Genomic DNA, 55,579 nt, shown 5'->3' on the forward strand with positions numbered 1-55,579 from the left:
TCGCCGATGGTAGTGTGGGGTTTCCCCATGTGAGAGTAGGTCATCGTCAAGATTAAATTCCAAAACCCCTATCTGCGTATGCAGGTAGGGGTTTTGTTTTTGTCCGCTGGAAAAATCTGTCTGTTCGGGTTTCTATGCAACGGCTCGGGGCGTGGCTATCATGCGGGCCTCATTGTGAGGCGAGACTTGCATGCTGACGTTGTTAAAGCTTCTTAAGGATGGCCGATTCCATTCGGGTCAGGCATTGGGCGCTGCCTTGGGCATCAGTCGCAGTGCTGTGTGGAAGCAGCTTCAGCATCTTGAGGCTGAGCTGGGGTTGTCCATTCACAAGGTTCGGGGGCGCGGCTATCAATTGGCTGCACCGTTGACGTTGCTTGATCCTGCGGAGATAGGGCGACTGTCGCCCACGTCTAATTGGCCGGTCCTGGTCTTCGACTCTATTGACTCCACCAATGCCGAAGCCCTGCGCGCCATCGAGCGGCACCAGGCTGCGCCTTTTCTGGTGCTTGCCGAGCGGCAAACTGCCGGGCGCGGGCGGCGAGGGCGCAAGTGGGTCAGTCCATTCGCTGAGAATGTCTATTACAGCCTGGTGTTGCGGGTTGAGGGCGGTATGCGCCAGCTGGAGGGCTTGAGCCTTGTAGTGGGGCTCGCCGTCATGCAGGCCTTGCGTGAGCTTGGGGTTCCCGGGGTTGGGTTGAAATGGCCCAATGATGTCCTGGTAGGGCAGAAGAAAATTGCCGGAATACTGCTTGAGCTGGTCGGGGATCCTGCCGACGTCTGTCACGTGGTGCTGGGTGTCGGAATTAATGTAAACATGCAAATGACCGATGAAGTCGATCAACAATGGACGTCCATGCGCCTGGAGTCGGGCAAGGCGTTTGATCGCAATCGCCTGGTCGCGGCGCTGGGTGAAATGCTCCACAGATACCTGGCTCGCCACCAGGCCGATGGATTTTCGGCGATCCAGGCTGAGTGGGAGCAGCATCACCTATGGCAGGGGCGTGCGGTGTCGTTGATCGCGGGTGCAAACCAAATAGATGGCGAAGTGCTGGGTATCGATAGTCAGGGTGCGCTGCGCTTGAAGGTGGGTGGTGTGGAGAAAGTCTTCAGTGGCGGTGAGCTGAGCCTGAGGTTGCGTCATGATTCTTGAGCTCGACTGCGGAAATAGTTTCATCAAGTGGCGTGTGCTCAAGGCGGACGCCCGTCAGGTGGTAGGGGAGGGAGTAGTCGATTCCGACCTGGCATTGCTCGAGGGCGTGAAGGGGATTGAAGGCCTTGCGTTGAGGTTCTGTCGGCTGGTGAGTGTCAGGACTGCCGAAGAAACCGGCGAATTGATCGCCCGGCTGAAGGCTGCCTTCGAAATTTCGGTGGTCTGTGCCGCTCCAGCCGAGGAAATGGCCGGTGTTCGTAATGGCTATGAAGAATTTGAGCGGCTCGGTCTTGATCGTTGGTTGGCGCTGCTCGGAGGGTTTCATCTGGCTTCTGGCGCGTGCCTGGTGCTTGATTTCGGTACTGCGGTGACCGCGGACTTCGTTGCCGGGGATGGTGATCATCTCGGTGGGTTTATATGCCCTGGGATGCCGTTGATGCGAAACCAGCTGCGCACCCATACCCGCAAGATTCGTTACGGAGATCTTGCGGCTGAGCGCGCTTTGGAGCGTCTTGTTCCGGGACGCACGACGGTCGAAGCGGTTGAGCGCGGGTGCCTGTTGATGCTTCGCGGATTTGTGCTGACGCAACTGGAGATGGCGCGGGGTTATTGGGGGGAGAACTTTACGGTGTTCCTCACCGGTGGTGATGCGTCGTTGGTGTCCGAGATAGTGCCTGAGGCCCGGGTGGTTCCCGATCTGGTGTTCGTCGGCTTGGCGATGGCATGCCCTTTGTCTTGAGGTCTTTATGCGTTGGTTGTTTCTGCTGCTGCTCGTTCTCAATGTGTTTTATTACATCTGGCATCAACAGGAGGCGCCTCTGCGTGCCAAGGACGTAACGCCTTTGAGTCTGTATCGCGGTTCCCAGCAGGACATTCGTCTCTTGAGCGAGGCGACGGATACGGCCAGGGATAAAGGGAAGGTGGCACAGGCAGAGGCTGAATGCCTTTATCTGGGTGGATTTGTAAGTCAGGACGTCGAGAAGGCGCTTGAGCGCAGGTTGACGGGCATGGGCGTGAAATATCAATCGCTACCTGCGAGTCCGACTGAACCCCCTGTGTACTGGGTTCGAGTGGCCCCTGAAAGCAAGCGTTGGCTGGATGACTTGCAGCTGATAAACCTTTCTAGAGAATTCAATGAGTTAAAACATAAAATAATGCCTTGTGGGGGGGTTGCACCCACCGAATAGTTTGCATAGAATGGCGCCCGCTCCACAGCGAAGACCTAAAGCGGTTAACGAAGTGAAGCGAGGTCAACGCAGATAAGCTCAGGATTTTAATGAGAAAAATGCTTGACAGAAGGCTGGCATGATGTAGAATGCCGGCTCGCTTAGGAGGGGTTCCCGAGCGGCCAAAGGGATCAGACTGTAAATCTGACGTCTACGACTTCGAAGGTTCGAATCCTTCCCCCTCCACCATTTTTAGCGAGAGCTGCAAGCCTCGCGGGTATAGTTTAGTGGTAGAACCTCAGCCTTCCAAGCTGATGATGCGGGTTCGATTCCCGCTACCCGCTCCAAGTTTGCAGGTTTTGCACGGTGTTACGCTCTTGTAGCTCAGTTGGTAGAGCACACCCTTGGTAAGGGTGAGGTCAGCGGTTCAAATCCGCTCAAGAGCTCCATACAAAAGGCAGATATGCAAATATCTGCCTTTGTTTTAGGCGGCTAAGGCTGCGCCCCGTTGTGGCTCTGAGAGTTCTTGCTCTTGTGGGTGAGGGTGTTTCGGTCGGGTCGCCTAGCAAGTGGTTGTAAAGTCTTTTTCAGGTCTGCATAATGGTCGGCCTGATTTTGTTTTAGGTCAGTAGCTCAATTGGCAGAGCGACGGTCTCCAAAACCGTAGGTTGGGGGTTCGATTCCCTCCTGACCTGCCAGATTCACTCGGTGTGTCTGGCTTTCTTTTCACAGGATCTTCATAGATGACTCCTAAAGCTGAAGCTCAAGGCTCTCGTTTCGACCTCCTCAAGTGGCTTGTAGTAGTCGCTTTGGTGGTTGTTGGCGTTGTTGGCAATCAGTATTACTCTGCTTCGCCGATCCTGTACCGCGTACTCGCTTTGCTTGTCATTGCTGCCGTAGCTGCCTTTGTAGGCCTGCAGACAGTCAAGGGCAAGTCTTTCTTTGTACTGGTTAAGGAAGCGCGCACCGAAATTCGTAAAGTCGTATGGCCGACTCGCCAAGAAACCACGCAGACCACGTTGATCGTTGTGGCTGTTGTCCTGGTTATGGCGTTGCTGTTGTGGGGGCTCGATTCCCTGCTCGGCTGGCTTGTTTCCTTGATTGTCGGCTAAGGGTGTCCCGTGGCTAAGCGTTGGTACGTTGTGCATGCTTACTCCGGTTACGAGAAGCATGTAATGCGCTCGCTGATCGAGCGCGTAAAGCTGGCTGGCATGGAAGATGGCTTCGGCGAAATTCTGGTTCCCACTGAAGAAGTGGTTGAAATGCGTAATGGCCAGAAGCGCAAGAGCGAGCGTAAGTTCTTCCCTGGTTATGTGCTGGTCCAGATGGATATGAACGAGGGTACTTGGCACTTGGTCAAGGACACTCCTCGTGTAATGGGCTTTATCGGCGGTACCGCTGATAAGCCGGCACCGATTACTGATAAAGAGGCAGAAGCGATTCTGCGTCGTGTTGCTGATGGTAGCGATAAGCCGAAGCCGAAGACGTTGTTCGAGCCAGGTGAGTCGGTGCGCGTCAACGACGGTCCGTTTGCCGATTTCACCGGCACGGTCGAAGAGGTCAACTACGAAAAGAGCCGGATCCAGGTCGCGGTGCTCATTTTCGGACGCTCTACTCCGGTAGAGTTGGAGTTCAGTCAGGTCGAAAAGGTCTAACTGAACAAGCATCCCAACCCCGCAGCCTTAGGCTGTGGGGTTTTGTCGTCACTGGGATAAATGCGCAAGTAACCGGGGAGCCTTTCGAGGCGTTTGAACCCGTAATTGGAGTGCCTCATGGCCAAGAAGATTACCGCTTACATCAAGCTGCAAGTGAAGGCCGCTCAGGCTAACCCAAGCCCACCTGTTGGTCCTGCTCTGGGTCAGCACGGCGTGAACATCATGGAATTCTGCAAGGCTTTCAACGCCCGTACTCAGGGTCTTGAGCCAGGTCTGCCGACTCCAGTGATCATCACTGTCTACAGCGACCGTAGCTTCACGTTCGAAACCAAATCCACCCCTGCTTCGGTTCTGCTGAAGAAGGCGGCAGGTCTGACCAGCGGTTCCGCTCGTCCGAACACCGTTAAGGTTGGCACTGTAACCCGTGCTCAGCTGGAAGAAATCGCGAAAACCAAAAACGCGGATCTGACTGCAGCTGATATGGAAGCAGCCGTGCGTACTATCGCCGGTTCTGCTCGTAGCATGGGCCTTAACGTGGAGGGTGTGTAATGGCTAAGCTGACCAAGCGTCAAAAGGCTATCGCCGGCAAAATCGAAGCAGGCAAGGCCTACAACTTTGTAGACGCCGCTGCTCTGCTGGCTGAGCTGTCGACTGTCAAGTTCAGCGAGTCGTTCGACGTAGCTGTAAACCTGGGTGTTGACCCGCGTAAATCCGACCAGGTCGTTCGTAGCGCTACTGTGCTGCCACACGGCACTGGCAAGACCGTTCGCGTTGCTGTGTTCACCCAGGGTCCAGCTGCTGAAGCCGCTCTGGCTGCCGGCGCTGACCGTGTAGGCATGGACGACCTGGCTGCCGAAATGAAAGGCGGCGACCTGAACTATGACGTAGTGATCGCATCCCCGGATGCCATGCGCGTTGTAGGTCAACTGGGTCAGATCCTCGGTCCACGTGGCCTGATGCCTAACCCTAAAGTCGGCACCGTAACGCCAGACGTAGCTACCGCGGTTAAAAACGCCAAGGCTGGTCAGGTTCGTTATCGCACCGACAAAAACGGCATCATCCACACTTCCGTTGGCAAGATCGGCTTCGACGCCGTCAAGCTGAAGGAAAACGTTGAAGCCCTGATCGCTGACCTGAAGCGTATCAAGCCAGCTTCCTCGAAAGGTATCTACGTCAAGCGCGTTACCCTGAGCACCACTATGGGCCCAGGTCTGGTCATCGACCAAAGCTCGCTCGACGCGTAAGACAAAAATTGGCGCAAGCGATTGCGCCAATTGAAAAATTGGGGTCCCTGCCTGGCGGGGGCTATCCAAGACCGTAGGCGACGCAAGTCTTAAACCACAAGCCTACGCAGATGGTGCTCCCGGTTCCTTACCGAATCAGACACCAAAACGACATTCGGTTTCGATCGAATGAAACGGTAACAAGCAGGAGTTAAACCCGTGGCAATTAAACTCGAAGACAAGAAGGCCATCGTCGCTGAAGTCAACGAGGCTGCCAAAGTCGCTCTGTCCGCTGTCGTGGCTGATGCCCGTGGCGTAACAGTAGGCGCAATGACCGGACTCCGTAAAGAGGCTCGCGAAGCTGGCGTTTACGTACGTGTTGTACGTAACACCCTGCTCAAGCGCGCCGTTGCTGACACTGAATTCAGTGTTCTCAACGACGTGTTCAGCGGCCCTACCCTTATCGCGTTCTCCAAGGAACATCCAGGCGCTGCTGCCCGGATTTTCAAAGAGTTCGCCAAGGGTCAGAACAAGTTCGAGATCAAGGCAGCTGCGTTCGAGGGCAAGTTCCTCGCAGCTAACCAAATCGACGTACTGGCAACTCTGCCGACCCGTGACGAAGCAATTTCTCAGCTGATGAGCGTGATTCAAGGCGCTACCAGCAAATTGGCTCGTACCCTGGCGGCAATTCGCGACCAGAAAGAAGCTGCTGCAGCCTAAGGCTCGTCAACTTCTCGCGTTTTTTGTTTTTTTCGATGGTCGCGTAGGCCGTCCCCAATATCAGGAATTAGATTCATGTCTATCTCTCAGAACGATATCCTTGAAGCAGTTGGCAACATGTCCGTAATGGAAGTTGTTGAGCTGATCAAAGCTTTCGAAGAAAAATTCGGCGTTACTGCTGCTGCTGCATCGGCTGGCCCAGCTGTTGCTGCTGCCGTTGCTGAAGAGCAAACCGAATTCAACGTCATGCTGACCGAAGCTGGCGAGAAGAAAGTTAACGTGATCAAGGCAGTACGTGAACTGACCGGTCTGGGCTTGAAAGAAGCCAAGGCTGTAGTTGACGGCGCTCCTGCCATGGTTCTGGAAGCTGTTGCCAAAGACGCAGCTGACAAAGCCAAAGCAACTCTGGAAGAAGCAGGCGCTAAAGTCGAGCTGAAGTAAGCTCCGACCTTGCGTCTCCAGCCCGAGCGTTAAGCGACAGGCTGATGGCTGGTGGCTCTTGCCACCGGCCTTTTTCCGTTATTGGCAGCCGACTGGGTCGGTGCCGATAACGAGCTGTAACCACCCGATGCGGTGGCGCAAACCATGGGGTTTGCACGATTTTCTGGTCGCTCCCGTCGGGAGGGGCCAAACAAGCAGGTGACCAAGCTGGGGAACGCTGATGGCTTACTCATATACTGAGAAAAAACGTATCCGCAAGGACTTTAGCAAGTTGCCGGACGTCATGGATGTGCCTTACCTCCTGGCCATCCAGCTGGATTCGTATCGTGAATTCTTGCAAGCGGGAGCGACTAAAGATCAGTTCCGCGACGTGGGCCTGCATGCGGCCTTCAAATCCGTTTTCCCGATCATCAGCTACTCCGGCAATGCTGCGCTGGAGTACGTCGGTTATCGCTTGGGCGAACCGGCATTTGATGTCAAAGAATGCGTATTGCGCGGTGTAACTTACGCCGTACCTTTGCGGGTAAAAGTGCGCCTGATCATTTTCGACAAAGAATCGTCGAACAAAGCGATCAAGGACATCAAAGAGCAAGAAGTCTACATGGGTGAAATCCCCCTGATGACTGAGAACGGTACCTTCGTAATCAACGGTACCGAGCGTGTAATCGTTTCCCAGCTGCACCGTTCCCCTGGCGTGTTCTTCGACCACGACCGTGGCAAGACGCACAGCTCCGGTAAACTGCTGTACTCCGCGCGCATCATTCCTTACCGCGGTTCGTGGCTGGACTTCGAGTTCGACCCGAAAGACTGCGTATTCGTGCGTATCGACCGTCGTCGCAAGCTGCCTGCATCGGTACTGCTGCGCGCGCTCGGCTATACCACTGAAGAAGTGCTGGACGCGTTCTACACCACCAACGTATTCCACGTTAAGGGCGAGACCCTGAGCCTGGAGCTGGTGCCTCAGCGCCTGCGCGGTGAAATCGCTGTCCTCGATATCCAGGACGACAAAGGCAAGGTTATTGTCGAGCAGGGTCGTCGTATCACCGCTCGCCACATCAACCAGCTGGAAAAAGCCGGGATCAAAGAGCTGGATGTGCCGCTGGACTACGTCCTGGGTCGCACAACCGCCAAGGTCATCGTGCACCCGGCAACCGGCGAAATCCTGGCAGAGTGCAACACCGAGCTGAACACCGAGATCCTGGCGAAAATCGCCAAGGCCGGCGTTGTTCGCATCGAAACTCTGTACACCAACGATATCGACTGCGGTCCGTTCGTCTCCGACACACTGAAGATCGACTCCACCAGCAACCAACTGGAAGCGCTGGTCGAGATCTATCGCATGATGCGTCCTGGCGAGCCGCCAACCAAAGACGCTGCCGAGACCCTGTTCAACAACCTGTTCTTCAGCCCTGAGCGCTACGACCTGTCTGCGGTCGGCCGGATGAAGTTCAACCGTCGTATCGGTCGTACCGAGATCGAAGGTTCGGGCGTGCTGTGCAAGGAAGACATCGTCGCGGTACTGAAGACCCTGGTCGACATCCGTAACGGTAAAGGCATCGTCGATGACATCGACCACCTGGGTAACCGTCGTGTTCGCTGCGTTGGCGAAATGGCCGAGAACCAGTTCCGCGTTGGCCTGGTACGTGTTGAGCGTGCGGTCAAAGAGCGTCTGTCGATGGCTGAAAGCGAAGGCCTGATGCCGCAAGACCTGATCAACGCCAAGCCAGTGGCTGCGGCGGTGAAAGAGTTCTTCGGTTCCAGCCAGTTGTCCCAGTTCATGGACCAGAACAACCCGCTGTCCGAGATCACCCACAAGCGTCGTGTCTCTGCACTCGGCCCTGGTGGTCTGACTCGTGAGCGTGCCGGCTTTGAAGTTCGTGACGTACACCCGACGCACTACGGTCGTGTTTGCCCGATCGAAACGCCGGAAGGTCCGAACATCGGTCTGATCAACTCCCTGGCTGCCTATGCGCGCACCAACCAGTACGGCTTCCTCGAGAGCCCGTACCGCGTGGTGAAAGACGCCCTGGTCACCGACGAGATCGTGTTCCTGTCCGCCATCGAAGAAGCTGATCACGTGATCGCCCAGGCTTCGGCCACGATGAACGACAAGAAAGTCCTGATCGACGAGCTGGTAGCTGTTCGTCACTTGAACGAATTCACCGTCAAGGCGCCGGAAGACGTCACCTTGATGGACGTATCGCCGAAGCAGGTAGTTTCGGTTGCAGCGTCGCTGATTCCGTTCCTCGAGCACGACGACGCCAACCGTGCGTTGATGGGTTCGAACATGCAGCGTCAAGCTGTACCAACCCTGCGTGCTGACAAGCCGCTGGTAGGTACCGGCATGGAGCGTAACGTAGCCCGTGACTCCGGCGTTTGCGTCGTGGCTCGTCGTGGCGGCGTGATCGACTCCGTCGACGCCAGCCGTATCGTGGTTCGCGTTGCCGATGACGAAGTAGAAACCGGTGAAGCCGGTGTCGACATCTACAACCTGACCAAGTACACCCGCTCCAACCAGAACACCTGCATCAACCAGCGTCCGCTGGTGCGTAAAGGTGATCGGGTTCAGCGTAGCGACATCATGGCCGACGGTCCGTCCACCGACATGGGTGAACTGGCACTGGGTCAGAACATGCGCATCGCCTTCATGGCATGGAACGGCTTCAACTTCGAAGACTCCATCTGCCTGTCGGAACGCGTTGTTCAAGAAGACCGTTTCACCACGATCCACATCCAGGAACTGACCTGTGTGGCCCGTGACACCAAGCTTGGCCCAGAGGAAATCACTGCGGACATCCCGAACGTGGGTGAAGCTGCACTGAGCAAGCTGGACGAAGCCGGTATCGTTTACGTAGGTGCTGAAGTTGGCGCAGGCGACATCCTGGTGGGTAAGGTCACTCCGAAAGGCGAGACCCAACTGACTCCGGAAGAAAAACTGCTGCGTGCGATCTTCGGTGAAAAAGCCAGCGACGTTAAAGACACCTCCCTGCGCGTACCTACCGGTACCAAAGGTACTGTCATTGACGTACAAGTCTTCACCCGCGACGGCGTTGAGCGTGATGCGCGTGCCCTGTCGATCGAGAAGTCCCAGCTGGACGAGATCCGCAAGGACCTCAACGAAGAGTTCCGTATCGTCGAAGGTGCTACTTTCGAACGTCTGCGCTCCGCTCTGGTCGGCCACAAAGCCGAAGGCGGCGCCGGTCTGAAGAAGGGCCAGGACATCACCGACGAAGTGCTCGACGGTCTTGAGCACGGCCAGTGGTTCAAACTGCGCATGGCTGAAGATGCCCTGAACGAGCAGCTCGAGAAGGCCCAGGCCTACATCGTTGATCGTCGCCGTCTGCTGGACGACAAGTTCGAAGACAAGAAGCGCAAACTGCAGCAGGGCGATGACCTGGCTCCAGGCGTGCTGAAAATCGTCAAGGTTTACCTGGCAATCCGTCGTCGCATCCAGCCGGGCGACAAGATGGCCGGTCGTCACGGTAACAAGGGTGTGGTCTCCGTGATCATGCCGGTTGAAGACATGCCGCACGATGCCAATGGCACCCCGGTCGACGTCGTCCTCAACCCGTTGGGCGTACCTTCGCGTATGAACGTTGGTCAGATCCTTGAAACCCACCTGGGCCTCGCGGCCAAAGGTCTGGGCGAGAAGATCAACCGCATGGTTGAAGAGCAGCGCAAAGTTGCCGAGCTGCGTAAGTTCCTGCACGAGATCTACAACGAGATCGGCGGTCGTCAGGAAAGCCTCGATGACTTCTCGGACCAGGAAATCCTGGACCTGGCTCAAAACCTGCGTGGCGGCGTTCCAATGGCCACTCCAGTGTTCGACGGCGCCAAGGAAAGCGAAATCAAGGCCATGCTGAAACTGGCAGACCTGCCGGAAAGCGGCCAGATGCAGCTGACCGACGGCCGTACCGGCAACAAGTTCGAGCGCCCGGTTACCGTTGGCTACATGTACATGCTGAAGCTGAACCACTTGGTAGACGACAAGATGCACGCGCGTTCTACCGGTTCGTACAGCCTGGTTACCCAGCAGCCGCTGGGTGGTAAGGCGCAGTTCGGTGGTCAGCGTTTCGGGGAGATGGAGGTCTGGGCACTGGAAGCATACGGTGCCGCTTACACTCTGCAAGAAATGCTCACAGTGAAGTCGGACGATGTGAACGGCCGTACCAAGATGTACAAGAACATCGTGGATGGCGATCACCGTATGGAGCCGGGCATGCCCGAGTCCTTCAACGTGTTGATCAAGGAAATTCGTTCCCTCGGCATCGATATCGATCTGGAAACCGAATAACACGTGACGCGAATCGAGAGCGGGGCAACACTGCCCGCTCTCTGCTCCGCCAGGAGGAAAGGCCTTGAAAGACCTACTGAATTTGCTGAAAAACCAGGGTCAAGTCGAAGAGTTCGACGCCATCCGTATCGGATTGGCGTCGCCTGAGATGATCCGTTCGTGGTCGTTCGGCGAAGTTAAAAAGCCGGAAACCATTAACTACCGTACGTTCAAACCTGAGCGTGACGGCCTGTTCTGCGCCAAGATATTTGGCCCGGTAAAGGATTACGAGTGCCTGTGCGGTAAGTACAAGCGCTTGAAGCACCGCGGTGTGATCTGCGAGAAGTGCGGCGTTGAAGTCGCGCTGGCTAAAGTTCGTCGTGAGCGCATGGCGCACATCGAACTGGCCTCGCCAGTTGCCCACATCTGGTTCCTGAAATCGCTGCCGTCGCGTATCGGCTTGCTGATGGACATGACCCTGCGTGATATCGAACGCGTTCTCTACTTCGAGAGCTATGTCGTTATCGATCCAGGCATGACCACCCTTGAAAAAGGCCAGCTGCTGAACGACGAGCAGTACTTCGAAGCGCTGGAAGAGTTCGGTGACGATTTCGATGCCCGCATGGGTGCCGAAGCTGTCCGTGAGCTGCTGCACGCTATCGACCTGGAGCACGAGATTGGCCGTCTGCGTGAAGAAATTCCGCAAACCAACTCCGAAACCAAGATCAAGAAGCTGTCCAAGCGTCTGAAGTTGATGGAAGCCTTCCAGGGCTCCGGCAACCTTCCAGAATGGATGGTGCTGACCGTTCTGCCGGTTCTGCCGCCAGATCTGCGTCCACTGGTCCCGCTGGATGGCGGTCGCTTCGCGACTTCCGACCTCAACGATCTGTATCGTCGAGTGATCAACCGTAACAACCGCTTGAAGCGCCTGCTGGATCTGTCCGCTCCGGACATCATCGTGCGCAACGAAAAGCGTATGTTGCAGGAAGCCGTCGACGCACTGCTCGACAACGGTCGTCGTGGCCGCGCTATCACCGGTTCCAACAAGCGTCCTCTGAAATCCCTGGCTGACATGATCAAGGGTAAGCAAGGTCGTTTCCGTCAGAACTTGCTCGGTAAGCGTGTTGACTACTCCGGCCGTTCGGTAATTACCGTAGGTCCGACCCTGCGTCTGCACCAGTGCGGTCTGCCGAAGAAGATGGCTCTCGAGCTGTTCAAGCCGTTCATTTTCGGCAAGCTGGAAATGCGTGGTCTCGCTACCACCATCAAAGCAGCCAAGAAGATGGTCGAGCGCGAATTGCCAGAGGTTTGGGACGTTCTCGCTGAAGTGATTCGCGAACACCCGGTTCTTCTCAACCGTGCACCGACCCTTCACCGTCTGGGTATCCAGGCGTTTGAACCGGTACTGATCGAAGGTAAGGCTATCCAGCTGCACCCTCTGGTCTGCGCCGCGTACAACGCCGACTTCGACGGCGACCAAATGGCTGTGCACGTACCGCTGACACTGGAAGCCCAGTTGGAAGCGCGTGCGTTGATGATGTCGACCAACAACATTCTGTCGCCAGCCAACGGTGAGCCAATCATCGTTCCGTCGCAGGACGTTGTATTGGGCCTGTACTACATGACCCGTGAAGCGATCAACGCCAAAGGCGAAGGTCGTGTGTTCGCGGATCTGCAGGAAGTTGACCGTGTGTTCCGTGCCGGCGAAGCCGCACTGCACGCCAAGGTCAAAGTGCGGATCAACGAAACCGTCAACGACCGTGATGGCGGCAGCGTGACCAACACCCGTATCGTCGACACCACTGTCGGCCGTGCGCTGTTGTTCCAGGTTGTGCCAAAAGGTCTGTCGTACGACGTCGTCAACCTGCCGATGAAGAAAAAGGCGATCTCCAAGCTGATCAACCAGTGCTACCGCGTGGTTGGTCTGAAAGAGACCGTGATCTTCGCTGACCAGTTGATGTACACCGGTTTTGCCTATTCGACCATTTCCGGCGTTTCCATCGGTGTTAACGACTTCGTTATCCCGGATGAAAAAGCCCGCATCATCGGTGCAGCCACCGACGAAGTGAAAGAGATCGAAAGTCAGTACGCCTCCGGCCTGGTAACCCAGGGCGAGAAGTACAACAAAGTGATCGACCTTTGGTCCAAGGCGAACGACGAAGTTTCCAAGGCGATGATGGCCAACCTCTCGAAAGAGAAAGTCATCGACCGTCATGGCGTCGAAGTCGACCAAGAGTCTTTCAACTCGATGTACATGATGGCCGACTCGGGTGCGCGGGGTTCCGCAGCACAGATTCGTCAGCTGGCCGGTATGCGTGGCCTGATGGCCAAGCCGGACGGTTCCATCATTGAAACGCCGATTACCGCGAACTTCCGTGAAGGTTTGAGCGTACTCCAGTACTTCATCTCCACTCACGGTGCTCGTAAAGGTCTGGCGGATACCGCGTTGAAAACAGCGAACTCGGGTTACCTGACCCGTCGTCTGGTAGACGTGGCGCAAGACTTGGTTGTAACCGAGATCGATTGCGGCACCGAACACGGCCTGCTGATGACTCCGCACATTGAAGGCGGTGACGTTGTAGAGCCGCTGGGTGAGCGCGTATTGGGTCGTGTTATCGCCCGTGACGTATTCAAGCCAGGTACCGAGGACGTCATCGTTCCTGCCGGCACCCTGGTTGACGAGAAGTGGGTCGAGTTCATCGAGCTCAACAGCATCGACGAAGTGATCGTTCGTTCGCCGATCAGCTGCGAAACCCGTTTCGGTATCTGCGCCAAGTGCTACGGTCGCGACCTGGCTCGTGGTCACCAGGTGAACATCGGTGAAGCGGTCGGCGTTATCGCTGCCCAGTCCATCGGTGAGCCGGGTACCCAGCTGACGATGCGTACGTTCCACATCGGTGGTGCGGCAAGTCGGACCTCCGCAGCTGACAGCGTTCAGGTTAAGAACGGCGGTACCGTCCGTCTGCACAACCTGAAACACGTTGAGCGAGTGGACGGTCACCTGGTTGCCGTGTCCCGTTCCGGTGAGCTGGCTATCGCTGATGACTTCGGTCGTGAGCGCGAGCGTTACAAGCTGCCGTACGGTGCGGTAATTTCGGTTAAGGAAGGTGACAAGGTCGACGCTGGTGCCATCGTGGCCAAGTGGGATCCGCACACTCACCCGATCGTTACCGAAATGAAAGGTACCGTGACCTACGTGGGCATGGAAGAAGGCATCACGATCAAGCGTCAGACTGACGAATTGACCGGTATGACCAACATTGAAGTCCTCGACGCCAAAGACCGTCCAGCTGCCGGTAAAGATATCCGTCCTGCTGTGAAGATGGTTGATGACAACGGCAAGGATCTGTTGCTGCCAGGCACTGACGTTATCGCTCAGTACTTCCTGCCAGCCAACGCCCTGGTCGGTGTGGCGGACGGCGCGAAGATCGCGATCGGTGATGTTATCGCTCGTATCCCGCAAGAAACTTCGAAGACCCGTGACATCACCGGTGGTCTGCCGCGTGTTGCCGACTTGTTCGAAGCTCGTCGTCCGAAAGAGGCCTCGATTCTGGCTGAAGTCAGCGGCACCATCGCGTTCGGTAAAGAAACCAAGGGCAAGCGCCGTCTGGTTATTACCCCGAACGACGGTAGCGATCCGTACGAAGAGCTGATTCCGAAGTGGCGTCACCTGAACGTGTTCGAAGGCGAACAGGTAAACCGCGGCGAAGTTATCTCCGACGGCCCAAGCGATCCGCACGACATCCTGCGTCTGCTGGGTGTGAGTGCGCTGGCCAAGTACATCGTCAACGAGATCCAGGACGTTTACCGTCTGCAAGGCGTGAAGATCAACGACAAGCACATCGAGACCATCCTGCGTCAGATGCTGCGTAAAGTTGAGATCGCTGAATCCGGCGATTCCAGTTTCATCAAGGGCGACCAGATGGAATTGACTCATGTTCTGGTAGAGAACGAACGTTTGAGCGGCGAAGACAAATTTGTCTCCAAGTTCACTCGCGTTCTGCTGGGTATCACCAAGGCGTCGTTGTCCACCGAATCGTTCATCTCGGCGGCTTCCTTCCAGGAAACCACCCGTGTACTGACCGAGGCGGCGGTTACCGGCAAGCGCGACTACCTGCGCGGCCTGAAAGAAAACGTGGTCGTGGGTCGTCTGATCCCGGCGGGTACCGGCCTGGCCTACCACAGCGAGCGTAAGCGCCGCCGTGATGCAGACAAGCCGTTGCGCGTAAGCGCCAGTGAAGTGGAAGCTGCACTGACCGAAGCGCTGAACTCGAGCGGTAACTGAGTTCTGCGGTAAATGAGCTGAGGCCCTGGTCACTCCGTTCATCGAATCGAGACAATTTGTCGAGGTTTGATGGGCGGGGAGGTCGGGGCCTTGCCTTGACTGGGGACAAGATCCTCTTTAGACTCTTGTACCCCTAAATTTGGCGGGAATTCGTTCCTGCCATTTTGCTTTTCTTGCAAGACAATAGCGTCGCAAGACAACAGTGGAGCTAGTAGATGGCAACTATCAACCAGCTGGTACGTCAGCCGCGTAAGCGTATCGTCGAGAAATCCGACGTGCCTGCGCTGCAGAACTGCCCGCAACGCCGTGGCGTGTGCACCCGTGTGTACACCACCACGCCGAAAAAACCTAACTCGGCACTGCGTAAAGTATGCCGTGTGCGCCTGACCAACGGTTTCGAGGTTTCCTCGTACATCGGCGGTGAAGGCCACAACCTGCAAGAGCACAGCGTGGTACTGATCCGCGGCGGTCGTGTAAAAGACTTGCCAGGTGTTCGTTACCACACCGTTCGCGGTTCGTTGGATACTTCCGGCGTTAAAGGTCGTAACCAGGGTCGTTCGAAGTACGGTACCAAGCGTCCGAAGTAATGGTCGCTTGCTGCAAAAAACTGATTTCTATTTTTCTGAGTCGATAAGAGTAAGGTCGGAGGCGTCCCGTAGTAATGGGCACCGATTCCGAGCGAACCTGAAGACCGTTTGAGGGCTTATCCATGCCAAGAAGACGCGTAGCAGCCAAGCGCGAAGTGCTTGACGATCCAAAATACGGAAGCCAAATCCTGGCCAAGTTCATGAACCACGTGATGGAAAGCGGCAAGAAAGCCGTTGCCGAGCGTATCGTTTATGGCGCGCTGGAAAAGGTTAAAGAACGCAAGAACAGCGACCCCCTGGAAATCTTCGAGAAAGCTCTCGACGCCATCGCTCCGCTGGTCGAAGTAAAGTCGCGCCGTGTAGGCGGTGCTACTTACCAGGTTCCGGTTGAAGTTCGTCCGTCCCGTCGTAACGCTCTGGCAATGCGCTGGTTGGTAGACTTCGCCCGTAAGCGCGGCGAGAAGTCTATGGCTCTGCGTTTGGCTGGCGAACTGTTGGACGCTGCCGAAGGTAAAGGTGCTGCAGTTAAGAAGCGTGAAGACGTGCACCGTATGGCTGAAGCTAACAAAGCTTTCTCGCACTACCGCTTCTAATTTTAGCGTCACTCAATTTGCGAGGGCTTTATGGCTCGTACTACACCGATTAATCGCTACCGTAACATTGGTATCGTTGCTCACGTGGATGCTGGTAAAACCACCACCACCGAGCGCGTCCTTTTTTACACTGGCAAAAGCCACAAGATGGGCGAGGTGCATGACGGCGCCGCGACCACCGACTGGATGGTTCAGGAGCAGGAGCGTGGTATTACCATTACTTCTGCTGCTATTACCGCCTTCTGGCAGGGTTCTGCTAAGCAGCACAAAGACCAATATCGCTTCAACGTCATTGACACCCCGGGTCACGTAGACTTCACCATTGAAGTTGAGCGTTCCCTGCGTGTACTCGACGGCGCGGTCGTTGTGTTCTGCGGCACTTCCGGCGTTGAGCCTCAGTCCGAAACCGTATGGCGTCAAGCCAACAAGTACGGTGTTCCACGTATCGTCTACGTGAACAAGATGGACCGTGCCGGCGCTAACTTCCTGCGCGTGATCGCTCAGATCAAGCAGCGTCTGGGTCACACCCCGGTGCCAATCCAGTTGGCTATCGGTTCCGAAGACAACTTCCAGGGTCAGATCGACCTGATGACCATGGAAGCGGTTTACTGGAACGATGCTGACAAGGGCATGACTCCACGTCGCGAAGCCATCCCTGCTGAACTGCAGGAGCTGGCTGAAGAGTGGCGCAGCAACATGGTTGAGGCTGCGGCCGAAGCCAGCGAAGAGCTGATGAACAAGTACCTCGAAGGCGAAGAGCTCACCATCGAGGAAATCAAGGCCGCTCTGCGTCAGCGTACTATCGCTGGCGAAATCGTCCTGGCTGTTTGCGGTTCTTCCTTCAAGAACAAGGGCGTTCCCCTGGTTCTCGACGCCGTTATCGACTACCTGCCGGCTCCAACCGACATTCCTGCCATCAAGGGTACTGACCCGGATGACGAGGAAAAGCAGATGGAGCGTCACGCAGACGACAACGAGCCGTTCTCGGCTCTGGCGTTCAAGATCGCTACCGACCCATTCGTGGGTACCTTGACCTTCGTCCGCGTTTACTCGGGCGTGTTGGCCTCCGGCGACGGCGTGATCAACTCGGTTAAAGGCAAGAAAGAGCGTGTGGGTCGTATGGTGCAAATGCACGCAAACGCCCGCGAAGAGATCAAGGAAGTGCGCGCTGGTGACATCGCGGCCTTGATCGGCATGAAGGACGTCACCACTGGTGAAACCTTGTGCAACGCTGACAAGCCAATCATCCTGGTTCGCATGGACTTCCCGGAGCCGGTTATTTCGGTTGCCGTAGAGCCTAAGACCAAGGATGACCAGGAAAAAATGGGTATTGCTCTGGGCAAACTTGCTCAGGAAGACCCGTCTTTCCGCGTTAAAACTGATGAAGAGACTGGTCAGACGATCATCTCTGGCATGGGCGAGTTGCACCTGGACATCCTGGTTGACCGGATGCGCCGTGAGTTCAACGTCGAAGCCAACATCGGTAAGCCTCAAGTTTCGTACCGTGAGCGCATCACGAAGAGCTGCGAAATTGAAGGCAAGTTCGTTCGTCAGTCCGGCGGTCGTGGCCAGTTCGGTCATTGCTGGATTCGTTTTGCTCCTGCTGACGAAGGTCAGGAAGGTCTGCAATTCCTGAACGAAGTAGTGGGTGGTGTGGTTCCTAAGGAATACATCCCGGCTATCCAGAAGGGTATCGAAGAGCAGATGAAGAACGGTGTTGTTGCCGGCTATCCGCTGATCGGCCTGAAGGCTACCGTGTTTGATGGTTCTTACCACGACGTCGACTCGAACGAGATGGCGTTTAAGGTGGCTGCTTCCATGGCGACCAAGCAACTGGCCCAGAAGGGTGGTGGTGAGTTGCTCGAGCCGATCATGGCGGTAGAGGTTGTTACGCCTGAAGACTATATGGGTGACGTGATGGGCGACCTGAACCGTCGTCGCGGCATGATTCTGGGTATGGAAGATACGGTTTCCGGTAAGGTTATCCGTGCTGAAGTTCCGTTGGGCGAGATGTTCGGTTATGCGACCGACGTTCGTTCGATGTCCCAGGGTCGCGCAAGCTACTCTATGGAATTCAAAAAATACAATACGGCTCCGTCGCACATCGTCGAAACCGTTACCAAAAAACAAGGCTGATTCAGTCCTTTAGGCAAGGAGTTAATTGTCGTGGCTAAAGAAAAATTTGATCGTTCCCTACCGCACGTAAACGTTGGCACCATCGGCCACGTTGACCACGGTAAAACCACTCTGACCGCTGCTCTGACTCGCGTCTGCTCCGAAGTTTTCGGTTCGGCCGTAGTTGAATTCGACAAGATCGACAGCGCACCAGAAGAAAAAGCTCGCGGTATCACCATCAACACCGCGCACGTCGAGTACAACTCGAACATTCGTCACTACGCTCACGTTGACTGCCCAGGTCACGCTGACTACGTGAAGAACATGATCACCGGTGCTGCCCAGATGGACGGCGCGATCCTGGTTTGCTCGGCCGCTGATGGTCCGATGCCACAAACCCGTGAGCACATCCTGCTGTCCCGTCAGGTAGGCGTTCCGTACATCGTGGTCTTCCTGAACAAGGCTGACCTGGTAGACGACGCTGAGCTGCTGGAACTGGTTGAGATGGAAGTTCGCGACCTGCTGTCCACCTATGACTTCCCAGGCGACGACACTCCGATCATCATCGGTTCTGCTCGTATGGCGCTGGAAGGCAAAGACGACAACGAAATGGGCACCACTGCCGTTCGTAAGCTGGTCGAAACTCTGGATACCTACATCCCAGAGCCAGAGCGTGCTATCGACAAGCCATTCCTGATGCCAATCGAAGACGTATTCTCGATCTCGGGTCGTGGTACTGTTGTGACTGGTCGTATCGAGCGCGGTATCGTTCGCGTTCAAGATGCACTGGAAATCGTTGGTCTGCGTGACACCACCACCACCACCTGCACCGGTGTTGAGATGTTCCGCAAGCTGCTCGACGAAGGTCGTGCTGGCGAGAACTGCGGCGTTCTGCTGCGTGGCACCAAGCGTGACGACGTTGAGCGTGGCCAGGTTCTGGTTAAGCCAGGTTCGGTTAAGCCGCACACCAAGTTCACCGCAGAAGTTTACGTTCTGAGCAAGGAAGAAGGCGGTCGTCACACTCCGTTCTTCAAAGGCTACCGTCCACAGTTCTACTTCCGTACTACTGACGTGACCGGTAACTGCGAGCTGCCAGAAGGCGTTGAAATGGTAATGCCAGGTGACAACATTCAGATGACTGTTACCCTGATCAAAACCATCGCAATGGAAGACGGTCTGCGCTTCGCTATCCGTGAAGGCGGCCGTACCGTTGGTGCTGGCGTTGTAGCTAAAATCATCGAGTAAGCATCTCTTTTGAGATAGCTTCGATGCTTTGAAAGGCCCCCGCTCAGCGGGGGCTTTTTTATTGGGTTGACACCTATATGGGGCGTCTATAGAATTGCGCCTCCTTTTAACGGGCGTATTGCGCTCGGTGGGAATAGCAGCCGGAGTCTGAAATCCAATGCAAAATCAGCAAATCCGTATCAGGTTGAAGGCTTTTGACCATCGCCTGATCGACCAATCCACCCAGGAAATCGTGGAAACCGCGAAACGTACTGGTGCTCAAGTGCGTGGTCCAATTCCACTGCCTACCCGTAAAGAGCGGTTCACCGTTCTGGTCTCCCCGCACGTCAACAAAGACGCGCGTGACCAGTACGAGATCCGTACTCATAAGCGCGTTCTGGACATCGTCCAGCCAACGGATAAAACCGTTGATGCACTTATGAAGCTTGATCTTGCGGCCGGTGTGGAAGTGCAGATCAGCCTCGGCTAAGACTCGGTCTTAGTCGTGTAACGCTCTGAAATGGGCGGCCATAGCGGGTGAAAGCCCCGTACACTCATGAGGTTTACAACATGACTATTGGTGTAGTCGGTCGTAAATGCGGTATGACCCGTATTTTCACCGAAGAAGGTGTCTCCATTCCGGTCACGGTCATTGAGATCGAGCCGAATCGCGTCACCCAGTTCAAAACTGAAGAGACCGATGGCTATCGTGCAGTGCAAGTCACTGTCGGCGAGCGTCGTGCTTCGCGTGTAACAGCAGCTCAGGCTGGCCACTTCGCTAAAGCGAACGTTGCCGCTGGTCGTACCGTAATGGAATTCCGCCTTGAAGAAGGCGAGTACCAGGCCGGCGATCTGATCAACGCTGAAATCTTCGCCGCTGGTCAACTGGTTGATGTAACCGGTCAGTCCAAGGGTAAAGGCTTCCAGGGTACGATCAAGCGTTGGAATTTCCGCGGGCAAGATAACACCCACGGTAACTCCGTATCCCACCGCGTTCCAGGCTCTATCGGCCAGTGCCAGACTCCTGGTCGTGTATTCAAGGGCAAAAAAATGTCCGGTCATATGGGCGCTGAGCGCGTGACCGTGCAGTCCCTCGAAGTAGTGCGCGTGGACGCTGAACGCAATCTGTTGTTGGTCAAGGGCGCTGTTCCTGGCGCTACTGGCGGCAACTTGGTTGTACGTCCAGCAGCCAAGGCTCGCGGTTAAGGGGAAGCTGACATGCAATTAAATGTAAATGACGCTCAAGCGATCGAAGTTTCCGAACTGACATTTGGCGGCGAATTCAACGAGACGCTGGTTCACCAAGCAGTCGTGGCCTACATGGCTGGCGGCCGTCAGGGTAGCAAGCAGCAGAAGACCCGTTCCGACGTTCGTGGTGGCGGTAAGCGCCCATGGCGTCAGAAAGGTACTGGCCGTGCTCGTGCCGGTACTATCCGTAGCCCAATCTGGCGTGGCGGCGGTACCACTTTCGCAGCTCGTCCTCAGGATCACTCGCAGAAGCTGAACAAGAAGATGTATCGCGCAGCAATGCGTTCCATCCTTGCTGAGCTGGTGCGTACTGATCGTCTGGTCGTGGTTCAGGATTTCGCCGTTGAAACGCCGAAAACCAAAGACCTGCTGGGCAAGCTGAACAACATGAGCCTGACCGACGTTCTGATCGTGTCGGACGCTGTTGATCAGAACCTGTACCTGGCTGCTCGTAACCTGCCACACGTAGATGTACGTGACGTGCAAGGTTCCGATCCAGTTAGTCTGATCGCATACGACAAGGTGTTGATCACCGTGTCGGCCGTGAAGAAATTCGAGGAGCTGCTGGGATGAACCAGGAACGCGTATTTAAAGTTCTGCTTGGCCCGCACGTTTCCGAGAAGGCTACGGTTCTGGCAGACAAGAAAGGCCAGTTCGTTTTCAAGGTTGCTACTGATGCAACCAAGCTGGAAATCAAGAAGGCCGTCGAAAGCCTGTTCAGCGTGAAAGTAGAGCGTGTTACTACCCTGAATGTTCTGGGTAAGAGCAAGCGCACTGCTCGCGGTCTGGGCAAGCGTAATGACTGGAAGAAGGCAGTTATCTCCCTTCAGCCAGGCCAAGATCTCGATTTCAGCAGCAGTGCTGAGTAAGGAAGGGGTGCATCATGGCAATCGTTAAATGCAAACCGACTTCCCCTGGCCGCCGTTTTGTGGTCAAGGTGGTCAACCAGGAGCTGCATAAAGGCGCTCCTCACGCACCGCTGCTCGAGAAGAAGTCGAAGTCTGGTGGTCGTAACAACAATGGCCGTATTACCACTCGTCACATCGGTGGTGGTCATAAGCAGCATTATCGTCTGGTCGATTTCCGTCGCAACGACAAAGATGGCATCGCTGCCACTGTCGAGCGTATCGAATACGATCCAAACCGTACTGCTCACATCGCTCTGCTGCTGTACGCAGATGGCGAGCGTCGCTACATCATCGCCCCTAAAGGCGTGAGCGCTGGCGACCAGCTGATCGCAGGTGCCCTGGCACCGATCAAGCCGGGCAACGCTCTGCAACTGCGTAACATTCCAGTTGGTAGCACCGTACACGGCATCGAATTGAAGCCAGGTAAAGGCGCTCAGATCGCTCGTTCCGCTGGTGCTTCGGCTCAGCTGATCGCTCGTGAAGGCGTGTACGTTACCCTGCGTCTGCGTTCCGGTGAAATGCGTAAAGTCCTGGCTGAATGCCGTGCGACCCTGGGCGAAGTCTCGAACTCCGAGCACAGCCTGCGTTCGCTGGGTAAAGCTGGTGCCAAACGCTGGCGTGGCGTTCGCCCAACCGTTCGTGGTGTTGCCATGAACCCGGTTGACCACCCACATGGTGGTGGTGAAGGTCGTACCTCTGGTGGTCGTCATCCGGTATCGCCATGGGGCTTCCCGACTAAGGGCGCGAAGACTCGTGGTAATAAGCGTACCGACAAAATGATCGTCCGTCGTCGCAAGTAAATAGAGGGATACGACAGTGCCACGTTCTCTGAAAAAAGGTCCTTTTATCGATCTTCACCTACTGAAGAAGATCGAAGTGGCGGCGGAAAAGAACGATCGCAAACCGGTGAAAACCTGGTCGCGTCGTTCGATGATCCTGCCACAAATGGTCGGTCTGACCATCGCAGTACACAACGGTCGTCAGCACGTCCCAGTTCTCGTGAACGAAGACATGGTCGGCCACAAACTGGGCGAGTTCGCCGGTACCCGCACTTATCGCGGGCACGTGGCAGACAAGAAAGCCAAGCGTTAAGGGGTTAGGAAATGGAAGTAGCCGCTAAGTTGTCGGGCGCTCGAATCTCCGCCCAGAAAGCCCGCTTGGTCGCCGACCAGATCCGCGGGAAGAAGGTGGGCGAAGCGCTCAACCTGTTGGCTTTCAGCAGTAAGAAAGCCGCCGAGATCATGAAGAAAGTGCTGGAGTCGGCCGTAGCCAACGCCGAGCATAACGAAGGCGCAGACGTTGATGACCTGAAGGTCAGCACCGTTTTCGTCAACGAAGGGCGTTCGCTGAAGCGCATCATGCCACGTGCCAAAGGCCGTGCTGATCGCATCGTCAAGCGGTCTTGCCATATCACTGTCAAGGTTGCTGACAAGTAACGGAGTCGAAGAGATGGGTCAGAAAGTACATCCCATTGGCATTCGCCTGGGAATCGTCAAGGAGCACACCTCCGTCTGGTACGCAGACGGTCGGACTTATGCGGACTATTTGCTCGCAGATCTGAAGGTGCGTGAGTATCTCCAAGACAAACTAAAAAGCGCGTCCGTAAGCCGTATCGATATCCATCGTCCGGCTCAAACTGCACGCATCACCATCCACACCGCTCGTCCAGGTATCGTTATCGGGAAGAAAGGTGAAGATGTTGAGAAACTGCGTCAGGACCTGACCAAGCAAATGGGTGTGCCTGTGCACATCAATATCGAAGAGATCCGCAAGCCGGAGCTCGACGGTATGCTGGTTGCGCAGAGCGTAGCTCAGCAGCTGGAGCGTCGCGTAATGTTCCGTCGCGCTATGAAGCGCGCTGTACAGAACGCCATGCGCATTGGTGCCAAAGGCATCAAAATCCAAGTGAGCGGTCGTCTCGGCGGTGCTGAAATCGCACGTACTGAATGGTATCGCGAAGGTCGTGTGCCATTGCACACCCTGCGTGCCGACATCGACTATGCCAACTACGAAGCTCACACCACCTACGGTGTGATCGGTGTAAAGGTTTGGATCTTCAAAGGCGAAGTAATTGGTGGTCGCCAAGAAGAACTGAAACCACAAGCACCAGCGCCTCGTAAAAAAGCTGCTAAGTAAGGGGTACGCCAAATGTTGCAACCAAAGCGTACGAAGTTCCGCAAGCAAATGACTGGTCACAACCGTGGCCTGGCATTGCGCGGTAGCAAAGTCAGCTTCGGCGAGTTCGCGCTGAAGTCTGTAGCTCGTGGTCGTCTCACCGCTCGTCAGATCGAGTCAGCGCGTCGTGCTCTGACCCGTCACGTAAAACGTGGTGGCAAGATCTGGATCCGTGTATTCCCGGACAAGCCGATCTCCAAAAAACCTCTCGAGGTTCGGATGGGTAAAGGTAAGGGTAACGTGGAATACTGGGTTGCCCAGATTCAGCCAGGCAAAGTCCTGTATGAAATCGAGGGTGTTTCTGAAGAGCTGGCGCGTGAGGCTTTCGCCCTGGCTGCTGCAAAGCTGCCGCTCGCCACCTCCTTTGTTAAACGGACGGTGATGTGATGAAAGCGAATGAACTTCGTGAAAAATCCGCACAGCAGCTGAACGAGCAACTGCTCGGCTTGCTGCGCGACCAGTTCAATCTGCGTATGCAGAAAGCAACTGGCCAGTTGGGGCAGTCTCATCTGCTCTCGCAAGTTAAGCGTGACATCGCTCGCGTGAAGACTGTGCTCAACCAGCAGGCAGGTAAGTAATCATGGCTGAAGCCGAAAAAACTGTCCGTACGCTGACTGGCCGTGTTGTCAGCGACAAGATGGACAAAACCATCACCGTTCTGATCGAGCGTCGCGTTAAGCACCCGATCTACGGTAAATACGTTAAGCGTTCGACTAAGCTGCACGCGCACGACGAAACCAATCAGTGCCACATCGGCGACAAAGTCACTATTCGTGAAACTCGTCCTTTGGCCAAGACCAAGTCTTGGGCGCTGGTTGATGTTCTCGAACGCGCTGTGGAAGTCTAAGGACTAGGGGTCGGAGAAATTATATGATTCAGACTCAATCCATGCTCGATGTGGCCGATAACAGCGGCGCTCGCCGTGTTATGTGCATCAAGGTGCTGGGTGGCTCCCATCGTCGTTACGCTGGTATCGGTGACATCATCAAAGTTACCGTGAAGGAAGCAATTCCTCGCGGTAAAGTGAAAAAAGGCCAAGTGATGACTGCTGTTGTAGTCCGCACTCGTCACGGCGTACGTCGTGCTGATGGCTCCATTATCCGCTTTGATGGCAACGCTGCTGTTCTTCTGAACAACAAGCAAGAGCCAATCGGCACCCGTATCTTTGGGCCAGTGACCCGTGAACTTCGTACTGAGAAGTTCATGAAGATCGTCTCGCTCGCCCCAGAAGTGCTGTAAGGAGATCCGACATGCAAAAGATTCGTCGTGACGACGAGATCATCGTGATCGCCGGCAAAGACAAAGGTAAGCGCGGTAAGGTGCTGAAGGTTCTTGCTGACAACCGTCTGGTTGTTGGTGGTCTGAACCTGGTCAAGCGTCATACCAAGCCTAACCCGATGTCGGGCGTACAAGGCGGTATCGTCGAGAAAGAAGCGCCACTGCACGCTTCTAACGTCGCCATCTTCAACGGCGAAACCAACAAGGCTGACCGCGTTGGTTTCAAAGTAGAAGACGGTAAGAAAATTCGTGTCTTCAAGTCGACCCAAAAAGCGGTTGATGCTTGAACACTGCTAGGTAGAAGACCATGGCACGACTAAAAGAGATTTACCGGAAGGAAATCGCTCCGAAACTTAAGGAAGAACTTAAGCTTTCGAACGTGATGGAAGTTCCGCGCGTTACCAAAATCACCCTGAACATGGGTCTGGGCGAAGCGATCGGCGACAAAAAAGTCATCGAGCACGCTGTAGCTGACCTGGAAAAGATCACCGGCCAGAAAGTCGTTGTGACCTACGCTCGCAAATCCATCGCTGGCTTTAAAGTCCGTGAAGGTTGGCCGATCGGCGTCAAAGTGACCCTGCGCCGTGAGCGTATGTACGAGTTCCTGGATCGTCTGCTGTCGATCTCCCTGCCTCGGGTTCGCGACTTCCGCGGCCTGAATGCCAAGTCCTTCGATGGTCGTGGCAACTACAGCATGGGCGTGAAAGAGCAGATCATCTTCCCGGAAATCGACTACGACAAGATCGATGCTCTCCGCGGTCTGGACATCACCCTGACCACCACTGCCAAGAACGATGATGAAGGCCGCGCTCTGCTGCGTGCGTTCAAATTCCCGTTCCGCAACTGATTGGAGTAGGACCATGGCCAAGATGAGCATGAAAAACCGCGAGCTGAAGCGTCAGCTCACGGTTGCCAAGTACGCCAAGAAGCGTGCAGCACTGAAAGCTATCATCGTTGATCTGAACGCAAGTCCAGAAGCGCGTTGGGAAGCTACAGTTGCCCTGCAGAAGCAGCCACGTGACGCAAGCGCCTCGCGCATGCGTAACCGCTGCCGCCTGACCGGTCGTCCACACGGCGTTTACCGCAAGTTCGGCCTTGGCCGTAACAAACTGCGTGAAGCGGCAATGCGTGGTGACGTACCAGGTCTGGTTAAAGCCAGCTGGTAAGTACTGTCAAAGTCTCGGTGCAAGGGTTCGCAAGAACCTGACCACCGGTGGCCTTGAATCTGGATCAAGCCCCTTTTGGGGCTTGATTCATTTCTGGGGTGTGTCTAGAATACCCGGCTCGCCTGAGCCCGTGTTTTTTATACCCGGAGATTCTCGGCGACACGTAGTAGCCGCAAGGCTAATTTTTCTGTATTAGGAGCGTCTAGCCCATGAGTATGCAGGACCCGTTAGCGGACATGCTAACTCGAATCCGTAATGCCCAGATGGCTGAAAAGTCCGTCGTAAGCATGCCATCTTCCACGTTGAAGGTAGCTGTTGCCAAAGTCCTGAAGGACGAAGGTTACATCGCGGGTTATCAGATCAGCAGCGAAACAAAACCACTGCTGTCTATCGAGCTGAAATACTTCGAAGGCCGTCCGGTTATCGAAGAAGTGAAGCGCGTTAGCCGTCCAGGCCTGCGTCAGTACAAGTCCGTCGATGATCTGCCAAAAGTTCGTGGCGGTCTCGGTGTGTCTATCGTCTCCACCAACAAGGGTGTGATGACTGATCGTGCTGCGCGCGCTGCCGGTGTCGGCGGCGAAGTTCTTTGCACTGTGTTCTAAGGGGGGATAAGCATGTCTCGCGTCGCTAAGAACCCCGTTAAGCTGCCAGCCGGCGTCGAAGTAAAATTCGCAGGCCAACAGCTTTCGGTGAAGGGTGCCAAGGGCACTCTCGAACTGAACATCCATTCGTCCGTTGAGATCGTTGAAGAAGCTGGTGAGCTGCGTTTCGCTGCTCGCAATGGCGATCAACAAACTCGCGCAATGGCTGGTACCACTCGTGCGTTGGTAAACAACATGGTCCAAGGCGTAAGCCAAGGCTTCGAGCGCAAGCTCCAGCTGGTCGGTGTTGGTTACAAAGCGCAAGCAAAAGGCACAGTGCTGAACCTGGCTCTTGGCTTCTCGCATCCAGTGGATTACGAACTGCCGGAAGGCATCACCGCTGAGACTCCTAGCCAGACCGATATCCTGATCAAGGGCATCGACAAGCAGCTGGTAGGTCAAGTGGCCGCCGAGATCCGCGACTTCCGTCCACCAGAGCCGTACAAAGGCAAAGGTGTGCGCTACGCGGACGAAGTCGTCCGTCGTAAAGAAGCCAAGAAGAAGTAGGGCATAGCAAATGACCGACAAAAAAGTTACTCGACTGCGTCGCGCTCGCAAAGCACGCCTGAAAATGCACGAACTCGAAGTCGTGCGTCTCTGCGTGTTCCGCTCTTCGCAGCACATCTACGCCCAGGTCATTTCGGCCGACGGCAACAAAGTCCTGGCAAGCGCCTCGACTTTGGATAAAGAACTGCGTGATGGCGCCACTGGCAACATCGACGCGGCCACTAAGGTTGGCCAGCTGGTCGCTACGCGTGCTAAGGCCGCTGGCGTCTCGCAGGTGGCTTTCGACCGCTCTGGCTTCAAGTACCACGGCCGCGTTAAAGCGCTGGCTGATGCTGCTCGTGAAGCTGGGCTGGAGTTCTAAGTTATGTCAAATAACGACCAAAAGCGCGACGAAGGCTACATCGAGAAGCTGGTTCAAGTTAACCGCGTAGCCAAAACCGTTAAAGGCGGCCGTATCTTCACTTTCACCGCGTTGACCGTGGTTGGTGATGGTAAAGGGCGTGTTGGCTTCGGCCGTGGCAAGTCGCGTGAAGTGCCTGCTGCGATCCAGAAGGCAATGGAAGCTGCTCGCCGCAACATGATCCAGGTTGATCTGAACGGCACCACCCTGCAGTACGCAATGAAGTCCGCCCACGGCGCTTCGAAGGTGTACATGCAGCCTGCTTCTGAAGGTACCGGTATCATCGCTGGCGGCGCAATGCGTGCCGTTCTCGAAGTTGCTGGCGTTCAGAACGTTCTGGCCAAGTGCTATGGCTCGACTAACCCGGTAAACGTGGTTCACGCCACTTTCAAGGGTTTGAAAGCAATGCAGTCTCCTGAATCCATTGCCGCCAAGCGTGGCAAAAGCGTCAAGGAGATCTTCTGATCATGGCTACCGTTAAAGTTACGCTGATCAAAAGCATGACCGGCCGCATCCCTAACCACAAACTGTGCGTTAAGGGTCTGGGTCTGCGTCGCATCGGTCACACTGTAGAAGTCCAGGATACTCCCGAGAATCGCGGGATGATCAACAAGGCTTACTACATGCTGCGTGTCGAGGGTTAATCGATGAAACTCAATGATCTGAGTCCAGCGCCGGGTTCCCGTCGCGAAAAGCATCGTCCGGGCCGTGGTATCGGTAGTGGTTTGGGTAAGACTGGTGGCCGTGGTCACAAAGGTCAGACTTCCCGCTCCGGTGGCACCATTGCTCCAGGCTTTGAAGGCGGTCAACAGCCGCTGCATCGTCGCCTGCCGAAGTTCGGTTTCGTTTCCCTGAAGGCCATGGACCGCGCAGAAGTGCGTCTGTCCGAGCTGGCTAAAGTGGAAGGCGACATCGTCACCGTGCAGTCCCTGAAAGATGCCAACGTGATCAACGTCAACGTACAGCGTGTGAAAATCATGCTGTCCGGTGAAGTGACTCGCGCTGTCACTATCGGCAAGGGAATCGGCGCCACCAAAGGTGCGCGTGCGGCTATCGAAGCAGCTGGCGGCAAGTTCGAGGAATAAATGGCTAAGCAAGGTGCTCTCTCTGCGCTCGGCAAAGGCGGTATGTCTGAACTTTGGGCTCGTCTGCGTTTTCTGTTCCTGGCGATTATCGTCTACCGAATAGGCGCACACATCCCGGTTCCAGGTATCAACCCGGACCGACTCGCGGACCTGTTTCGACAGAATGAGGGGACCATTCTTAGCTTGTTCAACATGTTTTCCGGCGGCGCGCTGGAGCGGATGAGCATTTTTGCACTGGGGATCATGCCGTACATCTCGGCATCGATCATCATGCAACTGATGACCGCCGTCAGCCCGCAGCTGGAGCAGTTGAAGAAGGAAGGTGAAGCTGGCCGTCGCAAGATCAGCCAGTACACCCGCTACCTCACCGTCGTTCTTGCTCTTGTCCAGGCCATTGGCATGTCCATTGGTCTGGCAGGGCAGGGCGTTTCGTTCACTGGTGACTTTAGCTTCCATTTCGTCGCAGTAACCACTTTTGTGGCTGGTGCGATGTTCATGATGTGGCTGGGTGAGCAGATTACTGAGCGTGGTGTTGGCAACGGTATCTCGATGTTGATTTTTTCGGGTATCGTCGCCGGTCTTCCGAGAGCGATCGGGCAGTCTTTCGAGTCTGCGCGTCAGGGTGATATCAATATCTTCGCCCTGGTTGCCATCGGTTTGCTGGCAGTAGCGATTATCGGTTTCGTGGTGTTCATTGAGCGTGGTCAGCGTCGTATTGCTGTTCACTACGCCAAGCGTCAGCAGGGCCGCAAGGTCTTCGCTGCGCAGACCAGCCACTTGCCGCTGAAGGTGAACATGGCCGGTGTTATCCCGGCTATTTTCGCGAGCAGCATCTTGCTGTTCCCGGCTTCGTTGGGTGCCTGGTTCGGCCAGTCTGAAGGTATGGGCTGGTTGCAGGACATCTCGCAGTCGATCGCTCCTGGTCAGCCGTTGAATATTCTGCTGTTTAGTGCAGGGATTATTTTCTTCTGCTTCTTCTATACGGCGTTGATGTTCAATCCGAAAGACGTAGCGGAGAACCTGAAGAAGTCCGGTGCCTTTATTCCGGGTATCCGTCCAGGTGAGCAGTCTGCGCGCTACATTGATGGCGTTCTGACTCGTTTGACCCTGTTCGGTGCTCTTTACATGACGGCCGTCTGCCTGTTGCCCCAGTTCCTGGTGGTTGCAGCGAACGTACCGTTCTACCTTGGCGGGACCTCGTTGCTGATCGTCGTCGTGGTTGTGATGGACTTCATGTCCCAAGTACAATCGCACCTCGTTTCGCACCAGTACGAATCCCTGATGAAGAAAGCCAACCTGAAGGGTTACGGCAGCGGCATGCTGCGCTGACCCATAAGGTTCGAGGAGTTGGTGATGAAAGTTCGTGCATCGGTGAAAAAGCTGTGCCGTAACTGCAAGATTATTCGCCGCGAAGGTGTTGTTCGAGTAATTTGCAGCGCGGAACCGCGTCACAAACAGCGCCAAGGCTGAGTGTGATTGTGCTTCAAGCCCGGCAGCTAGTGCGCTGCCGGGTTGATTATTTGTTATTACAGCGATATTATCTCGCGCCCTATTTCTTGGCTTCCGGGGCGTAGGTAGCTGTCAATTGGAGTCCCACTGAATGGCCCGTATTGCAGGCGTTAACATTCCAGATAACAAGCATACTGTTATCTCGCTGACCTACATCTATGGTGTTGGTCGCACTACTGCACAGAAAATTTGTGCAGAGACTGGGGTAAACCCAGCCGCAAAGATCAAGGATCTGAGCGACGAGCAGATTGAACAGCTGCGTGGCGAAGTGGCGAAGTTCACCACTGAAGGTGACCTGCGTCGCGAAATCAACATGAAAATCAAGCGCTTGATGGACCTCGGTTGCTATCGCGGTCTGCGTCATCGTCGTGGTCTTCCAGTACGCGGTCAGCGTACCAAGACCAACGCGCGTACCCGTAAAGGTCCGCGTAAGCCGATCCGCAAGTAATCGCCCCAGCGAATCGACAGGAAAATTATCATGGCAAAACCTGCTGCTCGTCCTCGTAAAAAAGTTAAAAAGACAGTGGTTGATGGCATCGCCCACATCCATGCTTCTTTTAACAACACCATCGTGACCATTACCGACCGTCAAGGTAACGCTCTTTCCTGGGCTACCTCCGGTGGTTCGGGTTTCCGCGGTTCCCGCAAGTCCACCCCGTTCGCTGCTCAAGTAGCTGCTGAACGTGCTGGTCAAGCTGCGCTGGAATACGGCCTGAAAAACCTCGACGTAAACGTCAAAGGTCCAGGTCCAGGTCGTGAATCCGCAGTCCGCGCTTTGAACGGCTGTGGCTACAAGATCGCCAGCATCACCGACGTGACGCCTATCCCGCACAACGGGTGCCGTCCGCCGAAGAAGCGCCGCGTGTAATCCAGGAGATTGTAAAGAATGGCTCGTTACATTGGTCCAAAATGCAAACTCGCTCGTCGCGAAGGCACCGATCTCTTCCTGAAGAGCGGCGTGCGCGCGATCGAATCGAAGTGCAACATTGAAGCAGCACCTGGTATCCACGGCCAACGCCGCGGTCGCCAGTCCGATTACGGCACCCAACTGCGTGAAAAGCAGAAGGTCCGTCGTATCTACGGCGTTCTCGAGCGTCAATTCAGCGGCTACTACAAAGAAGCAGCTGGCAAGAAAGGTGCAACCGGTGAAAACCTGCTGCAACTGCTCGAATGCCGTCTGGACAACGTTGTATACCGTATGGGCTTTGGTTCGACTCGTGCCGAATCCCGTCAGCTGGTATCGCACAAGTCGATCAGCGTAAACGGTCAGACCGTTAACGTTCCGTCCTACCAGGTTCGTGCTGGTGACGTGGTTGCTGTTCGCGAGAAAGCAAAAAACCAACTTCGCATTGTCCAAGCTCTCGATCTGTGTGCCCAACGTGGCCGCGTAGAATGGGTAGAAGTAGACACTGAGAAGAAGTCGGGCGTTTTCAAGAACGTTCCAGCTCGCAGTGATCTGTCCGCCGACATCAACGAAAGCCTGATTGTCGAGCTCTACTCCAAGTAAGGGCTAGAAAATAGGTGCATCCATGCAGATTTCGGTAAATGAGTTCCTGACACCCCGCCACATTGATGTGCAGGTTGTCAGTCCAACCCGCGCCAAGATCACGCTCGAGCCTCTCGAGCGTGGCTTTGGCCACACCCTGGGCAACGCGCTGCGCCGCATCCTGTTGTCCTCAATGCCCGGCTGTGCAGTAGTCGAGGCCGAGATTGACGGTGTGCTCCACGAGTACAGCGCCATCGAAGGTGTACAGGAAGACGTAATTGAAATCCTGTTGAACCTTAAAGGTCTGGCTATCAAGCTGCACGGCCGTGACGAAGTTACGCTGACCTTGTCGAAGAAGGGTTCGGGGGTGGTTACCGCTGCCGATATTCAGCTGGATCATGATGTCGAGATCGTTAATCCCGATCACGTAATCGCTAACCTGGCGTCTAACGGCGCCCTGAACATGAAGCTCGTAGTAGCTCGTGGTCGTGGTTATGAACCGGCAGACTCGCGTCAGAGCGATGAAGACGAAAGCCGCAGCATCGGTCGCTTGCAGCTTGACTCTTCGTTCAGCCCGGTTCGCCGTATCGCATACGTGGTGGAAAACGCCCGTGTCGAGCAGCGTACTAACCTGGACAAGCTGGTTATTGATCTGGAAACCAACGGTACCCTGGATCCTGAAGAGGCTATCCGCCGTGCTGCAACCATTCTGCAACAGCAGTTGGCTGCGTTCGTCGACCTCAAGGGTGACAGTGAGCCAGTGGTTGTCGAGCAGGAAGACGAGATCGATCCGATCCTGCTTCGCCCGGTTGACGATCTGGAACTGACTGTACGTTCGGCTAACTGCCTTAAGGCGGAAAACATCTACTACATCGGCGACCTGATTCAGCGTACCGAAGTAGAGCTGTTGAAGACTCCGAACCTGGGCAAGAAATCCTTGACTGAAATCAAGGACGTTCTGGCCTCCCGCGGTCTGTCCCTCGGCATGCGCCTCGACAACTGGCCGCCTGCAAGTCTTAAGAAGGACGACAAGGCGACTGCCTGATCGTCGTAATCACCGAACGTAGTGTTTGGTAAGGAATGAACCATGCGTCATCGTAAAAGTGGTCGTCACCTGAGCCGCACCAGCTCGCACCGCAAGGCCATGTTCCAAAACATGGCGGTGTCGCTGTTCGAGCACGAGCTGATCAAAACTACTCTGCCAAAAGCTAAAGAACTGCGCCGCGTTGCCGAGCCGCTGATCACTTTGGCCAAGACAGATAGCGTTGCTAACCGCCGTTTGGCTTTCGACCGTACCCGTTCGAAAGCTATCGTTGGTAAGCTCTTCAACGACCTGGGCAAGCGTTACGCTACCCGTGAGGGTGGCTACCTGCGCATCCTCAAGTGCGGTTTCCGCGCTGGCGACAACGCGCCTATGGCGTACGTCGAGTTGGTTGATCGTGCTACTGCTGGCGAAGCTGTATCCGCCGAGTAAGACGTCAGTCTGAAACAAAAAACCGGGCCTAGTGCCCGGTTTTTTGTGCCTGAAAGTAAAGCGCGCTGCGTACAAGCTTTTAACCGCTTCAAGTGGTCATCATGGGTCGGGGATGATCATTAGTAATTTTCTATCGATGCCTACAGGTTAATGAATTTGTAGGTGTCAGATTGATGATCAATACTCCCTCTCAGCCGATTAGCCGGCAGTTCAAGACCGACAGAGGAAGGAAGATCACATGAGCCAAAACAACACGCTAACAACTGCCAGTGGCGCTCCTGTCGCCGACAACCAGAATTCCCGCTCCGCCGGCCCTCGCGGCCCATTGCTGCTCGACGACTTCCACCTGCTCGAGAAGCTTGCCCACTTCAACCGTGAAAATATCCCGGAGCGTCGTGTGCACGCGAAGGGTTCAGGTGCTTACGGTACGTTTACCGTCACCCGCGATATCACCCAATACACCAATGCCAAGCTATTTGAGGCTGTCGGTAAGCAAACGCCAACCTTCCTGCGATTCTCCACTGTCGGTGGTGAGCGCGGTTCGGCAGACACCGAACGTGATCCTCGTGGCTTCGCGCTGAAGTTCTATACCGAAGAAGGCAACTGGGACATTGTTGGCAACAACACGCCGGTATTCTTCATTCGCGACCCACTCAAGTTCCCGGACTTTATCCACACTCAAAAGCGCCTGCCACAAAGCAACCTCAAAAGTGCACAGGCGATGTGGGACTTCTGGTCGCACTCTCCGGAAGCGTTACACCAGGTCACCATTCTGTTCTCCGACCGGGGCATTCCCGACGGCTATCGTCACATGCACGGCTTCGGCAGCCACACTTACAGCCTGATCAACGCCACGGGCGAGCGTCATTGGGTGAAGTGGCACTACAAGACCCAACAAGGCATCAAGAATCTTGCACCTGCAGAGGCGGCGCGGCTGGCGGGTACCGATCCTGATTACGCCCAGCGCGACTTGTTCGAAGCGATCGAGCGAGGCGAGTTCCCAAAATGGCGCGTGTGCATCCAGATCATGACCGAGGCCCAGGCTTGCGCGCACTATGAGAATCCGTTCGACGTGACTAAAACCTGGTCGCAGAAGGAGTTCCCGTTGATCGAAGTGGGTGAGTTGGAGCTCAATCGAAATCCACTGAACTACTTCGCCGAGGTCGAGCAAGCTGCGTTTGGCCCAAGTAACATGGTGCCCGGTGTAGGTCTGTCGCCAGATCGCATGCTGCAAGGTCGGGTATTCGCTTACGCTGATGCGCACCGCTACCGCATCGGTACCAATCACCAGCAATTGCCGGTGAATGCGCCGCGCAGTCCGGTGAACACCTATCAGCGCGATGGCTCGATGGCGTTTGGCAGCAATGGTGGTGCGGCGCCCAACTACGAGCCCAATAGCTATATCGAGTCGCCAAAGCAGGCGCCCCGTTATGCTGAACCTGCATTGGCATTAAACGGCGCAGCTGATCGTTATGATCATCGCAAAGACACCGACTATTACAGTCACGCTGGCGCACTGTACCGATTGATGAATGACGAACAGAAAGCGTTGCTGGTCCACAACATTGCGGGCGCAATGGCGGGGGTCTCAAGCGACGTCGTCGACCGTCAACTGCAGCATTTCTTCAAGGCCGATCCGGCGTATGGAGAAGCAATTGCAACGCTGCTCAACGTACAGCTTAACGAAGTCTAAATGAGAAGCAGAACCGCCCTTATTAGGGCGGTTTTTGCGTTATTTAAGCTGCTTTTCTCAGAATATCTTCGCTTTTATTGCGTGCGGCGAGTGACGTTGTGGTCATGTTGGTTCAAACTACAGACTTTCAAGCAGGGAGATGTAGGGCGATGCAAGGCCACCCAGACGTTATCGATTACCTCAACACGTTGCTGACCGGCGAACTGGCCGCGCGTGATCAATATTTCGTCCACTCGCGGATGTATGAGGACTGGGGTTTCACCAAGCTCTACGAACGAATCAACCACGAGATGGAAGAAGAAGCAGGGCACGCTGATGCACTGATGCGCCGGATTCTGATGCTCGAAGGCACGCCGCGCATGCGTCCGGACGATCTGGATGTCGGCACCACGGTTACTGAAATGCTCGAAGCGGACTTGCGCCTGGAATACAAGGTCCGGGCCGCGCTGTGCAAGGGCATCAAGCTCTGCGAACAGCACAAGGACTATGTCAGCCGCGAAATGCTGCGGGTCCAACTGCATGACACCGAAGAAGATCACACCTATTGGCTTGAAAAGCAGCTTGGCCTGATCAAGTTGATCGGTCTCGAAAATTACCTGCAATCCCACACCTGATTGCGGCGAATACAAAAAAGCCCCTGTTACCGATGAAGTGACAGGGGCTTTTTCGTGGGGGCCCAGTTAAGCCCTGTCACGCTCCAGCAGGGGCTTGAGGTAATAACCGGTATGGGATTGCTTCATCTCTGAAACCTCTTCCGGCGTGCCAACGGCAATGATCTGCCCGCCCTTGGAACCGCCCTCTGGGCCCAGGTCCACCAGCCAGTCAGCGGTCTTGATGACGTCGAGGTTGTGCTCGATCACCACCACCGTATTGCCGTGGTCGCGCAGACGGTGCAACACATCCAGCAGTTGCTGGATGTCCGCAAAGTGCAGCCCGGTAGTCGGCTCGTCGAGGATGTACAGGGTCTTGCCAGTGTCACGCTTGGACAGTTCGCGCGACAGTTTGACCCGCTGGGCCTCACCACCGGACAGTGTGGTCGCCGATTGTCCCAGCTTGATGTACGACAAGCCGACGTCCATCAGAGTTTGCAGTTTGCGCGCCAAAGCCGGCACCGCATCGAAGAACTCCCGGGCCTCCTCGATGGTCATCTCGAGGGTTTCATGAATGCTCTTGCCCTTGTATTTGATCTCAAGGGTTTCGCGGTTGTAGCGCTTGCTCTTGCACACATCGCACGGCACATAGATATCCGGCAGGAAGTGCATTTCCACCTTGATCAGGCCATCACCCTGACAAGCTTCGCAGCGTCCGCCCTTCACGTTGAAGGAGAAGCGCCCGGGGCCATAACCGCGCGATCGTGACTCCGGTACGCCGGCAAAAAGCTCACGAATCGGTGTGAACAGACCGGTGTAGGTGGCCGGGTTGGAGCGTGGGGTACGACCAATGGGACTCTGGTCGATGTCGACGACCTTATCCAGATGCTCCAGGCCCTTGATGCTGTCGTGAGCCGCCGCTTCCAGGGTAGTTGCACCGTTGAGCGCCGTGGCACTCAACGGAAAGAGCGTGTTGTTGATCAGTGTCGATTTGCCTGAGCCGGACACGCCGGTCACGCAGGTCAGCAGGCCGATGGGAATGTCCAGGTCAACGTTGCGCAGGTTGTTGCCACGGGCGCCCTTGAGCGTCAGCGACAGCTTCTTGTTGCGCGGTGTGCGCTTGGCCGGCACCGCGATCTTCACGCGGCCCGAGAGGTACTTGCCGGTCAGGGAGTCGGGATGTGCCATTACCTCGGCCGGCGTACCTTCAGCAACGATGTGTCCGCCGTGAACCCCCGCACCAGGGCCGATATCCACCACATAGTCGGCCAGGCGAATCGCGTCTTCATCGTGCTCTACCACGATCACCGTGTTGCCGATGTCCCGCAGGTGTTTCAGTGTGCCAAGTAACCGGTCGTTATCACGCTGGTGCAGGCCGATCGAGGGTTCGTCGAGGATGTACAGAACACCGACCAGCCCGGCGCCGATCTGGCTGGCCAGGCGGATACGCTGGGCCTCACCACCGGACAAGGTGTCTGCGCTGCGATCCAGCGACAGATAATCGAGGCCGACGTTGACGAGGAACTGCAGGCGTTCGCGAATTTCCTTGAGGATCTTGTCGGCGATCTCGCCACGGCGGCCAGTCAGTTTCATCCCTTCGAAATAGTCGCAGGCATCACCGATTGGCAGGTTGGTCACCGCCGGCAGGGTTTTCTCGCCGACCCACACATGCCGTGCTTCGCGACGCAGACGGGTGCCGCGGCAATCAGGGCAGGACTGGGTGCTGAGGAACTTGGCCAGCTCTTCGCGTACCGAGGCCGACTCGGTTTCACGGTAGCGGCGTTCCAGGTTTGGCACGATGCCTTCGAACGGGTGCGAGCGCTTGACGATATCGCCCCGGTCATTCAGGTATTTGAAATCGACGTTTTGTGAACCGCTGCCGTGCAGGATGCTCTTCTGCTGCTCGGCCGGCAGTTCGTTGAACGGCACTTCCAGACTGAACTTGTAGTGGGAGGCCAGCGAGCCAAGCATCTGGAAGTAATAGACGTTGCGCCGGTCCCAGCCGCGAATCGCGCCTTCGGCCAGGGTCAACTCTCCATTAACCAGGCGCTTGATGTCGAAGAACTGCTTGACCCCCAGGCCGTCACAGGTCGGGCAGGCACCGGCCGGGTTGTTGAAGGAAAACAGCTTGGGCTCGAGTTCACTGATGGCGTGCCCGCAAATTGGGCAGGCGAAGCGCGCGGAGAAGATCATCTCTTCGCCCGGCTCGTCGTCCATCGGTGCCACCAGGGCGATGCCATCTGCCAGTTTCAGCGCGGTCTCGAAGGATTCGGCCAGGCGCTGTTGCAGGTCTGCACGCACCTTGAAGCGGTCGACCACGACATCAATGGTGTGTTTTTTCTGTTTATCGAGCTTCGGTGCTTCGTCCAGCTCATACAACTTGCCGTTGATCCGGGCACGGACGAAACCTTGTGCGCGCAGTTCCTCGAAGACCGAAAGGTGCTCACCTTTGCGCTCGCGAATGACCGGGGCCAACAGCATGAGCTTGCTGCCCTCAGGTTCGGCAAGGACCAGGTCGACCATCTGGCTGACGGTCTGCGCTTCCAGGGGAATGTCGTGGTCCGGGCAGCGTGGAATGCCGACGCGCGCATAGAGCAGGCGCAGGTAGTCGTAGATTTCGGTGATGGTGCCCACGGTCGAACGCGGGTTGTGCGAGGTCGACTTCTGTTCGATGGAAATCGCCGGCGACAGGCCTTCGATGGTGTCGACGTCAGGCTTTTCCATCATCGACAGGAACTGCCGGGCATAGGCCGACAGCGACTCGACATAGCGGCGCTGGCCTTCGGCGTACAACGTGTCGAAAGCCAGGGACGACTTGCCCGAGCCGGACAGGCCGGTGATGACGATCAGCTTGTCCCGTGGCAGGGTCAGGTCGATGTTCTTCAGGTTGTGGGTTCGAGCCCCACGAATCAGGATCTTGTCCAAGGTGGCCTCGCTCGGCGGGCGTCGAAAACGTAGGAGTATACGGCCAAATACTGGATGGATGCACACTATCGAATGTTGCAATGGCTGCCTTACATGAAAGCTCTGTCATCTACACGCGGCAAAGCGTCGCGATATACCCTGCCAATCGATGGGACTGGTAGAATCGCCGCCGGTTCACATGAGGTTTTTCCATGCACGATCCCCACAGCGAGCGCATGAGTGGCAGCGAGACCCGCGCGGCAAGCGGTCTGGCCCTGGTGTTCGCCTTCCGTATGCTCGGCATGTTCATGGTGTTGCCGGTATTGGCGACCTATGGCATGGACCTCGCAGGAGCGACCCCGGCCCTCATCGGGCTGGCGATTGGCGCTTATGGCCTGACCCAGGCGATTTTCCAGATTCCCTTCGGTTTCATTTCCGACCGCATTGGCCGCCGCCCGGTGATTTACCTGGGGCTGATCGTCTTCGCGCTTGGCAGCGTCCTGGCGGCCAACGCCGACTCGATCTGGGGCGTGATCGCCGGGCGCATCCTGCAAGGTGCCGGGGCGATTTCCGCCGCGGTGATGGCTTTACTGTCAGACCTGACACGCGAACAGCACCGGACAAAGGCCATGGCGATGATCGGCATGACGATCGGCCTGTCGTTTGCTGTTGCCATGGTAGTAGGACCGTTGCTGACCCGTGCCTTCGGGCTGTCCGGACTGTTCCTTGCCACAGGTGGCATGGCGCTGGTTGGCATCGTGATTGTGATGTTCATGGTGCCGCGCTCCACGGGCCCGTTGCAGCACCGTGAATCCGGCGTCGCGCGCCAGGCCCTGATACCGACGCTCAAGCACCCGGACCTGCTGCGCCTGGATCTTGGTATCTTTGTGTTGCACGCAATGCTGATGTCGAGTTTCGTCGCCTTGCCCCTGGCGCTCGTCGAAAAAGCCGGGCTGCCCAAGGAGCAGCATTGGTGGGTGTACCTGACCGCGCTGCTGATTTCCTTCTTCGCCATGATCCCGTTCATCATCTACGGCGAGAAGAGACGCAAAATGAAACGTGTTTTACTCGGCGCCGTCGTGACGCTGATGCTCACTGAGCTATTCTTCTGGCAGTTCGGCGACAGCTTGCGGGCTCTGGTGATTGGTACCGTGGTGTTTTTCACCGCCTTCAATCTGCTGGAAGCTTCGTTGCCGTCGCTGATCAGCAAGGTTTCACCGGCGGGCGGCAAGGGCACGGCGATGGGGGTCTACTCCACCAGTCAGTTCCTTGGCTCGGCACTGGGCGGCATACTTGGCGGCTGGCTGTTCCAGCATGGCGGTCTGTCGGTTGTGTTCCTTGGATGCGCTGGTCTGGCTGCCCTCTGGCTGGCCTTTGCTGTTACCATGCGTGAACCTCCCTACGTGACAAGCCTGCGCTTGCCATTGTCGCCCGAGGCGATCCGCGAAGCGGGGCTGGTTGAGCGCCTGAAGGCCGTCGTAGGGGTAACAGATGCAGTGATAGTCGCAGACGAAGCGGCGATTTACATCAAATTGGACACCGAACTATTGGATCGCACCACCCTTGAAAGCCTGGTGAACAACCCGGCCGGGGCAGCGTGCGTAGCCTAGGAGAACGTAATGGCCCGTGGGGTTAACAAAGTCATATTGGTCGGCACTTGCGGCCAGGATCCTGAAGTTCGTTACCTGCCGAATGGCAACGCCGTGACCAACCTGAGTCTGGCAACCAGCGAACAGTGGACCGACAAGCAAACCGGTCAGAAAGTCGAAAAAACCGAATGGCACCGCGTGTCGATGTTCGGCAAGGTCGCGGAAATCGCCGGCGAATACCTGCGTAAAGGTTCGCAGGTCTACATCGAAGGCAAGCTGCAGACCCGCGAGTGGGAAAAAGACGGTATCAAGCGTTACACCACTGAAATCGTGGTCGACATGCAAGGCACCATGCAACTGCTGGGCGGTCGTCCTCAACAGGGTGACCAACAAGGCCAGGGCGGCGGTAACAACTACCAGCAATCCGCTCCTCGCCAGCAGGCTCCGCGTCCACAGCAGTCGGCACCGCAACAGTCGCGCCCGGCTCCTCAGCAGGCCGCGCCGCAGCCAGCTCCGGATTTCGACAGCTTTGATGACGATATTCCGTTCTAAGCAATAGCTTCGAACGAATGAAAGCCCGGCACTCCCATCAGGATGCCGGGCTTTTTGTTACCCGCGGTTTTCGATTCCCCTGTAGGAGCCGTATTGCGCGGCAAGGCGCGTTTTGTGGTTAACGGCTGGCGGCGAGGAACTCGTCGGTGGACACCACCTTGGCGTAGGCAAAGCCTAATGCCGACATGAACGCGGCATGCACGTGGGCTGCCGGAACGGTCAGTCCATTGAACTCCAGGTCACGGGAGGCACAGGCATCGTGGATCACCGTGACGCTGTAGCCGAGGTCGTTGGCGGCGCGGGTGATGCCGTCGATACACATGTGGCTCATGCTGCCGACCACCACCAGTTCCTTGATGCCTTGTTCGTCGAGAATGCTCTGCAGTTCGGTTTCGCGGAACGAGTTGACGAAGTGCTTGAGCACCACCGGCTCACTGCCTTGGTTGAGGACTTTAGGGTGCAGCTTCGCCCCGTCGGAGCCCGGGGTGAAAAACGGCGCTTGTGCGGAGGTGAACTCGTGGCGGATGTGCACTACCGAATCACCGGCCTCACGAAAGGCCTTGAGCAGACGAACAGCGTTGTCTGCGGCGGCTTCGGCACCGACCAACGGCCACTTGCCCTGGGGGAAGTAGTCTTTTTGGATATCGACTACGATGAGTGCTTGCTTGGCCATGACTGTTTCCTCGAAGTGCGGTTTGGGTGTGGAATGAAGTATTGACCCTGGCAGACCTTCCGGGGATTGGCCGCACCGACAATAGAAGGGGGAAAACTGACAATGGAAGCACAAAGGGCAATCGCCGAGCTGGGCGTGTTGATCTATCCCGGCGCGCAGATGGCGGCGGTGCATGGGTTGACGGACCTGTTCGGGGTGGCCAACCGTATCGCTGCAGAGCACCAGGCGGCGCGCTTGCCTTTGTTGCGGATCAGCCATTGGCAGGTCGATGGCGAACAGGCGCCCGTTCGTGTCTATGACAGCCATCCCGCTGCGGACAGCGCATTGGTAGCGGTGTTGATTCCGCCGTCGATTGCCGGCTTCACCGAAGCCCAGGCGCCGCATGCGCTGCTGCGTTGGCTTCGCCAGCAGCACGCCAACGGCGCGACCCTGGGCGGTGTCTGCGTGGGCTCGCTGCTATTGGCTGAAAGCGGACTGCTGGACGGTCGCAGCGCCACCACCCATTGGACTTCCGCGAAAACCTTCGCCGAGCGCTACCCGGCGATCAAGCTCAAGGCTGATACGCCCATCGTCGATGACGGCGACCTGATTACCACGGCCGGGCTGATGGCGTGGTCTGAATTGGGTCTGCGCCTGGTCAATCGTCTGCTGGGCCCGAGCATTGCCACCGGCACTGCGCGTTTCCTGGTGGTGGAACACAGCGACAGCGCCAGTGAGTGTGGCAGCAATTTCGCCCCGATTCTCAACCATGGCGATGCCGCGATCCTCAGGGTTCAACACTGGCTGCAAAGCACGGGTGCCACCGATGTCTCGCTGACGGCGATGGCTGAACGGGCAGGGCTGGAGGAGCGGACGTTCCTACGGCGATTCCGTGCGGCAACCGGGCTTAAGCCGACGGAGTACTGCCAGCACCTGCGAGTCGGCAAGGCCCGGGAAATGCTCGAATTCACCAACGGCACCATCGATCACATCGCCTGGACCGTGGGATATCAGGATCCGGGGGCGTTTCGTTCGACATTCAAGAAGATTACCGGACTGGCCCCCAGTGATTACCGGGCGCGGTTTGGGGTGATGCCGAGTGCGGCCCCCCGATAGAAGCATCACCCTGCGGGAGTGCCAAAATGCTCGAGTCGTGCAAAATGCCAGAGTCCTGATACCCGTCGTGCAGAATAAAGCAGGCGCGACGCTATGCTTTTTGCACAACCGATTGATTTTAAAACCGTTATTTTCGAGGGACGATTGGCCTGAACCCTGCACCCCATCAGCTACATTCATTTAGCGACAATTGAAGGGGGACGCATGACCCCAACCAACCGCAAAAAACTGGTAGTCGCCCATTCGGTCCGCCCCGATGCGCCGCAGCACGAAGTCGAAACCAATCGCGCCCTGGCCCGTTGGCTGGCGCAAATCCTCGGGCTCAAATACGGCGGCAGCTACGACCCGCAGGTGCATGGCGGGCGGGACATCTATTTGTTGCCGACCCAGACCCTGGTGGGCGCCGCTGCCGCCCGGCAGTTGGGCGTCAAGGGACCAGAGGATTTATGGGGCGGATACGTCGAGCACGATTTCATCTGCACCAAGGCCATCAGCCATGGTTTGTTGAACAGGCATGCCCATGCACCGCAAGGCTGGGCGCCGATGTTTTCCGAACGGGTGCGCACGGTAGTGCTCGACGGTCTCAGTGTTTTCTCCTTCGACGATGCACGGCCGGCGGCGGAGCATCTGCTCTACAGCGGTCCGATCCGTATGAAGCCAATTCATGCCTGTGCGGGGCGCGGCCAGGAAGTCATCACTAGCCTCGACCAGTTCGACGAAATCCTCGCCCGTCCTGAAGCCAAGGCGCTGTTCAGTGAAGGTGTGGTACTGGAGCAGGACCTGGACCAGGTGATTACCCACAGCGTCGGGCAGAGTTTCATCGGCGCCAGGTTGCTCAGTTATTGCGGTGATCAATACTTGACCAAAGACGCTCGTGGCGAAGAGGTCTATGGTGGTTCGAACCTGCTGGTGGTGCAGGGTGGCTACGACGATCTGCTGGCGCTGGATTTGCCTGACGATGTGCGATTGGCGATCAGGCAGGCCAAGGTCTTCGACGCGGCCGCCGATGAAGCCTATCCCGGTTTCTACGCCTCACGGCGCAATTACGACATCGCCCAGGGAATTGCCAGCGACGGCCAGCGACGCAGCGGCGTGCTCGAGCAATCCTGGCGCATGGGCGGGGCCAGCAGCGCGGAAGTGGCAGCGTTGCAGAGCTTCGTCAACGATCCGGGGATGCGCGCGATTCTTGTGTCTTCGGTGGAAACCTACATCGATCAGCCACTGCCGGCGGACGCCATCGAGGTGTACCGAGGGCCAGCGGAAAACAGTGATTTTCTTCTCAAGTACGTAACGGTCAAACCCTATGACGGCTAGAAGCGAAAGCATTCAAATCGACATCGACGACGAACAGATGAGTGGGACTTTCCTGAGCCCCAAATCAAAAGTCCCTGGCGTGCTGTTCGTGCACGGTTGGGGGGGTAGCCAGGAGCGAGATCTGGAGCGGGCGAAAGGCATCGCCGGTCTGGGGTGCGTATGTTTGACCTTCGACCTGCGCGGGCATACCGGCGGCACGGGTATTCCGTTGACCCGCGTGACCCGTGACGACAATCTGCGTGACCTGCTGGCGGCCTACGACCGCTTGCTGGCGCACCCGGCGCTGGATACCTCGGCGATTGCCGTGGTCGGCACCAGTTACGGCGGATACCTGGCCTCGATCCTCACCTCGCTACGGCCGGTGCGCTGGCTGGCCCTGCGAGTGCCGGCGCTGTACCGCGACGATCAATGGCATACGCCCAAGCGCGATTTGGACAAGCTCGATCTGCGCGATTACCGCAGCACTCTGGTGCGCGCCGACAGCAATCGGGCACTGCATGCCTGTTCGCAATTCACGGGTGATGTGTTGTTGGTACAGTCCGAAACCGATGATTACGTGCCTCACGCGACCATCATGAGTTATCGCGCGGCGTGCCAGCAGACACACTCGCTGACCCACCGCATCATCGACGGCGCCGATCATGCGCTGAGCGATCCGGTTTCCCAGCAGGCCTACACCTCGATCCTGGTGGACTGGATTACGGAAATGGTGGTGGGTGAGCGGTTGAGCATTATTCAGTCAAAATGAATAGTAGTGTCGCTCATGACGCCTTCGCGACCAGGCTCGCTCCCACAGGGGAATGCATTTCAAATGTGGGAGCGAGCCTGCTCGCGAAGGCGTCCACCCATTATTTGGGTTTTTTCGATATCCGCAATGACTTGGCCTTGGCCTCCACCATCAGGTACATCACCAGCGTGATCAATAACGGCAACAGGAAATAAATCGCCCGATACGCCAGCAAACCCGCCACCAGGCTACCCCGCGATGCCTCGTGTTGCAGCAGCGCCACGAACACCGCTTCCAGCACGCCAAGCCCTGCCGGAATGTGGGTGATGACCCCGGCGATGGCGCTGATCAGCAACACGCCAAGCACCAGCGGATAATCCAGTTTGCTCGGTAGCAGCGTGAAAATGACCGCGGCCATCAACGACCAGTTCAGCGCCCCCAGGGCCAGTTGCAGGACCGCCATGCGCAGTGATGGCAAGTTGATTTCGACCCCGCGGATCGCCCACTCGCGGCGTTTGGAAAACTGGCAGGCCGCGAGATATCCCGCGCTCGCCAGCAAGAGTAAAACGCCCACGCCTTGCAGCGCGCCGCTACTGAGTTTCCAGCCTGGCGGCATGCGCACCAGCCCACTGCTGAACACCGCGCCGGCAATCACCATGTAGCCGAACCAGTTGGTCGCCAGGCTCAGGCCGAGGATTTTCGCAATGTTGGCCTTGCTCACCCCGAGTCGCGAATACAGCCGATAACGCATGGCGATGCCGCCCACCCAGGCGCTCAGGTTGAGGTTGAAGGCGTAGCTGATGATGCCCACCGGCAGGATCTGTTTCCACGTCAGGTCCTGGCGAATGTAGGTTCGGCCGATCAGGTCGAAGCAGGCGTAGACCAGGAAACTCATCAGTGTCAGCCCTGACGCGATGATCAAGGTGCGTACCTTGAAATCGGCCAGGGTGTCGAGCACCTCGTTCCATTCGATGCGCTGGGCAAACATCGTCAAGAGGACGATCAGCGCCAGGAAAAACAGCATTGTCAGTGGTCTTTTCCAACGACTCCAGCGCGATTTCGCCGGGTGCTCGGCGTGGGACGCCGCGTGTGTTTCAGTGCGGCTCATGTTGATCGCTCCCGGTCGGTGGGGTGAACGTTTTCAAGCGTGGTTTGTGCGCTGGCAGCCAACCGGCCCATGCCGGGAAATGGCGTAGGAAATGGAACACCAGAAAGCCCACGGTCATGTGCCAGATGCGCCCGCGTGGGGCCTCGTCCACCGACATGGCCTTGCAATGGTTGTCGCTGAGTTCTTCAAGCCGATCGAACAGGTCGCGGTTGAACGCGCGGTCACGGATCAACACGTTGGCCTCCAGGTTCATCGACAGGCTCAGCGGGTCGAGGTTGCTGGAGCCGACTGTGCTCCAGTCTTCGTCCACCAGCGCGACTTTGCCGTGCAGTGGCCGGTCGCAGTATTCGAAGATTTTCACCCCGGACTTGAGCAGGTAATCGTAAGTCATGCGCGCCGCGAGTTTGGCCACCAACATGTCCGGCTGTCCCTGCAGGATCAGGCGCACTTCTACGCCGCGGCGCGCGGCGTTGCGGATTTCGCGCAGCAACCTGTAGCCTGGGAAGAAGTAGGCGTTGGCAATGACCACGCGCCGCTGCGCCGTGCGCAGCGCCAGGCGGTAGACCTCTTCGATGTCGGTCGCGTGCTCGGCGTTATCGCGGTACACCAGTCGTACCTGACCGTCGTGATCGGTGACGGCCAATTCCGAACGCCGTTGTCGACGCCGTTGCCACCAGTATTTGGCGCGGGCCGGGCGACCGCATTGCAGCAGGGCAAAGTGGTGAATGTCGGCCACCGCCGGGCCTTGCACTTCAACCGAATAATCCTGCTTGGCTTCGGGGCCGAAATCGGCCAAATGATCGGCGGAGAAGTTGATCCCGCCAATGAACGCAATCGTCCCATCCACTACCACGATCTTGCGGTGCAGGCGTCGAAACCAGTTGGTGCGGATGCCCAGGCGCTTGGGTGCCGGGTCGAACATCTGTAAATGCACGCCAGCACCGCTCAGGGCGGAAAGATAATCGGCAGTCAGTTCTCCGCAGCCAAACCCGTCGAAGCTGGCAGTCACGCGGACACCCCGTTGTGCCGCCTCGATCAGCACCTCCTTCAATTCTTCACCGACTTTGTCCTCGAACACAATGAAGGTTTCCAGGAGGATTTCGGTGGTGGCCTGGCGCATCGCCTCGAATACTCTAGGGAAATAGGCTTCGCCATTTTCCAGCAGTTGGACCCGATTGTTGCCTTGCCAACCGTACTCGACGTCGACGGCTGCCGGCTCGCTAATGGGCGGTGCGGCAATGGTTCTTTCCAGCGTGTTTTTTTCCATCGACGGGATGCTCATAGCTCGATCTCCACCGACAACGGTGCGTGATCCGATAGGTGTGACCAGGGACGGTTCGCCAATACCTGCGGATAGCTGGCCTTGAGGTTACGTACGTAGATACGGTCCAGGCGCAAGGTCGGCAATCGCGCGGGGAAACTGCGCGCCGGCTTGCCGTGGTGCTCGGCGAACACTTCGCGCAGACCACAGGGCTGGAGCAGGGCATCGGCGCGTTGGCGCCAGTCGTTGAAATCACCGGCGACAATCACCGGGGCGTCGCCTGGCAACGACTCAAGGCGGCGGCCCAGTAACTTGAGTTGTTCATTGCGATGGGTTTCGCGCAAGCCAAGATGGACGCAAATGGCATGCACCTCCGGGCCCTCTCCCGGCAGGCGCAACACGCAATGCAAAATGCCGCGGTTCTCGTGTCCGCTGATGGACACGTCGAGGTTGTCGTGCCGAACGATCTGGAATTTCGACAGCAAGGCGTTGCCGTGATCACCTGCCGGATAGACCGCATTGCGTCCGTAGGCAAACTGCGGCCAGAGGGTGTCCGCGAGGAATTCGTACTGGGGCATCGCTGGCCAGTTGTCGTAGCGCTTGTGGTGATGCTCGTGGGTGCCGTGTACCTCCTGCAGAAACACCACGTCGGCGGAGACACTGCGCACCGCCTCGCGCAGTTCAGGCAGGATGAATCGCCGGTTCAACGCCGTGAAGCCCTTGTGGGTGTTGACCGTCAGTACGGTGAAACGATGCACCGTGGTATCGATGGTCGCCTGCTCGTCGGTGGTGCCAACCGGGTCGGAAACGCTCATGGCAGCACCCCTTCCGCAGCGGGCTCACCGGGGGCGGTGAGCAGCTCTTTGTCGAGGTCGAAGCGTGCCAGCAAACGGCGCGCATCGAAGGGCGCGCGGACCTTGATGTCGTTATCGAAGTAGCAGAAAACTTCTCGAGACTTTCGCACCCTGGGTTTGAGGCGAGGTGCGATCAGGTGGGGATCAGCCGGTTGCCGACCATGATGCCAGGCATCGATCCGGTCACCCCAACGCTTCAGTGCCTGAGGGGTGTAGCCACTGGCGTAGAGCTCTTCGGCACCGTGCAGGCGCAGGTACACGAAGTCGCTGGTGAGGTCTTCGCGATAGGGCCATTTACCGGCGGTGTCGGCAATCACCAGGGCCGTGTTGTAGCGTTTGAGCAGGCGGACAAATGCCGGATCGATGAAGCTGTCGTTGCGGATTTCCACGGCATGGCGCAAGGGCTTTTTCTTGCTTGTCTTAAGGCTGGCGTGGCCGTTCACATGGGCGTCGTGCTGGCGGGCAAGGGCAGCGGCCTGCTCCGTGTCGTGGGGCAATTGCTCGAGGAAGCTCTCGAACAGTGCGGCGTCGAATTTGAAGTTGGGCGGAAACTGCCAGAGAAACGGTCCGAGTTTTTCCTTGAGTTCCAGGACCCCGGAGGCGAAGAAGTTCGCCAGGGGTTTGTGGATGTCACGCAGACGCTTGATATGGGTGATGAAGCGCGGCGCCTTGACGCTGAACACAAAGTGCTCCGGGGTTTCGGCATACCACTGGGCATAGCGTTCTGGCCGCTGCAGGGCGTAGAACGACCCATTGATTTCGATGCTGTTGACTGCCCGTGAGGCGAATTGCAATTCGCGCCTCTGGGCCAGTCCCTTCGGGTAGAAATCCCCCCGCCAGGGCGTGTAGCGCCAACCTGAAATGCCGATGTGAATCGCCGCCATGTCGCCTCCCGTCTGACTGCCCCCTGATCTTTTGATGACTGCCAGAGGTTGACGAAAGTTTCGGTGGGACTACGGACGGTATGCATTTCATACATCACCGCAATACCCGTTGGGGCCGGTTTGCTGGCGATCGCGCTGGCGGCTTTTTCCTTGGGCACTAGACTGGTGGCGATTGTCGAGCCAATCGAGAAAAACACCCCGTGCGCCAGGCCGGTGACGATCCGCGACAGGATCAGCGAGTAGCCCGGCGCTTGGCATTTACCGGCCAACACCGAACTAGTCCGGCATTTCTCGATCAGTTCCTTACAGTCCTATCCAAAGGAGCGGATGCCTTGATCAGGCTCAAGACGGCGATATTAATGGGGGCGCTGTTGTTCTTCGGCAGCGAGGAACTGGAAGCAGCGGCGATACCGGGTGTGCCGGCAGCGGCCACCGCCGCCACACCGCCGGCACATCCTCAACCCTTGGTTCAGGGCGGCTTGCTGGGCGCCATCAGTTCAAGCATCGATGGCATCCAGGACAAGCTCAATTTCAACAAGGACCTGCTCGACGCCTGGCGTCTGCGCGCGGATCGTGCGGCCGATGAGGTGGATCAATTGGTCAATCGTCCATCGGCCCGCTCGAGTTGGAGCGTGGCGGCCGATTTCCTGCTGCTGACGGCGGTGTGGGCAGGTGTCTTCGGCTTGCTCTGGATGTTCGGCAAGTTCTTGACCGAACGCCTGTGCCGTCATCGCTTGCTGCTCAGTCGAGAGCGTGGGCAGGCATTGCTTGGGTATGTCTTGCCCTACAGCCTCCCCGCGGTGATCAGCCTGCCGTTGACGATCTATGCCAGCCAGTTCATGGCTTTGTCAGCGGGTCGGGCGCTGGCGTTGTGTTTTGCCTATGCCACCAGCAGTGGGGTGTTCGCGGCGTCGTTGGTGATGTCCCTGGTGGTGCTGTTCAATGTCGGGCACAAGCGCCGGGCGGTGCAGATCATTCGCCAGGACAGCCCGCGGCCGCTGTTCGCGATCGGCTTCCTGGTCGCCCTCAGCGACGCCTTGACCAGCCCGCAGATCGCCCATCAACTGGGTAACAACCTCACCAGCAGCATCGCCGTATTTACCGGGCTGGCGGCCTCGATTTCCTTTGGTTTGCTGGTGGTCCGCATGCGCCGTCCGGTCGCTCACGTTATCCGCATCCTGCCGCTGGCCCAGCGGCGGGCGCAGCCGGCGTTGCGCGAAACCCTGCGGATTTTTTCCGGGCTCTGGTATTGGCCGATCCTGTTGATGGTGCTGGTGTCTGTCATCAACTTGATCGGCATTGGCGATGACAACCAGCAAGTGTTGCGCAGCGCGCTGTTCACCACGGTGCTGCTGATCGCGACGGTGTTTCTCAGCACCACGTTGCATCACTTGTTCAAGTCCCGTAGCGAATCCGACGTGCGCCGCAGTGGCGCCTACAAAGAGCGCTTCCTGAGCCTCTCCCACGCGTTGTTGCGTATCGCCATGGCCATCGTGTTCATCGATATCCTCGGACGAATCTGGGGCGTGTCACTGTTCGATTTTGCGGTCAGCAACGCGGTGGGGCGGGCGATCAGTGACGCGTTGAGCCATATCGGCTTGATCTTCCTGGTGACGTGGATGGTCTGGGTCGTGCTGGACACGGCGATCCAGGAAGCCTTGAAACCCCCGCTCAACAAGCGCGGGGCACGCCAGCCTAGTACGCGGGTAAAGACGATCCTGCCGTTGCTGCGCAATGCGATCAAAATCATTTTGGTGGTGATCTGCGCTATCACCACCATGGCCAATCTGGGAATCAATGTTGCGCCGTTCCTGGCCGGTGCCGGGGTCATTGGCCTGGCCATCGGTTTCGGTTCCCAGCAACTGGTTCAAGATGTAATCACCGGGTTGTTCATCATCATTGAAGACACCCTGTCGATCGGCGACTGGGTGGTGCTCGATTCCGGGCATGCCGGCACGGTCGAAGGCCTGACCATTCGCACCCTGCGCCTGCGCGACGGCAAAGGGTTCGTGCATTCGGTGCCCTTTGGCCAGATCAAGGCCGTGACCAACCAATCGCGGCAATTTGCCTACGCGTTCTTCTCCGTGCAGTTCACCTATGACACCGATGTCGACAAGGCCATCGAACTGATTCGCGAAGCCGGGCATTCGATCAGCGACGACCCGTTCCTCAGGTACAACCTGCAAGGGCCGCTGGATGTGTTCGGCGTTGACAAGATGGACCTCAATGGCGTGGTCTTGACGGCACAATTTCGCACCGTGTCGGGAGGGCAGTATGCGGTGAGCCGTGCATTCAACCAGCGTTTGAAAAAGCTTGTGGATAACAGTCCCGAGGTGCATTTCGCGCAGACTTATCCACAGCAGGTCTTGATGCCGAGGCAGGCGGTGGAGCCTGTGCTTGATGGGGCGGCTGAGCCTGGGCATTCGGCGGTGATGATGCCGGATCGGCCTCGCCCCCAATAAATTTGTCGGTTGTGATGGCCCCTTCGCGGGCAAGCCCGCTCCCACAATGGATTTATGTACACCGGTCCAATGTGGGAGCGGGCTTGCCCGCGAAGGGGCCGGATGAGACAACATCAATGCCGGATAAGCTTGCTCTGCACTTCAGCCATAGCCCGTTGATCCAGCTCCAGCCAAAAACACGGCTTGCCAGCGATCTGCGCAGCCACCGGCAAACCATCGCGATACACCAGTCGATTACTCGCCAGCGCCGGCACTTTCGCACCGGGCAGCAGGGTGCCGGCGAGGTTCAGCGGATCGACCCCGCAGACTGCGATCAAGCTGCCGTCGTGGGGTCGACGCCGTACTTCGCGCAGCAGTGGAATAGCCTCCGGCAGTGCGAACTGTTCACCCGCCAATCCACTGACAAAACGCCCGCCCCGAATCTCGCCCCGCGCTTCCAGCCGATGGAAGGTGCGCAGCAATTCCCGCCAGCTCGGCAGCCAATCGGCCTCACGTTCGAGCAATCGCCAGAACACCACACCGTAGCGGCGCAACAAGGTCATGGCGATGTGTTCCAGGGTCTCTGCGGGTGTTGGCGTCGGTCGCGGATTATCCACCACTGGCGCGGCAGTCCCACGACGCAACAGTGCCCAGCGCCCGGCATCGTCCATGCCGCCGATAAAGGCCCCGCGCCCGCGCCGGCTACTACGCTGCTGGCGCTTGCTGGCCGGGGTGATCAGTGCGCGCAGGCCGGCAAAGCTGTCGGCGTTGACCAACCCGGCACCGACCAGTTCCTGCAGGGCGATTTCCAGTTCCGTGCGCAACAGGTGGGCTTCATGAATCAGCTCATCGAAAAACAGCGCGCCGTGCTGGCTGAGGACGGCGTGAACCTTCTGTGTCTTGGGCGACAGTTCGCCGACCGGCGTCTGTTCGGTCAAGTCGCTCCAGAGACCGACCCGCTGACGCGGCAACAACACGATCGGCGTACTGCGCAGCGCGGTGCCGGTGCTGCGGTTGCGTGGGGTCAACCGGGTCCAGACCAGCTTGCCGCTACGGCAGGCATCATCGAGCCAGGTGGGCGAATAGTCCTTGAGCCTCGCGGGCAGCAGGTCGCTGTCCCAGGCCGAAGCTGCAGCGGGGTAGCCTTCGAACTGAGCACTGATGGCCGATAACATCGAGCTGCCCTGGCCTCGGGTGGCGTTGGACAGGTGCTGCCAGTCGAACAGAAATCGCATGAAATCCTGCAAGGCCACGGGCTCGATTTCCCGGCGCAGGCGCTTGACCGTATAGCGGTGAATCCGTGCCAGCAGGTGTCGCTCGCACCACTCATCTTCAGTGCTGCCCGGAGTGAACCGGCCGCGCAGCACGTAGCCTTCGTGTTCGAGTAGCGCCAGCGCCCGAGTGACGTGTGTCGCTGGCAATTGGAGCGGCTCGGCGATCGCCTGCAGCGGCAATGGACCAAACGCGCTGAGCCGTGCGCGAATCACTTCAAGCACCGCGTCGTCCACTTCCCAGTGCTCATCGAACCCCGGCAACGCTTCCAGCGCTGGCATCAAGACAGCCTGTGGATAAATGGCCCGCAGGCAGGTCAGTCGTTCCCGCGCCAACCAAAGTGAATGGCTGATGCGGCAGGCGCGGCCGCTGTCGGCCAGGGTGTCCAGCCAATCGAGCCATGGGGCGTTGGCGCTGGCCTCGGCCTCGGTGATGCACGCCAGGCTCATCAACGCCTCGTGCATTTCATCCACACCGCTGGGTGTCGGCCAGGCTTCTTCGCGCACGGCAGCAATCGCCTCGACATCCAACGCACCAAGGTCATCGGTTGATTCTGGCTCGCTCCAGCGTCGATTGATAACGGCTTGTGTGCGGCGCTCTTCCAGTGGCGCGTCGTCAAGAAAAGTGTAGGGCCGGGCGCTGAGTATTTCCGCCGCCAGCGGCGAGGGTGCCGGCAGGTCTCGGCTGATCAGGCGGACCTCACCGCGCTCCATGCGCCGCAACAGCGCCAGCCAGCCTTCACTGTCCATGGCGTCGTGCAGGCAATCATCGAGGGTTTGTTCCACCAGCGGATGGTCGGGGACTTCCCGTTCGCCGACCAGGTTTTCCACGCAGGCAATCTGATCGGGAAACACGCTGGCGATCAGGTCTTCACTTTTCATGCGCTGGATCTGCGGCGCGACCTTGCGCCCGCCGGTATAGCGCGGCAACGCCAGTGCCACGCCGGCATTCCAGCGCCAGCGCACACCGAACAGCGGCGCGTCGAGCACGGCCTGGATCAGAATGTGTTGCGCGCTGTTGCTGTGCAGATAGTGCCAGACCTCATCGAGTTCAAAGCTGTGGCTGGTGGACAACGACAAGACGATGGCGTCCTCGCTGGCGGCCGCCTGCAATTCGAAATTGAAGGTGCGGCAAAAACGATTGCGTAGGGCCAAGCCCCACGCGCGATTGATGCGGCTGCCGAACGGGCTGTGGATGATCAGTTGCGTGCCGCCCGACTCATCGAAAAACCGCTCCATCAGCAGCGTGTCTTGGGAGGGCAGGGCGCCGAGGGACTGGCGCGCACGGGCGAGGTATTCGACCAGTTGTTCGGCGCTGGCCAGGTTCAGGCCGAGGTTGTCGGTCAACCAATCGAGGCTTGGCTGCAAATTGCCCGGCGTGGCGCCCAAGAGCTCATCGAGTCGGGCCTGCAGGCGCGCTACGGCAAACGACAGTTCAGCACTGCGCCCCGGGGCTTCGCCAAGCCAGAACGGGATCGTCGGCGGCTGGCCCTGAGCGTCTTCGACCCGGACCTTGCCGGTTTCGACCCGCAGGATCCGGTACGAGGTATTGCCCAACTGGAACACATCGCCAGCGATGCTCTCCACGGCGAAATCTTCGTTGACGCTGCCGATATTCAGCGCTTGCGGCTCCAGCAATACGGCGTAGTCGGCGTTGTCCGGAATCGTCCCGCCGCTGGTCACGGCCGTCAGTTTGGCGCCGCGACGACCACGCAGGGTACGGTTCACGGCGTCGCGGTGCAGATAGGCGCTGCGAATACCCTGACGCCCGTTGTAACCCTCGGCAAGCATGCGCAGCAGCGCCTGATAATGTTTTTCGTCGAGCGCGGCATAGGGCGAGGCCTGCCGGAACAACGCCAGCAAGGCGTCCTCTGGCCATTCCTGGCAACTGACTTCGGCGATGATCTGTTGCGCCAGGACATCCAGCGGTGCCTCGGGGATCAGCAGGGTGTCGAGCTCGCCCCGGCGCACGCAGTCGAGCAGCGCGACGCATTCAATCAGGTCGTCGCGGGTGGTCGCGAACAAACGACCCTTAGGCGTGCCGCCGACCTGGTGTCCGGAGCGTCCAACCCTTTGCAAAAAGCCGGCAATCGAGCGCGGCGAGGCGATCTGGCACACCAGGTCGACGTCGCCAATGTCGATGCCCAATTCCAGCGACGCGGTGGCGATCAACACTTGCAGCTCGCCGCGCTTGAGCCGCTGTTCGGCGTCCAGGCGAAACTCCTTGGCCAGGCTGCCGTGGTGGGCGGCCACGGCGTCCTTGCCCAAGCGTTCGCTCAGGTGCCGACTCAGGCGTTCGGCCAGGCGCCGCGTATTGACGAACACCAGCGTAGTGCGGTGCTCGCGGGCCAGGGCGGCCAGACGGTCATAGACCAGTTCCCAGACATCGTTCGCCATCACCGCCGACAGCGGCACGGGTGGAACCTCGATGCCCAGATCTCGTGGGCGGGCATGGCCGATGTCGATGATTTCGCAGTCCCGATCGCGGCCGACCAGAAAGCGCGATACCGCTTCTATGGGTTTTTGCGTGGCCGACAGGCCGATGCGCACCAGCGGTTCGGCGCACAACGCCTGCAAGCGTTCCAGGCTCAGGGCCAGGTGGCTGCCGCGCTTGCTGGCGGCGATGGCGTGGATTTCGTCGACGATCACCGTGCGTGCGGTGCCGAGCATTTTTCGGCCTGAGTCGGAGCCGAGCAGCACGTACAGCGATTCCGGGGTGGTGACCAGAATGTGCGGCGCGGTCTTGCGCATCGCCGAGCGGTCTTTTTGCGGTGTATCGCCGGTGCGCACGGCGGTGCTGATGCGCAACTCGGGCAGGCCCATCACCCTCAACTGTTCGCTGATACCGGCCAACGGGTTTTGCAGGTTGATCTGGATGTCGTTGGACAGCGCCTTGAGCGGCGAAACGTAGACCACCAGGGTTTCGTCAGGCAAGCCTTCGAGGGTTTCCAGGCCACGGTGGACCAGCTCGTCGATCACGGCGAGGAAGGCGGTGAGGGTCTTGCCGGAACCGGTGGGTGCGGCAATCAGGGTCGAGCGGCGCTGGCGGATCAGCGGCCACGCCCGTGCCTGGGCGGCGGTGACCGTCGCGAAAGTCTTGCTGAACCAGGCGCTGACGGCGGGGTGGAAGCCGGCCAGGGCACTGTCTGCGGGGATGGGCAGGTTCATGGTCTGATTTATGCGGGTGACTCAGTGAAGATGCAAGTACCGCTCAAGACCTTTGCTGGCCTTTAGGGCCCCTTCGCGAGCAGGCTCGCTCCCACATTGGGCCGGTGTACACAATTTCATTGTGGGAGCGAGCCTGCTCGCGAAGA

At 57.5% G+C, this 55,579-nt stretch carries 58 protein-coding genes, 4 tRNA genes and 1 pseudogene; 55 read left to right on the plus strand and 8 right to left on the minus strand.

Features of this window, described 5'->3' with window-relative positions; all coding sequences use genetic code 11:
• Positions 1–190: 190 nt before the first annotated feature.
• The 49 genes from birA (at position 191) to bfr (ending at position 35,616) form a co-directional block, all read left to right on the plus strand.
• On the plus strand, positions 191–1,150 hold the full coding sequence (gene birA, locus AC1Q8Q_RS16920) for a bifunctional biotin--[acetyl-CoA-carboxylase] ligase/biotin operon repressor BirA (RefSeq protein ID WP_033040658.1): 960 nt from the start codon (positions 191–193) through the stop codon (positions 1,148–1,150).
• Positions 1,140–1,889, plus strand: coding sequence for a pantothenate kinase (locus AC1Q8Q_RS16925; RefSeq protein WP_033040659.1), 750 nt, complete (start codon positions 1,140–1,142; stop codon positions 1,887–1,889). The genes birA and AC1Q8Q_RS16925 overlap by 11 nt, the downstream gene beginning before the upstream one ends.
• A 7-nt stretch (positions 1,890–1,896) precedes the next feature.
• Positions 1,897–2,337 carry a hypothetical protein gene (locus AC1Q8Q_RS16930; protein WP_020799831.1) on the plus strand — a complete coding sequence of 147 codons (441 nt, stop codon included), beginning with the start codon at positions 1,897–1,899 and terminating at the stop codon, positions 2,335–2,337.
• A 143-nt stretch (positions 2,338–2,480) separates the two neighbouring features.
• Positions 2,481–2,565 (plus strand) — tRNA-Tyr (locus AC1Q8Q_RS16935).
• A 24-nt stretch (positions 2,566–2,589) separates the two neighbouring features.
• A tRNA-Gly gene (locus tag AC1Q8Q_RS16940) sits at positions 2,590–2,663 on the plus strand.
• A 26-nt stretch (positions 2,664–2,689) separates the two neighbouring features.
• Positions 2,690–2,765 (plus strand) — tRNA-Thr (locus AC1Q8Q_RS16945).
• Positions 2,766–2,938: 173 nt separating this feature from the next.
• A tRNA-Trp gene (locus AC1Q8Q_RS16950) sits at positions 2,939–3,014 on the plus strand.
• A 45-nt stretch (positions 3,015–3,059) separates the two neighbouring features.
• Positions 3,060–3,428 (plus strand): preprotein translocase subunit SecE, encoded by a 369-nt coding sequence (gene secE, locus AC1Q8Q_RS16955; protein ID WP_007896620.1) that lies wholly within the window; start codon positions 3,060–3,062, stop codon positions 3,426–3,428.
• Positions 3,429–3,437: 9 nt separating this feature from the next.
• Positions 3,438–3,971, plus strand: a complete 534-nt coding sequence (gene nusG / locus AC1Q8Q_RS16960; RefSeq protein ID WP_007933727.1) for a transcription termination/antitermination protein NusG — start codon at positions 3,438–3,440, stop codon at positions 3,969–3,971.
• Between the two features lie 117 nt (positions 3,972–4,088).
• Positions 4,089–4,520 (plus strand): 50S ribosomal protein L11, encoded by a 432-nt coding sequence (gene rplK, locus AC1Q8Q_RS16965; RefSeq protein ID WP_007933726.1) that lies wholly within the window; start codon positions 4,089–4,091, stop codon positions 4,518–4,520.
• Entirely contained in the window at positions 4,520–5,215 is a 696-nt protein-coding gene (gene rplA, locus AC1Q8Q_RS16970) for a 50S ribosomal protein L1 (protein WP_003186095.1), read from the plus strand. Before rplK ends, rplA begins: the two co-directional genes overlap by 1 nt.
• 198 nt (positions 5,216–5,413) lie before the next feature.
• Complete coding sequence (gene rplJ, locus AC1Q8Q_RS16975) at positions 5,414–5,914, plus strand: 50S ribosomal protein L10 (RefSeq protein ID WP_008065701.1); 501 nt, start codon at positions 5,414–5,416, stop codon at positions 5,912–5,914.
• A gap of 75 nt (positions 5,915–5,989) precedes the next feature.
• Positions 5,990–6,355, plus strand: coding sequence for a 50S ribosomal protein L7/L12 (gene rplL / locus AC1Q8Q_RS16980; protein WP_020799830.1), 366 nt, complete (start codon positions 5,990–5,992; stop codon positions 6,353–6,355).
• 220 nt (positions 6,356–6,575) lie between these two features.
• Complete coding sequence (gene rpoB, locus AC1Q8Q_RS16985; protein ID WP_492615276.1) at positions 6,576–10,649, plus strand: DNA-directed RNA polymerase subunit beta; 4,074 nt, start codon at positions 6,576–6,578, stop codon at positions 10,647–10,649.
• 64 nt (positions 10,650–10,713) lie between these two features.
• Complete coding sequence (gene rpoC, locus AC1Q8Q_RS16990) at positions 10,714–14,913, plus strand: DNA-directed RNA polymerase subunit beta' (RefSeq protein ID WP_008065703.1); 4,200 nt, start codon at positions 10,714–10,716, stop codon at positions 14,911–14,913.
• 215 nt (positions 14,914–15,128) lie between these two features.
• Positions 15,129–15,500, plus strand: a complete 372-nt coding sequence (rpsL, locus tag AC1Q8Q_RS16995) for a 30S ribosomal protein S12 (RefSeq protein ID WP_003186084.1) — start codon at positions 15,129–15,131, stop codon at positions 15,498–15,500.
• 122 nt (positions 15,501–15,622) lie between these two features.
• Positions 15,623–16,093: a 30S ribosomal protein S7 gene (rpsG, locus tag AC1Q8Q_RS17000; protein WP_002555493.1), complete on the plus strand. Its 471-nt coding sequence runs from the start codon at positions 15,623–15,625 to the stop codon at positions 16,091–16,093.
• A gap of 30 nt (positions 16,094–16,123) precedes the next feature.
• Positions 16,124–18,229: an elongation factor G gene (gene fusA, locus AC1Q8Q_RS17005; RefSeq protein ID WP_008065706.1), complete on the plus strand. Its 2,106-nt coding sequence runs from the start codon at positions 16,124–16,126 to the stop codon at positions 18,227–18,229.
• A 30-nt stretch (positions 18,230–18,259) separates the two neighbouring features.
• Positions 18,260–19,453, plus strand: coding sequence for an elongation factor Tu (gene tuf / locus AC1Q8Q_RS17010; protein WP_008065716.1), 1,194 nt, complete (start codon positions 18,260–18,262; stop codon positions 19,451–19,453).
• A 157-nt stretch (positions 19,454–19,610) separates the two neighbouring features.
• Positions 19,611–19,922, plus strand: a complete 312-nt coding sequence (gene rpsJ, locus AC1Q8Q_RS17015; protein WP_003186070.1) for a 30S ribosomal protein S10 — start codon at positions 19,611–19,613, stop codon at positions 19,920–19,922.
• Between the two features lie 80 nt (positions 19,923–20,002).
• Entirely contained in the window at positions 20,003–20,638 is a 636-nt protein-coding gene (gene rplC / locus AC1Q8Q_RS17020; RefSeq protein ID WP_003186059.1) for a 50S ribosomal protein L3, read from the plus strand.
• A 12-nt stretch (positions 20,639–20,650) separates the two neighbouring features.
• Positions 20,651–21,253 (plus strand): 50S ribosomal protein L4, encoded by a 603-nt coding sequence (gene rplD, locus AC1Q8Q_RS17025; protein ID WP_003228735.1) that lies wholly within the window; start codon positions 20,651–20,653, stop codon positions 21,251–21,253.
• Entirely contained in the window at positions 21,250–21,549 is a 300-nt protein-coding gene (gene rplW, locus AC1Q8Q_RS17030) for a 50S ribosomal protein L23 (protein ID WP_002555488.1), read from the plus strand. Before rplD ends, rplW begins: the two co-directional genes overlap by 4 nt.
• A gap of 14 nt (positions 21,550–21,563) precedes the next feature.
• The gene (rplB, locus tag AC1Q8Q_RS17035; RefSeq protein WP_003186055.1) at positions 21,564–22,388 is read left to right on the plus strand and encodes a 50S ribosomal protein L2; all 825 of its coding nucleotides are present in this window, start codon (positions 21,564–21,566) and stop codon (positions 22,386–22,388) included.
• A gap of 16 nt (positions 22,389–22,404) precedes the next feature.
• On the plus strand, positions 22,405–22,680 hold the full coding sequence (gene rpsS, locus AC1Q8Q_RS17040; protein ID WP_002555486.1) for a 30S ribosomal protein S19: 276 nt from the start codon (positions 22,405–22,407) through the stop codon (positions 22,678–22,680).
• Between the two features lie 11 nt (positions 22,681–22,691).
• Complete coding sequence (gene rplV / locus AC1Q8Q_RS17045) at positions 22,692–23,024, plus strand: 50S ribosomal protein L22 (RefSeq protein WP_003103908.1); 333 nt, start codon at positions 22,692–22,694, stop codon at positions 23,022–23,024.
• A 13-nt stretch (positions 23,025–23,037) separates the two neighbouring features.
• Positions 23,038–23,724: a 30S ribosomal protein S3 gene (rpsC, locus tag AC1Q8Q_RS17050; RefSeq protein WP_008065719.1), complete on the plus strand. Its 687-nt coding sequence runs from the start codon at positions 23,038–23,040 to the stop codon at positions 23,722–23,724.
• 12 nt (positions 23,725–23,736) lie between these two features.
• Entirely contained in the window at positions 23,737–24,150 is a 414-nt protein-coding gene (rplP, locus tag AC1Q8Q_RS17055; RefSeq protein WP_003228729.1) for a 50S ribosomal protein L16, read from the plus strand.
• Complete coding sequence (gene rpmC / locus AC1Q8Q_RS17060; RefSeq protein ID WP_002555481.1) at positions 24,150–24,341, plus strand: 50S ribosomal protein L29; 192 nt, start codon at positions 24,150–24,152, stop codon at positions 24,339–24,341. The genes rplP and rpmC overlap by 1 nt, the downstream gene beginning before the upstream one ends.
• 2 nt (positions 24,342–24,343) lie before the next feature.
• Positions 24,344–24,610, plus strand: coding sequence for a 30S ribosomal protein S17 (rpsQ, locus tag AC1Q8Q_RS17065; protein WP_003176419.1), 267 nt, complete (start codon positions 24,344–24,346; stop codon positions 24,608–24,610).
• A 23-nt stretch (positions 24,611–24,633) separates the two neighbouring features.
• A complete protein-coding gene (gene rplN, locus AC1Q8Q_RS17070; RefSeq protein WP_002555479.1) occupies positions 24,634–25,002 on the plus strand; it encodes a 50S ribosomal protein L14 in 369 nt (122 codons plus the stop codon).
• An 11-nt stretch (positions 25,003–25,013) separates the two neighbouring features.
• Positions 25,014–25,328, plus strand: coding sequence for a 50S ribosomal protein L24 (gene rplX / locus AC1Q8Q_RS17075; protein WP_003186046.1), 315 nt, complete (start codon positions 25,014–25,016; stop codon positions 25,326–25,328).
• Positions 25,329–25,348: 20 nt separating this feature from the next.
• Positions 25,349–25,888 (plus strand): 50S ribosomal protein L5, encoded by a 540-nt coding sequence (gene rplE, locus AC1Q8Q_RS17080; protein ID WP_003210069.1) that lies wholly within the window; start codon positions 25,349–25,351, stop codon positions 25,886–25,888.
• 13 nt (positions 25,889–25,901) lie between these two features.
• Positions 25,902–26,207 (plus strand): 30S ribosomal protein S14, encoded by a 306-nt coding sequence (gene rpsN, locus AC1Q8Q_RS17085; protein WP_003176414.1) that lies wholly within the window; start codon positions 25,902–25,904, stop codon positions 26,205–26,207.
• Between the two features lie 209 nt (positions 26,208–26,416).
• Positions 26,417–26,809 carry a 30S ribosomal protein S8 gene (gene rpsH, locus AC1Q8Q_RS17090; protein ID WP_008065722.1) on the plus strand — a complete coding sequence of 131 codons (393 nt, stop codon included), beginning with the start codon at positions 26,417–26,419 and terminating at the stop codon, positions 26,807–26,809.
• A 12-nt stretch (positions 26,810–26,821) separates the two neighbouring features.
• Positions 26,822–27,355, plus strand: a complete 534-nt coding sequence (rplF, locus tag AC1Q8Q_RS17095) for a 50S ribosomal protein L6 (RefSeq protein WP_003176412.1) — start codon at positions 26,822–26,824, stop codon at positions 27,353–27,355.
• A gap of 10 nt (positions 27,356–27,365) precedes the next feature.
• The gene (rplR, locus tag AC1Q8Q_RS17100; protein ID WP_003186037.1) at positions 27,366–27,716 is read left to right on the plus strand and encodes a 50S ribosomal protein L18; all 351 of its coding nucleotides are present in this window, start codon (positions 27,366–27,368) and stop codon (positions 27,714–27,716) included.
• Between the two features lie 3 nt (positions 27,717–27,719).
• Complete coding sequence (gene rpsE / locus AC1Q8Q_RS17105) at positions 27,720–28,220, plus strand: 30S ribosomal protein S5 (RefSeq protein WP_003186035.1); 501 nt, start codon at positions 27,720–27,722, stop codon at positions 28,218–28,220.
• A gap of 2 nt (positions 28,221–28,222) precedes the next feature.
• Positions 28,223–28,399 carry a 50S ribosomal protein L30 gene (rpmD, locus tag AC1Q8Q_RS17110; RefSeq protein WP_003176408.1) on the plus strand — a complete coding sequence of 59 codons (177 nt, stop codon included), beginning with the start codon at positions 28,223–28,225 and terminating at the stop codon, positions 28,397–28,399.
• A 3-nt stretch (positions 28,400–28,402) separates the two neighbouring features.
• A complete protein-coding gene (rplO, locus tag AC1Q8Q_RS17115; RefSeq protein ID WP_003228720.1) occupies positions 28,403–28,840 on the plus strand; it encodes a 50S ribosomal protein L15 in 438 nt (145 codons plus the stop codon).
• On the plus strand, positions 28,841–30,169 hold the full coding sequence (secY, locus tag AC1Q8Q_RS17120; RefSeq protein ID WP_008065724.1) for a preprotein translocase subunit SecY: 1,329 nt from the start codon (positions 28,841–28,843) through the stop codon (positions 30,167–30,169).
• A gap of 24 nt (positions 30,170–30,193) precedes the next feature.
• Positions 30,194–30,310 (plus strand): 50S ribosomal protein L36, encoded by a 117-nt coding sequence (gene rpmJ / locus AC1Q8Q_RS17125; protein WP_002555468.1) that lies wholly within the window; start codon positions 30,194–30,196, stop codon positions 30,308–30,310.
• A 130-nt stretch (positions 30,311–30,440) separates the two neighbouring features.
• A complete protein-coding gene (gene rpsM / locus AC1Q8Q_RS17130; RefSeq protein WP_009045849.1) occupies positions 30,441–30,797 on the plus strand; it encodes a 30S ribosomal protein S13 in 357 nt (118 codons plus the stop codon).
• 30 nt (positions 30,798–30,827) lie between these two features.
• A complete protein-coding gene (gene rpsK, locus AC1Q8Q_RS17135) occupies positions 30,828–31,217 on the plus strand; it encodes a 30S ribosomal protein S11 (protein WP_002555466.1) in 390 nt (129 codons plus the stop codon).
• Between the two features lie 18 nt (positions 31,218–31,235).
• A complete protein-coding gene (gene rpsD / locus AC1Q8Q_RS17140) occupies positions 31,236–31,856 on the plus strand; it encodes a 30S ribosomal protein S4 (RefSeq protein WP_003176404.1) in 621 nt (206 codons plus the stop codon).
• Positions 31,857–31,878: 22 nt separating this feature from the next.
• Complete coding sequence (locus AC1Q8Q_RS17145) at positions 31,879–32,880, plus strand: DNA-directed RNA polymerase subunit alpha (RefSeq protein ID WP_007970428.1); 1,002 nt, start codon at positions 31,879–31,881, stop codon at positions 32,878–32,880.
• A gap of 42 nt (positions 32,881–32,922) precedes the next feature.
• Positions 32,923–33,309, plus strand: a complete 387-nt coding sequence (gene rplQ / locus AC1Q8Q_RS17150; RefSeq protein WP_007970429.1) for a 50S ribosomal protein L17 — start codon at positions 32,923–32,925, stop codon at positions 33,307–33,309.
• 238 nt (positions 33,310–33,547) lie between these two features.
• On the plus strand, positions 33,548–35,002 hold the full coding sequence (locus AC1Q8Q_RS17155; RefSeq protein ID WP_033039276.1) for a catalase: 1,455 nt from the start codon (positions 33,548–33,550) through the stop codon (positions 35,000–35,002).
• 149 nt (positions 35,003–35,151) lie between these two features.
• Entirely contained in the window at positions 35,152–35,616 is a 465-nt protein-coding gene (bfr, locus tag AC1Q8Q_RS17160; RefSeq protein ID WP_008053867.1) for a bacterioferritin, read from the plus strand.
• Positions 35,617–35,682: 66 nt separating this feature from the next.
• Here bfr and uvrA read toward each other — a convergent pair whose 3' ends face one another.
• A complete protein-coding gene (gene uvrA / locus AC1Q8Q_RS17165; protein ID WP_020799827.1) occupies positions 35,683–38,517 on the minus strand; it encodes an excinuclease ABC subunit UvrA in 2,835 nt (944 codons plus the stop codon).
• 191 nt (positions 38,518–38,708) lie between these two features.
• On the opposite strand from uvrA, the gene AC1Q8Q_RS17170 reads away from it, so the two are divergent.
• Positions 38,709–40,106, plus strand: coding sequence for an MFS transporter (locus AC1Q8Q_RS17170; protein ID WP_008065728.1), 1,398 nt, complete (start codon positions 38,709–38,711; stop codon positions 40,104–40,106).
• Positions 40,107–40,115: 9 nt separating this feature from the next.
• Positions 40,116–40,637, plus strand: coding sequence for a single-stranded DNA-binding protein (locus AC1Q8Q_RS17175; protein ID WP_020799826.1), 522 nt, complete (start codon positions 40,116–40,118; stop codon positions 40,635–40,637).
• A gap of 118 nt (positions 40,638–40,755) precedes the next feature.
• Here AC1Q8Q_RS17175 and AC1Q8Q_RS17180 read toward each other — a convergent pair whose 3' ends face one another.
• Positions 40,756–41,310 carry a cysteine hydrolase family protein gene (locus tag AC1Q8Q_RS17180; protein WP_492615277.1) on the minus strand — a complete coding sequence of 185 codons (555 nt, stop codon included), beginning with the start codon at positions 41,308–41,310 and terminating at the stop codon, positions 40,756–40,758.
• A 102-nt stretch (positions 41,311–41,412) separates the two neighbouring features.
• Between AC1Q8Q_RS17180 and AC1Q8Q_RS17185 the strand changes: the two genes are divergently transcribed.
• The 3 genes from AC1Q8Q_RS17185 (at position 41,413) to AC1Q8Q_RS17195 (ending at position 44,467) form a co-directional block, all read left to right on the plus strand.
• Complete coding sequence (locus AC1Q8Q_RS17185; protein WP_489326534.1) at positions 41,413–42,405, plus strand: GlxA family transcriptional regulator; 993 nt, start codon at positions 41,413–41,415, stop codon at positions 42,403–42,405.
• 204 nt (positions 42,406–42,609) lie between these two features.
• A complete protein-coding gene (locus tag AC1Q8Q_RS17190; protein ID WP_492615278.1) occupies positions 42,610–43,719 on the plus strand; it encodes a DUF3182 family protein in 1,110 nt (369 codons plus the stop codon).
• Complete coding sequence (locus AC1Q8Q_RS17195; RefSeq protein ID WP_492615279.1) at positions 43,709–44,467, plus strand: alpha/beta hydrolase family protein; 759 nt, start codon at positions 43,709–43,711, stop codon at positions 44,465–44,467. Before AC1Q8Q_RS17190 ends, AC1Q8Q_RS17195 begins: the two co-directional genes overlap by 11 nt.
• Before the next feature lie 100 nt (positions 44,468–44,567).
• Here the strand turns inward: AC1Q8Q_RS17195 and AC1Q8Q_RS17200 are convergent, their stop codons facing one another.
• From AC1Q8Q_RS17200 to AC1Q8Q_RS17220, 5 genes and pseudogenes are all read right to left on the minus strand, one after another.
• The gene (locus AC1Q8Q_RS17200; protein ID WP_020800588.1) at positions 44,568–45,554 is read right to left on the minus strand and encodes a lysylphosphatidylglycerol synthase domain-containing protein; all 987 of its coding nucleotides are present in this window, start codon (positions 45,552–45,554) and stop codon (positions 44,568–44,570) included.
• Complete coding sequence (clsB, locus tag AC1Q8Q_RS17205) at positions 45,541–46,836, minus strand: cardiolipin synthase ClsB (protein ID WP_020800589.1); 1,296 nt, start codon at positions 46,834–46,836, stop codon at positions 45,541–45,543. Before clsB ends, AC1Q8Q_RS17200 begins: the two co-directional genes overlap by 14 nt.
• On the minus strand, positions 46,833–47,630 hold the full coding sequence (locus AC1Q8Q_RS17210; RefSeq protein ID WP_151143526.1) for an endonuclease/exonuclease/phosphatase family protein: 798 nt from the start codon (positions 47,628–47,630) through the stop codon (positions 46,833–46,835). The genes clsB and AC1Q8Q_RS17210 overlap by 4 nt, the downstream gene beginning before the upstream one ends.
• Complete coding sequence (locus tag AC1Q8Q_RS17215; protein WP_020800591.1) at positions 47,627–48,553, minus strand: DUF72 domain-containing protein; 927 nt, start codon at positions 48,551–48,553, stop codon at positions 47,627–47,629. Before AC1Q8Q_RS17215 ends, AC1Q8Q_RS17210 begins: the two co-directional genes overlap by 4 nt.
• Before the next feature lie 125 nt (positions 48,554–48,678).
• Positions 48,679–48,807, minus strand: a pseudogene (locus AC1Q8Q_RS17220) (MFS transporter); the annotation flags it as partial.
• Positions 48,808–48,885: 78 nt separating this feature from the next.
• On the opposite strand from AC1Q8Q_RS17220, the gene AC1Q8Q_RS17225 reads away from it, so the two are divergent.
• Positions 48,886–51,015: a mechanosensitive ion channel family protein gene (locus AC1Q8Q_RS17225; RefSeq protein WP_492615280.1), complete on the plus strand. Its 2,130-nt coding sequence runs from the start codon at positions 48,886–48,888 to the stop codon at positions 51,013–51,015.
• 113 nt (positions 51,016–51,128) lie between these two features.
• Here AC1Q8Q_RS17225 and AC1Q8Q_RS17230 read toward each other — a convergent pair whose 3' ends face one another.
• Positions 51,129–55,433: an Lhr family helicase gene (locus tag AC1Q8Q_RS17230; RefSeq protein ID WP_492615281.1), complete on the minus strand. Its 4,305-nt coding sequence runs from the start codon at positions 55,431–55,433 to the stop codon at positions 51,129–51,131.
• Positions 55,434–55,579: the final 146 nt, after the last annotated feature.

The sequence above is a fragment of the Pseudomonas sp. GW823-FHT06B06 genome (assembly GCF_058795195.1).

Coding starts and splice junctions, on each gene's coding strand:
- birA (WP_033040658.1), top strand. CDS start 191: ATGCTGACGTTGTTAAAGCTTCTTAAGGATGGCCGATTCCATTCGGGT.
- AC1Q8Q_RS16925 (WP_033040659.1), top strand. CDS start 1,140: ATGATTCTTGAGCTCGACTGCGGAAATAGTTTCATCAAGTGGCGTGTG.
- AC1Q8Q_RS16930 (WP_020799831.1), top strand. CDS start 1,897: ATGCGTTGGTTGTTTCTGCTGCTGCTCGTTCTCAATGTGTTTTATTAC.
- secE (WP_007896620.1), top strand. CDS start 3,060: ATGACTCCTAAAGCTGAAGCTCAAGGCTCTCGTTTCGACCTCCTCAAG.
- rplK (WP_007933726.1), top strand. CDS start 4,089: ATGGCCAAGAAGATTACCGCTTACATCAAGCTGCAAGTGAAGGCCGCT.
- rplA (WP_003186095.1), top strand. CDS start 4,520: ATGGCTAAGCTGACCAAGCGTCAAAAGGCTATCGCCGGCAAAATCGAA.
- rplL (WP_020799830.1), top strand. CDS start 5,990: ATGTCTATCTCTCAGAACGATATCCTTGAAGCAGTTGGCAACATGTCC.
- rpoB (WP_492615276.1), top strand. CDS start 6,576: ATGGCTTACTCATATACTGAGAAAAAACGTATCCGCAAGGACTTTAGC.
- rpsL (WP_003186084.1), top strand. CDS start 15,129: ATGGCAACTATCAACCAGCTGGTACGTCAGCCGCGTAAGCGTATCGTC.
- rpsG (WP_002555493.1), top strand. CDS start 15,623: ATGCCAAGAAGACGCGTAGCAGCCAAGCGCGAAGTGCTTGACGATCCA.
- fusA (WP_008065706.1), top strand. CDS start 16,124: ATGGCTCGTACTACACCGATTAATCGCTACCGTAACATTGGTATCGTT.
- rpsJ (WP_003186070.1), top strand. CDS start 19,611: ATGCAAAATCAGCAAATCCGTATCAGGTTGAAGGCTTTTGACCATCGC.
- rplC (WP_003186059.1), top strand. CDS start 20,003: ATGACTATTGGTGTAGTCGGTCGTAAATGCGGTATGACCCGTATTTTC.
- rplD (WP_003228735.1), top strand. CDS start 20,651: ATGCAATTAAATGTAAATGACGCTCAAGCGATCGAAGTTTCCGAACTG.
- rplW (WP_002555488.1), top strand. CDS start 21,250: ATGAACCAGGAACGCGTATTTAAAGTTCTGCTTGGCCCGCACGTTTCC.
- rplB (WP_003186055.1), top strand. CDS start 21,564: ATGGCAATCGTTAAATGCAAACCGACTTCCCCTGGCCGCCGTTTTGTG.
- rplV (WP_003103908.1), top strand. CDS start 22,692: ATGGAAGTAGCCGCTAAGTTGTCGGGCGCTCGAATCTCCGCCCAGAAA.
- rpsC (WP_008065719.1), top strand. CDS start 23,038: ATGGGTCAGAAAGTACATCCCATTGGCATTCGCCTGGGAATCGTCAAG.
- rplP (WP_003228729.1), top strand. CDS start 23,737: ATGTTGCAACCAAAGCGTACGAAGTTCCGCAAGCAAATGACTGGTCAC.
- rpmC (WP_002555481.1), top strand. CDS start 24,150: ATGAAAGCGAATGAACTTCGTGAAAAATCCGCACAGCAGCTGAACGAG.
- rpsQ (WP_003176419.1), top strand. CDS start 24,344: ATGGCTGAAGCCGAAAAAACTGTCCGTACGCTGACTGGCCGTGTTGTC.
- rplN (WP_002555479.1), top strand. CDS start 24,634: ATGATTCAGACTCAATCCATGCTCGATGTGGCCGATAACAGCGGCGCT.
- rplX (WP_003186046.1), top strand. CDS start 25,014: ATGCAAAAGATTCGTCGTGACGACGAGATCATCGTGATCGCCGGCAAA.
- rplE (WP_003210069.1), top strand. CDS start 25,349: ATGGCACGACTAAAAGAGATTTACCGGAAGGAAATCGCTCCGAAACTT.
- rpsN (WP_003176414.1), top strand. CDS start 25,902: ATGGCCAAGATGAGCATGAAAAACCGCGAGCTGAAGCGTCAGCTCACG.
- rpsH (WP_008065722.1), top strand. CDS start 26,417: ATGAGTATGCAGGACCCGTTAGCGGACATGCTAACTCGAATCCGTAAT.
- rplF (WP_003176412.1), top strand. CDS start 26,822: ATGTCTCGCGTCGCTAAGAACCCCGTTAAGCTGCCAGCCGGCGTCGAA.
- rplR (WP_003186037.1), top strand. CDS start 27,366: ATGACCGACAAAAAAGTTACTCGACTGCGTCGCGCTCGCAAAGCACGC.
- rpsE (WP_003186035.1), top strand. CDS start 27,720: ATGTCAAATAACGACCAAAAGCGCGACGAAGGCTACATCGAGAAGCTG.
- rpmD (WP_003176408.1), top strand. CDS start 28,223: ATGGCTACCGTTAAAGTTACGCTGATCAAAAGCATGACCGGCCGCATC.
- rplO (WP_003228720.1), top strand. CDS start 28,403: ATGAAACTCAATGATCTGAGTCCAGCGCCGGGTTCCCGTCGCGAAAAG.
- secY (WP_008065724.1), top strand. CDS start 28,841: ATGGCTAAGCAAGGTGCTCTCTCTGCGCTCGGCAAAGGCGGTATGTCT.
- rpmJ (WP_002555468.1), top strand. CDS start 30,194: ATGAAAGTTCGTGCATCGGTGAAAAAGCTGTGCCGTAACTGCAAGATT.
- rpsM (WP_009045849.1), top strand. CDS start 30,441: ATGGCCCGTATTGCAGGCGTTAACATTCCAGATAACAAGCATACTGTT.
- rpsK (WP_002555466.1), top strand. CDS start 30,828: ATGGCAAAACCTGCTGCTCGTCCTCGTAAAAAAGTTAAAAAGACAGTG.
- rpsD (WP_003176404.1), top strand. CDS start 31,236: ATGGCTCGTTACATTGGTCCAAAATGCAAACTCGCTCGTCGCGAAGGC.
- AC1Q8Q_RS17145 (WP_007970428.1), top strand. CDS start 31,879: ATGCAGATTTCGGTAAATGAGTTCCTGACACCCCGCCACATTGATGTG.
- rplQ (WP_007970429.1), top strand. CDS start 32,923: ATGCGTCATCGTAAAAGTGGTCGTCACCTGAGCCGCACCAGCTCGCAC.
- AC1Q8Q_RS17155 (WP_033039276.1), top strand. CDS start 33,548: ATGAGCCAAAACAACACGCTAACAACTGCCAGTGGCGCTCCTGTCGCC.
- bfr (WP_008053867.1), top strand. CDS start 35,152: ATGCAAGGCCACCCAGACGTTATCGATTACCTCAACACGTTGCTGACC.
- AC1Q8Q_RS17170 (WP_008065728.1), top strand. CDS start 38,709: ATGCACGATCCCCACAGCGAGCGCATGAGTGGCAGCGAGACCCGCGCG.
- AC1Q8Q_RS17175 (WP_020799826.1), top strand. CDS start 40,116: ATGGCCCGTGGGGTTAACAAAGTCATATTGGTCGGCACTTGCGGCCAG.
- AC1Q8Q_RS17180 (WP_492615277.1), bottom strand. CDS start 41,310: ATGGCCAAGCAAGCACTCATCGTAGTCGATATCCAAAAAGACTACTTC.
- AC1Q8Q_RS17185 (WP_489326534.1), top strand. CDS start 41,413: ATGGAAGCACAAAGGGCAATCGCCGAGCTGGGCGTGTTGATCTATCCC.
- AC1Q8Q_RS17190 (WP_492615278.1), top strand. CDS start 42,610: ATGACCCCAACCAACCGCAAAAAACTGGTAGTCGCCCATTCGGTCCGC.
- AC1Q8Q_RS17195 (WP_492615279.1), top strand. CDS start 43,709: ATGACGGCTAGAAGCGAAAGCATTCAAATCGACATCGACGACGAACAG.
- AC1Q8Q_RS17200 (WP_020800588.1), bottom strand. CDS start 45,554: ATGAGCCGCACTGAAACACACGCGGCGTCCCACGCCGAGCACCCGGCG.
- clsB (WP_020800589.1), bottom strand. CDS start 46,836: ATGAGCATCCCGTCGATGGAAAAAAACACGCTGGAAAGAACCATTGCC.
- AC1Q8Q_RS17210 (WP_151143526.1), bottom strand. CDS start 47,630: ATGAGCGTTTCCGACCCGGTTGGCACCACCGACGAGCAGGCGACCATC.
- AC1Q8Q_RS17215 (WP_020800591.1), bottom strand. CDS start 48,553: ATGGCGGCGATTCACATCGGCATTTCAGGTTGGCGCTACACGCCCTGG.
- AC1Q8Q_RS17230 (WP_492615281.1), bottom strand. CDS start 55,433: ATGAACCTGCCCATCCCCGCAGACAGTGCCCTGGCCGGCTTCCACCCC.